The following is a 57,671-nucleotide window of genomic DNA, read 5'->3' as shown; positions in this document are numbered from 1 at the left end:
CTTGACCCCGGGCACCATGGTGGCGCGCATCCGGTCCACCGTACCCGTCAGCTCGAGCTTGGGGAAGCGACGCAGCAGCTCGTCGAACATCACGCATGCCTCCAGCCGCGCCAATTGTGCACCGACGCAGGAATGTTCACCGCAACCGAATGCGATGTGCGGGTTGGGGTGCCGGGTCACCTTGAACTCCTCGGAGTCGGCACCGAAGATCTCCTCGTCCCGGTTGGCCGATCCGTAGAGCATCACCACGACGTCGCCCTCGGCGATCCGCTGACCGCGGATCTCCACGTCGGTCGTCGCGGTGCGCGCCATGTGGACGACGGGGCTGGTCCACCGCAGCATTTCCTCGACGGCCCCCGGGATCAGCGCGGGGTCGTCGACCAGCAGGCGGCATTGGGCGGGATGCGCGATCAGCGCCAGCGTGCCCAGCGCGATCAGGTTGCGGGTGGTTTCGTTGCCGGCCACCAGCAGCAGATAGGCGAAATTGAGCAGGTCCTCGTCGGTCAGCCGGACACCGTCGATCTCCGCGCCCGCCAGTACCGACAACAAGTCGTCGCGCGGGTCCACGCGCCTGGCGGCGATCAACTTCTGGAAATACTCGTAGAGCTGCCCCATGGCGACCAACGGGTCGAGTTCGATTTCGGGATCGGCTGTTCCGGTGGCCGCGTCCGACCACGCGCGAAACTGCTCCCAGTCGTCCGGCGGGGCGCCGATGAGCTCGGCGATCATCCGGGTCGGCAGGGGAGCGGCGATCTCATCGGCGAACTCGTGCACGGAATCGGGTTGGACGCCGTCGAGGATGCCCCGCACGATCTCGCGGATCTTCGGCTCGAGGACCGCCACCCTCCGCCGGGTGAAGCCGGAGTTGATCAGCTTGCGCAGCTGCCGGTGTCGCGGCGGGTCGGTGAAGATGAGATTGCCCTCCTGCACCGCGTTCCCCATGTGCGGGTCGGGAATGGTGATGCCCCGGGTCGAGGTGAACGTGGCCGGGTTGGTCGAGACGAAACGGATGTCCTCGTACTTCAACAGCGCCCAAAAGTTGGTGACCTCGTTCCAGCACACCGGCGCCGTCGCGCGCAGCTCCCGGTACGCCGGGTACGGATCGCCCGCATAGAAGTCGGGGGAGTGCAACAGAGAAGCGGGCAAACTGGTCCGCACGGCGGCCTCCCGGAACTGGCGATCCGACACATCGACGCAATGTGTCTTGCGGCCTTGTGTCTACTCCGCGTCGCTATCTCTGTCAATACCGCTGGAAACGCGGCAACAGCGGGCAATTCGCCGGGCTGATGATTGACGCAACGGAAGCATGGGTGTACACCAAGTGGTTAGATGACCGACGTTCGGGTGAGGAAGCGCATGACCGAGCTGCAAAGTCCGCGATCTCTTGTCGACACCTATCAGCTCTACATCGATGGCAGATGGGTAGAGCCGGAGGACGGTCGCTACGACGACACCAACCCCGCCACCGAGCAATCCATCGGCACCGCGCCCGACGCGAGTGTCGCCCAGGTCGGCGCGGCGATCGACGCCGCGCGCCGGGCTTTCGACGCCGGGCCATGGGGCCGCATGGGTCCCGACGAGCGGGCCGGCTGCCTCAACCAGCTCGGTGAGGCCCTGCTCAAGCACGCCGACGAGATCTTCGCGCTGTCACAGGTCGAATGGGGTTGCGTCGCCAACGAGCGCATGATGCAGATCGACGGCGCCGGCTACATGTCGATGCATGCCGCCCAGCTCGCCACCAAGCTGATCGACGAGCCGGTCACCGGGATCGGTGCCGGAACGACGTTGCTGCGCCGCGAGCCGCTCGGTGTGGTATCGGTCCTGACGCCGTGGAACTTCCCGCACTGCCTCAACGTCATGAAGGTGAACAACGCGCTGGCCGCGGGCAACACCGTCGTGCTCAAGCCCTCACCGCTGACGCCGCTGGCCGGGCTCGCCCTCGCGCGCATCATCGACGAGGAGACCGACATCCCGCCGGGCGTGGTCAACGTCGTCACGCCTTCGGGCCTCGAGGCCGCCAAACTGCTCACGACGGATCCGCGCGTCGACATGATCAGCTTCACCGGCAGCTCCGCCGTCGGGTGTGAGGTCATGCGGGCCGCGGGCGACGCCATGACGCGGCTGTTGCTGGAGTGCGGCGGGAAGTCGGCAAGCATCATCCTCGACGACACGCAGGTGACCGACGAAATGCTGCAGCAGATGCTGTTCGATTGCTGCTCGTTGCACGCCGGGCAGGCCTGCATCCTGCACAGCCGGCTGCTGCTCCCCGATTCGTTGCACGACGACGTCGTCGACCGGCTCGTCGCGCTGGCCCGCGACGTCAAGGTCGGCGACCCCACGGACCCGACGGTGCACATGGGCCCGCTCATCAGCGCGGCGCAACGCGACCGCGTGCAGGCGCACGTCGACGGCGCGGTCCGCGACGGCGCGACGCTGGCAACCGGCGGCGGCCGCCCGGCCGGCTTGGACGTCGGCTACTACTTCGAGCCGACGATTCTTACCGGCGTGCAACCGGATTCGACGATCGCACAGGAGGAAGTGTTCGGGCCGGTGCTTTCGGTGCTGCGCTATCGCGACGACGAGGACGCCGTGACGATCGCGAACAACTCGTGCTACGGGCTCTCCGGCGCCGTGTGGGGCAATGACGTGGACCGGGCCGTGGCGATCGCCCGGCGGATGCGCACGGGTCAGGTCGCCGTCAACGGCGTCGGACCGGGCGACGCGCCGTTCGGCGGCTTCAAGCTGAGCGGCTTCGGCCGGGAGAGCGGCGGGATCAGTGGACTGCACCAGTACATGGAGGTGAAGGCCATCGGGATCCCGGCATGACGGGACCCCTCACCGGGCTCCACGTCGTCGAACTCGCCAAAGAGATCTCAGGTTCTTACGCGGCAAAGCTTTTCGTCGACCTCGGCGCCGAGGTCACCAAGATCGAGCCGCCCGCCGGAGATCCCCTGCGCCGGTGGGGCCCGTTTCCCGGCGGAGTTCCCGACCCCGAGCGCTCCGGCCTGTTCCACTACCTCAATGCCGGGAAGCGCGGCGCGGCACTCAACCTGGCGCAGTCGGACGACGTGGCGGCCGCCCACGAGCTCATCGCGGCGGCGCACGTGCTCATCGAGGACTTCGCGCCCGGAACGCTGGACCGCTGGACGCTGGGCCCGGGCGACTTGGGGCGGCTGAACCCAGACCTGGTGCTGCTGCGCATCTCTGCGTTCGGCCAGTCCGGGCCCTGGCGCCGGCGCCCCGCCACGCCCCTGACCGCGCAGGCGGCGTCGGGCTGGATCAGCGCTCGGGATCCGGACCGCCCGCCGGTACAGGTCGGCGCCCGCATCTCCGAATACGTCGCCGGTGCTTACGGCGCGCTTGGCGTGCTGACCGCGCTGCGGATGCCACCGGCCGACCGGGTCCGAGAGGTCGACGTCGCCCAGGTGGAGGCGCTGCTGTCGACGCTGCCGTATCCGATGCTGATGGCCCAGCGCATGCGAAGTCTTGGCCTGCCCGCGAACCTGCGCTCGGCCCCCATGCTCGGCGTCGTCCGGGCCGCCGACGGCTGGGTGGGCATCAACTGCCTGACCGGCCAGCACTGGCTCGACGTCTGCGCGATGCTGGGGCTCCCCGAGTACGGCGAGCATCAGATCGCGATCATGATGGGCGGCCCGGAGCGCGACGAGTTCTTCGGCAAGGCAGAGCCATTGCTTGCCCGGCAGACGGTCGCCGAGATCGTGGAACTGGCTCAGGCGCTGCGCATTCCGGCCGCCCCGGTCAACGACGGGGCCACCGTGCTCGGCTGCCCACAGTACGCCGAGCGCGGGTTCTTCGTACCATCCGGCGGGCCCGGTTGGTCGTTCCGGCGGCCCGGGCCGGCGTTCCGATTCTCGAAAACGCCTGTGGCACAACCAGGCCCGGCGCCCCACCATGGGGTCGGCACGCGCCCCGATCCGTGGAATACCGTGGCGCGCTCGCTTAACACGGCCGAGGGACCGCTGCCGTTCTCCGGCCTGAAGGTCCTCGACCTGACCACATTCTGGGCCGGCGCCTACCTGACCTGCTACCTCGGCGCGTTCGGCGCCGACATCGTGAAGATCGAATCGATCCAGCGGCCGGACGGGCATCGCTACTCGGGCGCCTTCGCCTACGAGGGCGACGACTGGTACGAACGCAGCCCGATCTGGCAGGGAACCAACCTCAACAAGCGCGACCTCACCCTCGATTTGACGTCGCCGCGGGGCCTCGACATCGCCCGGCGGCTGGCCGCCGACGCCGACGTGGTCGTGGAAAACTTCTCGCCCCGGGTGGTCGAGCAGTTCGGCCTGGACTACGACGCGTTGGCATCGCTCAACCCCGACGTGATCGCCGTGCGGATGCCCGGATACGGCCTGCAGGGGCCGTGGCGCGACTACGTCGGGTGGGCGCTGAATTTCGAGCAGACCTCGGGAATGTCGGCGGCAACCGGCTACCCCGACGGTCCGCCATGCAACCCGCAGGGCCCCGCCGATCCGATCGTCGGCGTGCACGCGGCGGTGGCGCTGCTGGCCGCCCTCGAGCACCGACACCGAACGGGGGAGGGCCAGCTGATCGAGATCGCGCAGATCGAGGTCGCCGCCTGCGTGGCCGCCGAGCCGGTGATCGAGTATTCGATGACCGGCGTCGTGCCCCCGCGCCGGGGCAACCGGCAGCGCGGCTACCTACAAGGTGTCTACCCGACCGCCGACGACGGATGGGTCGCGTTGTCGCTGCCCGACGACGGGCAGCTTGACCATGACGTGTTCGACGAGCTGGTCACCGCGTGGACCCGCACTCAGACCGCCGAGTCGGTCGTGAAAACCGTTCAGATACAGGGCATCCCGGCCGAGCGGGTGATTACCGGCGACCGGATGTACGATCACGACCTGATCGGGGGCCAGCTCGACGCGCGCGGTTACTACGAGGAGTTCGTGCACCCGATCACCGGCCCGTCCCGCTATCCCGGCTGGCCGTTTCGCATCACGCCCGGGCCGGCCCGCCATCACCGCGCCGCCCCGCCGACGCTGGGCCAGCACAACGACGAAGTCCTGGCCGGTCTGGGCTTCTCCGCCGGCGAGGTCGCAAGCCTGCGGGCCGAACGGATCATCGGGGAGCGCCCGCTCAACGCCTGAGCGGGACGGCCAGTCGTTCGTGGCGCATGCGAGGCGGCTGATGTGGTGCTCGAGATCGCCGGCTATGCCCTTGGGTACTTCATGAGGTCACGCACTGGGGTGCATGCCCCACAAGCTGCCTGGCGGCCACCGCCGGCACGTCTTCGCAATTGCTAGAATTGGGTCATGTTCCCCAGTGTGGGTGCAACGAGCCCAGGAGTCGAAATGACCGAGCATCGCCATGTCGAATGGGACCCCGATACGCGACGCATCATGACTGCCCGGCTCATATTGCGCCCGTGGCAGCTCGATGACGATATCGCCGCCTATGGGGTGTACGGCGCGCCGGAGGTTTCGCGTTGGCTGTGTCCGGCGCTGCCATTGGTCGCCGACGAAGCGCAGATGCGGCAGCTCTTGGGCTTATGGATCACCGAAAGCGACGCGGCGGGCCTGCCCCTGGGCCGGTGGGCGATTACCGACAGAGACTCTGGCGATCTGATCGGCGGAGCGGCCCTGCTTCCACTGCCACCCGGTCGCACCGATCTCGAAATCGGATGGCAGGTCACACCGATGCGGTGGGGTCACGGGTATGGCGCGGAAGCTGGTCATGCGGTGGCCCATCAGGCATTCACAAATGTTGGTGTCAGTGAGGTCTTCGCGGTGGTGCGGCCGGGCAATCATCGCGGGGTGGCTACTGCGCGGCGAGTGGGCATGGAATGGGTCGGTGAGACCGACAAGTACTACAACCTCACCCTCGAGGTCTACCGTCTGAGCAAAGGAGATTTGGATCTACCAGAGCCGGCCTGCGCACCGGCGCCGGGATCGGAGTAATCCCCAACACCACTACGGTGCGGCCTCTCACAGGCGGGGCGGACGTCTAGTGGGTTTCGCAGCCCACATCGGGAACGACCCGGTAGCCTGATCGCATGGCCCCCCGGGATGCCGACCAGCTGCCAGTGACCAGTCGCGGACGAGCAACGCGCGACCGCATCATCAGCTGTGCCGCGGAGTTGTTTGTCACTGAGGGGGTTCCCGCGGTAAGTCAAGAGCGGGTACGGCAAGCCGCCTCGGTCAGTGGCTCACAGCTGTCGCACTACTTCGCTGATAAGGACGCGTTGATACGAGCCGTGGTCGCTCGGCAAACCGAGGTACTCCTGGACTTTCATCGGCAAGAGGCGCTGAACAATCTGGATACCTTCGATGATTTCGAGAAGTGGGTCGAGCTCACGTTGGCGTTGAGCCCGCGGCGAATTCGACACCAGGCGTTGCCGACCTATGGCATGCTGGCCGGCCAACTAGGCAAGCACGACGAGCAGACGCGCGAACTGCTCGCAGATGGTTACCGGCAGTGGACGGCGCTGTTGCGCCGGGGCTTGTCACGAATGAAGAATCGCGGGTTGGTTATTGAGTCCGCTGATCCCGCGGTTCTGGCTAACGTACTGGTGACCGCACATGAAGGCGGAAGCCTGATGAGCGGCGCGTACGGCAAGGCCTGGCCGGATCGTGACGCCTTGACCTTCGCGTTAAGTTACCTGCGCCAGTTCGCCACCCGCCCGCGTGACCGACGGTCACCAATACCAGGGGAAGCGGCGCAGGGGGCTGCGGCCTCGGCTTATACCTAGCGGTCGTGGAGTCTCGGACGCCATGATTGGGCTGGCCAGCTACCTAGCTCGTCCCGATGCCTTCGTGTGGCGCCTCGAGGCGGTCACCGGCTGGGTCGCGAACGAATGAACGTAGTCGACGGCGGCACTGAGTGCGTCGCGCAGCGGGTTGATGGACCGAGTCGTCTGGGTGAGCAGCGATCCGCCTTGGTGGGCGGCGACCAGCACCCGCGCGAGGTGCAGAGGATCAGCGTCGGCGCGCAGGTCTCCTCGTTTGCGCATAGAGGTCAATCCGGTGCGAAACAGGGCGATCCACTCGTCGTAGACCGCGCTGACGTCGCTGCGGATTTCACCTCCGGGCGGGATCAACTCGCCCACCAACGAACCGAAGGTGCATCCGCCCAAGTTCATGTCGATTTGTTTTTGGACGTTGAGGTCGGCCCACTTTTGCAACGTCTCGAAACTGTCCAGCCCGGCCAGCTCTCCTGAAGTGTGGAATGCGATCACTTCATTACGGCGCCAGGCGATGACGCCGCGCACTATGGCACGTTTGTCCTTGAAGTAGTGGGTCATCTGCGACCCGCTGACGGAGGCAGCCTTGCGCACGTCGTTGGCTCCGGTGTTGTGCAGCCCCCGCTTGTACACCAGTTCAGCGGCCACTCCGACGATGCGCGCATAGGTCGCCCGACCTCGTGGGGTCAGGACGACCGCGGTGTCATCAATCATGTCCGGCTATCACCAAGAGGTCGAAGTGGTGGGTCAACTAGCTAGCTGATAATCGTACGGGTCACATCGCATTTCGCGAGGTACGTCCCCCAGCAGCGGCGGCTGTCGGGTTGTCTCGGAGATGAGGAGAACCTCCTGCCGGAGTTAGACGGGATTACCGACTCAGTACATGGTAGAAGGTCACCTGGGACTTGCCGCCCTCGGCGAACTGGGCCAAGGCTTCCACGCTGAGCGCGAAATGATTGGTTTGGACGTGAAGGTCTACAGCGTGCTGGTTGCGGAACAGCTGGTAAAGTGTGAAATGCCCTGGCCGATCGCGGTCTTCGTGCAGCCTGAAAGTGCTAACGCCTCCCTCGGCCAGCGACTGCGGGATCAACTCGGCAAACGCACGCCGCAACTCGTCTCCTCTGCCTGGCAAAGCCGTGGCCTCGGTGATCAGCACCACTTCATCTGAGCCGTGCATAGTTGACACTCCTTCAGCGTCGCCTCAAGTCTGCGTGCAATCACGACACTGAGTAATTGCGTTGCAGACACCGTGATTTCGTGTGAACAAATCGCATCACCGGTTGGCCTTAGCCAGCGGACGAGCGTCCTCGCTGAGCCGCAAGGGTACATCTGATGGCTCGGTCACCTGCATGACAACTCAATGGCTGACGGAGATGATGTGCGGCACCTGTTGCCCTACAGATGGCCGCCGGTCAGGTGAACGATAGTCGCGACCGCTATTTCTCTTCTTTTGCTCTGGGTATTATAACCCACTTTTAGCGAGGCGTGCACATTCGCTTAAGGCATTGGGTTTTAGCAGTCGGCCTCGGCGGCATGGCCAGAACTCACCCGGGTGAAACAACGCTGGGGTGATGACAGCTCACCCCGCCGGGCAGGAGATTGATACCAGTTCGAGGTTGATACGCATGGCACTGGATGTAATCGCCTGGGCTACAACTTTTCTTGCTGGGCAAAGGGTCGAGCAGGATTCGCCGAGAAATGAGTAGCAGAAAGGTCTCACCATGCACTTCGATTCCAAGAAGGTCATCGTCGTCGGAGGCAGCGCCGGTATGGGCCGGCAGGCGGCCATCGACATCGTGCGTCACGGCGGCAGCGCGGTGATCATCGGCCGGTCGAAGGGTCGTGTCGATCAGACCGTGACCGAACTGACCGGCGAAGGTGGCCAAGCCTGGGGGATCACTGCGGAGTTGACCGATCGTGCGGCGGTCGCCGATGTGCAGCGCGCGCTTTCCGAGGATCACGGCGACGCGACGTTGCTCGTCAACGCGGCCGGATTCTTCGTCCCCAAGCCATTTCTGGAATACGATGCGCTGACCTATGACTCGTACATGGAACTCAACTATGCGTTGTTCTTCCTGACGCAGACCGTGGTTGAGGGCATGATCGCCCGCGGAGAGGGCGGCTCCATCGTCAACATCGGCAGCATGTGGGCGCATCAGGCGATCGGTCTGACCCCATCGTCTGTGTATTCGATGCAAAAAGCCGGGCTGCATGCGATGACCCATAACCTGGCCATCGAGCTTGCCGGGCACAAGATCCGCGTCAACGCGGTGGCGCCTGCCGTCGTCAAGACGCCGCTGTACGAGGGCTTCATTCCGAAGGAGGAGATCGACGCCACGCTTGCCACGTTCGCGCCGCTTCATCCGTTGGGACGAGTCGGCACCCCGGCCGACGTGGCCAACGCCGTGACATATCTGCTGTCCGATGAGGCCAGCTGGGTCACCGGCGCAATCCTCAACGTTGACGGCGGCATCATGGCCGGCCGCAATTAGCCCAATAACGATGGGGCCCTGCCGAAATGCCGGGCCCGGCAAGATAAGCAAAGGAGACCAGGTGTCACACGAATACAGCAAGGACCCTGCCGCGGTCAACGCGCTGAGCCCCGAGCAATACCGCGTCACCCAGGAGAACGGCACGGAGGTTCCGTTCACCGGCGAGTACTGCAACAACCATGAACCCGGCATTTACGTTGATGTGGTCTCTGGCGAGCCGCTTTTCGCTTCCGCGAACAAATTCGATAGCGGAACTGGTTGGCCCAGCTTCACCCGACCCATCAATGCGGACAACGTCGTTGAGAGGCGCGACCGCAGCCACTACATGGAAAGGGTTGAGGTGCGGTCGGCCCACGCTGACAGCCATCTTGGCCACGTATTCACCGACGGTCCAGCAGAAGCGGGCGGTTTGCGCTACTGCATCAACTCGGCATCGCTGCGATTCGTCCACCGCGATGATTTGGAAGCGCAGGGCTACGGGCAATATCTGCACCTGTTCACGGAAGGTGTGTCGGAACAACACCAAAGCGTCGCGGGGGAGGAATCATGACCGGCCACAACAAGAAAGCCGTGCTCGCCGGTGGGTGCTTTTGGGGCATGGAGGACTTGTTCCGCACCCGGCCGGGTGTCGTTTCAACCCGGGTCGGTTACACCGGCGGCAGCAACACGCACCCGACCTACCGGAATCACCCCGGCCACGCCGAGGCGCTCGAGGTGACCTACGACCCGGACCAGACCGATTACCGGGCGCTGCTGGGATTCTTCTTCCAGATTCACGACCCGACCACCAAGAACCGTCAGGGCAACGATGTGGGAACCAGTTATCGGTCAGCAATCTTCTATCTGGACGACGAGCAAAAGCAGATCGCCTTGCACACCATCGCCGACATGGAGGCTTCAGGGAGATGGCCAGGCGCAATCGTCACCGAGGTCAACCCGGCTGGTGAGTTCTGGGAAGCCGAACCCGAGCACCAGGACTACCTGCAGCGCTACCCATCCGGATACACCTGCCACTACATCCGTCCCGAGTGGACGTTACCCAGCGGCGGTGACGGCGCCGGCGCGGAGGCGGCGACGGCAGAACATGCCGAGCCGGCTCAGTAACGGCATGGGCCCGGAAACGCCTGATTGGCAGGTGCCGTTGACCCCGTACGTGCCGTGGCGGCGCTACTGTGACGCGTGTGCCGCAGGGTGGGTTATGTCGCGGCCCGGCAATCGGCACGCGGTGGTGCCGGCATGACTCAGAACCCGAATCTGGCTGCACTGTCCGCGGCGGGGGTGTCGGTCTGGCTGGATGACTTGTCGCGCGACCTGCTGCACTCCGGCAAGCTGCAGCAGCTGATCGATACGAGAAGCGTTGTCGGCGTGACCACTAACCCATCCACCTTCGAGCGCGCACTTACAAACGGCCGCGCCTACGACGGCCAGATCGCCGAGCTGACGGGCCGTGGTACCGATATCGACACCGCAGTCCGCACCGCGATCACCGACGACGTCCGGGCCGCCTGCGATGTGCTGCTTCCGCAATGGGAGGCCTCCGACGGCGTCGACGGACGAGTGTCCATTGAAGTCGATCCGACGCTGGCGCACGACACGGATGCGACGGTCGCGCAGGCCGTCGAGTTGGCCAAGGTCGTCGACCGGCCCAACGTGTTCATCAAAATACCGGCGACGACCGCGGGGCTGCCCGCCATCACCGCGGTGCTAGCCAGAGGTGTCTCAGTCAACGTCACGCTGATCTTTTCCGTCCAACGGCACCGGGCGGTGATGGACGCCTATCTGGCCGGTATCGAGGCCGCCCAGCAGACGGGCGCCGACATATCCCAAATCCACTCGGTGGCATCACTATTCGTGTCGCGGGTGGACACCGATGTCGACAAGCAACTCGAGGCGATCGGCACCGATGAGGCGCTCAGACTACGTGGAAAGGCTGGCGTCGCCAACGCGCGATTGGCCTACGCGTACTACCAGCAGGTCTTCGAAGCCGGGGAACGCTACACCGCGCTGCGCGCCGCGGGTGCTCGCGCGCAACGCCCGCTATGGGCCTCCACCGGAGTTAAAACCACCGCGTATCCCGATACGATGTACATCACCGAACTGGTGGCACCGAACACGGTCAGCACCATTCCTCAGCCGACACTCGAGGCGGTGGCCGATCACGGCGTCGTCGCCGGTGACACCGTGACCGGTAAGGCGGAGCAGGCGCAGGAGGTGTTCGATCGGCTGACTGCCGTCGGTGTCGATCTGCCCGATGTCTTCGCTGTGCTCGAGCGCGAAGGGGTGTCCAAGTTCGCGGCGTCGTGGTCGCGCGCACTTCAACGCTGAACACTTCGTGACGCCGCAACTTCAACTCATCCAGGAGACCGAATTTTATGTCCACCTCGGCGCCTCCTCTGAGCGGCCCGGCTTCGCGGCTGCACTATCCGCACATGATTGAGCGGATGCGCGGTGAGGCCCAGACTCGATCCAACAAGGAGGAATGGTGAGCGGCTACGTCGCTGGCGCTATCGGTGGGATTGTCGGCGGACTTGCCATAGCCGCCCTGGGCATGGCCTACGGCGCGGTGAGTGGGCGGGGTGTGTGGACGCTTCCCAACAGGATCAGCGGAATCATTCTGGGCCCCAGAGGCGCAGCGGATAGGTTGTTTGGATTGGCCACCCTGGTTGGCGTAGCACTCCACATCTTGCTCTCTGCCGTATTTGGCGTCGTCATCGTCCTTATCGCGCAGGATTTCACGCACGCGTACCTCGCATCAGGTCTGGTGGTTGGCGTGGCGCTTTGGCTCATAAACTATGTTGGCATCGGCGCGATTCATCCGGGCGCCCGTGAGGTCGCGAAGCTGAACCCCGTCCCGATCGCGCTTGGGCTTCACCTATTATTCGGGTTGATTGCGGGCACGGTCGCCGTCTTAGTCATCCAGCGGCCGTGAGGATTTCGTCATGGCGACCGAGATGGCCGTGGTGCCGGACGGCGGCGGTGCTGGTCGAGTGCACGTGTGGGCGCGTTGCAGCCATACTGACTACTTCGGTTGCCGTCCATAGTTATCGGTGCGCCCGAGACTGAGCTGCGAAGTCGGCAGCGAGCGGAGGCCCATCACCGAACCGCCTCGTTCATATTGCAGCTAAGCCTCTTCCAATGCCTCGCCGAGTGATTGAAGAACCTTGTTGTGCTGCGAGTTGACGAGCGCGTGGCCGACAACCAACGCGGCAACGACTGGCCATTCCATCATCCCAAAAACGGCCAGTGCACCGACGCCGGCGTAGAAAGCAAGTTGTTCTCGTGACGGTACAGTCAGGGCGACCCTCTTGGGCGACGACGCGGACACCCCGCACGTGCGCTGAACTCTCGCTTCATTCATCACGCCTCCTGATCTCCCCACCGAGTCGCATGACCGCGATACCGGTGCCTGATCGGACGATGCGCGTCTGCGCGCACGGTTGTCAGTGACCATCGGTTGCCGGACGACCGCCACTGAGCTCGGCGCCGTCGACACTCGTGCGCCGCTGGATTGCTCCGCTCGCGGCTTTGCCGATCGTCCCGCCCGCCCCGCCAACCGGAGAGTCGAACAATAGATCCCGCAATTGTTTTCGTCCGCGGTTGAGCCTCGAACTTACGGTTCCTTGCCGGGTGTCGGTCATGGCGGCGATCTCCTTGTAGGAGTATCCGGCGATGTCGGCAAAATACACGGTGATGCGAAACTGCTCGGGCAAGATCATCATTGCCGCTTTGAGGTAGGGGTCTGGCAGCATTTCGAGTGCCTGGTCTTCCGCCGACCGCAGACCCCCGGGCGTGCGCGGGGCGCCGGCGACCAGCTGTCGATCGGTGATCTCACCAGTCGGATGTATTGCGGGACTGCGCTTTTTTGTCCTATAGCTGTTGATATAGGTGTTTGTCATGATTCGCCGCAGCCATGCTTTGAGGTTTGTTCCTGGCTCGAATGCCCGAAGACCGGCGTAAGCGTTGAGCATAGTTTCTTGCACCAGATCCTCGGCATCCGGTCGATTGGAGGTCATCCGAAGAGCCTGTCGGTAGAGAGGCTCAAGGAGCGGGATGACGGCGCTTTCAAATTGAGCGGCCAACGCGCTGTCCGGCGCTTTTGTACATTCCGCGCGTACCCGACCCACGTTATGCTCCTGCCATCGCGGAACGTCTCGGCGCGCGCAGTGCCCGGCTGCCGATTGCGGGAATCGGGCAGGGCTCGTGCGAGAGTGGAGTACAGCCCTGCCCGGCGCCCCAGCGTCTCGAGGAACCGGTGATGTAGCGCGTGGCACGGATTTCAGCGATCAACGTCGTCTTGGTTGGGCCCGCGCTCAAGCGCGTTCCTTCCAGGGCCGATCCCGCCCTGATGCATTCCTTACCGCGGGTACGGTATGTCTTTGCCTCCACAGCACCTCCGCATGCCAATCTGGTGCCAGCATCCACCGCCGCGGGGTGAGTGGTCATCACCCGCCGAGGCAATTCATCCGGATGAGTGGCCGCGCCGTCTACTACATCAAGTTGGCCGTCACTGCTCGGGCTGGGCGTTGTCGCGGTGCGTCGGCGGCTCGCCTCGCCCTCGATTCGCGTGATCGACCGCATCCACCTGTCCGACTATCACCCGGGTGAATAACGGAGATGGGCGACGACGGGTCACCCCCCTGGGCGCCATGCTCTCAACGTCGACACCCGCGCAGCCGTGTTTCTGTTGTGTAAGAAGCACAGCAGGAGACTCACGCACCCTAGCGGCACCATGCGCGGACAAGGTTAGTTCAGAAGAGACAAAGTCGCCCTGAGCAAGGAGGAAATGGTGAGCGCCGCCAGGAGAATGCTGGAGACCTACCCACGGGATCTGGGCCGGATCGATAGAGCCAAGCTGGTCGAATGTATCGACGCCTGTTTCGAATGCGACCAGGCCTGCACAGCGTGTGCAGACGCCTGCCTCAGTGAAGACGACGTCTATCACTTGACCAAATGTATCCGCACTTGCCTTGACTGCGCGGATGTCTGCGCGACAACCGGCCGCGTCTTGTCCCGGCACACGGACTACGACGCCAACTTGACCAGGACGGTGCTCCAAACGTGTGCCACCGCCTGTAAGACAAGCGCAGACGAGTGCGACAAGCACGCGCCGAAACACGAGCATTGCCGCGTGTGTGCCGAGGTTTGCCGTCGCTGTGAACGAGCCTGCCGCGACCTTGTTGAGGCTCTCGGTTGAGACAACCCAAGCTGCCGGGGTGGACTGCCCACGGCTGCATGAGGTCAATCGATTGGGACACTTGGCAATACAGAATGGAGACCGCGCTGATGGGAATTTCTGAATTCGATGACGTGCAGGCGCATCTGCTTGAACCAGAAGAAAGCCTGGACTCGGAACAGACCGGCATCGACCTCGACGAAGGCTACTCGCCGCCGGAAAGCCCGCGTGAACTGCGGGCGTGGGGTATCACCGCGAGGGAAGCGCGTACCCATGAAAGTCTGGCGCGCCGGCTGGCCCGTGAGGTGCCCGACGTGACCGATCTATGGGACGGCGACGGAATCGGTGACACCGCCGACAGCGACGGCGAGCCAATCGACGATCAAGTCGGCGACATGCGCGCGGGTCGGCTCGTCGCCTTCACCTTGGACGCGACGGACCCGAGTACGGATTACCGTGCCCACGACGTCGGTATCGACGGCGGCGCTGCCTCGGCTGAGGAAGCCGCCATGCATATCGTCGTCGACGAAGACACCGGCGATGGCGCCCTATGGCGTCTTTGATGACCTGCCGTCCGTCCACTTGGTGAATTGACCTGTGGTGACCCGCATTGTGATCCTCGGTGGTGGCCCGGCCGGGTACGAGGCGGCATTGGTCGCGGCTGCACGAGGTCCCGCCGTCGCCCGCGTGACCGTCGTCGATTCCGACGGGGTCGGCGGCGCCGCGGTGCTGTGCGACTGCGTGCCATCGAAGACCTTTATCGCCTCCACAGGGCTGCGCACTGAGCTGCGGCGGGCAACCCGCCTGGGTTTCGACATCCACATCGACGACGCCGAGATCTGTTTGGCAGAAATCCACCAGCGGATCAAGATGCTCGCTACCGAGCAATCGGTGGATATCACCGCCCAGCTGCTGAGCCTGGGTGTCGAGTTGATCGCGGGACGCGGCGAGCTGGTCGACGCGTCTCCCGGTCTGGCGCGTCACCGCGTCGAGGTGACCGCGCGCGATGGCAGCACCACGATGCGCGATGCCGATGTGGTGTTGATCGCCACCGGCGCCAGCCCCAGGATCCTGCCGTCGGCGCGCCCCGACGGCGAGCGCATCCTGACCTGGCGCCAGCTCTACGACCTGGACTCGCTGCCCGACCACCTCATCGTGGTGGGTTGCGGGGTGACCGGCACCGAATTCGCCAACGCCTACACCGAACTGGGTGTGGCCGTGACGCTGGTAGCCAGCCGCGACCGGTTGTTGCCGCACGAGGACGCCGACGCCGCGAGGGTGCTCGAGGAATCGTTCGCCCAACGCGGCGTCAAACTGATCAAACAGGCCCGGGCACAATCCGTCAGGCGCACCGACGACGGGGTGCTGGTGACAATGGCCGACGGCCGCACCGTCGAGGGCAGCCACGCATTGATGACGCTTGGGTCAGTGCCCAACACCGGCCGGCTAGGTCTACAGCGGGTGGCTATCGAACCCGGGCCGGGCGACTACGTTGTCGTCGACCGGGTGTCGCGGACATCGGTCGCGGGCATTTACGCTGCGGGGGACTGCACCGGTCTCCTGCCGTTAGCCTCGGTTGCCGCGATGCAGGGCCGGATCGCGATGTATCACGCGCTTGGTGAAGCCGTTAGTCCGCTCCGGTTGGGCACCGTTGCGGCGACGGTGTTCACCCACCCCGAGGTCGCGATGGTCGGCGTCTCGCAGACCGCGATCGACGACGGCTCGATTCAGGTCCGCAGCATCATGCTGCCGTTGAAAACCAATGCGCGGGCGAAAATGTCGGAGCTGCGTCAGGGCTTCGTCAAACTATTTTGCCGGCAGGACAGCGGCGTGGTAATCGGTGGCGTGGTGGTCGCGCCGATCGCTTCTGAATTGATATTGCCGATCGCGATGGCTGTTCAAAACCGGATCACGGTTGACGATTTGGCGCAGACGCTTGCGATCTATCCGTCGCTGTCCGGCTCGATCACCGAGGCGGCTCGCCGTCTCATAGCCCGCGACGATCTGAACTGATGCACGAACCTAACTGGGCCGACGACTGCTCTTGCGCCCGGGCAGCCCAACCGATGCAGCTGTCGCGGCGCGAGCGTTATCACCCGGGTGAATCGTGCTCACGGGTGGTGACAGATGGATCAGCGTCGGGCGATGCTCTTGCGGGAGATATCCACAGCCGTCGACAACGCCGTGTTCACGAAGGAACACCACGACGCCGTGCGATCGATTCCCGACCCCACGTGGATAGCCGAATACCAAACAGGAGAAGAGATATGAACGCGGTCCCACTTCACCGTCAGGCGGAGAAGGCGGAACCGGCCACCTCGGTTGTGATCGTCGGCAGCGGGTTTGCCGCTTTCGAATGCGCGCGCGGTCTGGCCCGACGGTTACACAGGGCACGCGCCTCGGATGTGAGGGTGACCATTGTTTCGCCGGTCGATTACCTGCAGTACTCGCCGTTGCTGGCCGATGTGGCCGGCGGGCTGGTCGACCCGCGGTTTGTCTGTATTCCGCTGGCCGGAACGCTCAAAGGCGTGCGGGCGGTGCGCGGCTGCGTCGACGGCGTTGACTTCGATCGGCATATGCTCTCGTTCACCGATCCGGAGGGTCGGGTACGGACACTGGCGTGGGATCGGCTGGTCTTGACACCAGGCTCGGTGACGCGGCTGTTCGATACGCCCGGTCTGGCCGCTCACGCACACGGGCTGAAGTCAACGGCCGAAGCGCTCTATCTGCGCGATCATGTCATCGAGCAGTTGGAACTGGCTCACGTCGACGAAGACGAGGCGCGCGCGGCCGCGCGGCGCACGATTGTCGTTGTCGGTGCGTCGTATTCGGGTTCCGAATTGACGGCGCAGCTGCGCGCGCTCGCCGACGCAGCTGCCAAGCAGATCGGCTTCGATCGGACCTCGGTGCGGTTTGTGCTGCTGGACTTGGCCGACCACGTCATGCCCGAGCTGGGGCAGAGGCTCGGTGACGCGGCCATGCGTGTGCTGCGCACCCGCGGAATCGACGTGCGGTTGGGCACGACCGTGAAGCATGTTCACGCTGATCATGTTGTGCTGACCGATGATTCGCGCGTCGACGCCTACACGGTGGCGTGGGTGGCTGGCGTGACCCCGTCACCACTGATCGCCACGCTGGGCTTGGAAACCGAGCGGGGCCGGCTGAAGGTGCAGGCCGATTTGCAGGTACCCGGTCACCCCGATGTCTTTGCCGCGGGCGACGCCGCCGCCGTTCCAGACCTAACCAAGCCAGGCAAGATCGCCCCGCCCACCGCCCAGCACGCGACCCGACAAGGTAAGGCGTTGGCCCGCAACGTCGCCGCAAGCCTCGGGTACGGTCAGCGGAAGGACTACCGGCACAACGACAAAGGTCTGGTCGTCGACTTGGGCCCGCGCTACGCCGTCGCCAACCCGCTAGGCGTGCAACTGTCGGGCTATCCGGCGAAGCTTGTCGCCCGCGCCTACCACATCTACGCGATCCCCCGGCTCGTCAACCGCTGGGCGATCGCACTCGCGTATCTCACCGACGTCTTCTTCGCCCGCACGGTGTTGTCGATGGGATTCGCTTGCGGTGCCGACGCCCAAACAGCGGCCGGCGAAGTCGTCCAGCTACCGAAGGCGGCAGGGGCGGGATGACATTCAACAACGCTGTTGCTGTTCGAGCGGTCCTATTCAGCCGCACACCCAACGCGGGGGTTTTGGGGATGATCACCACCACGGAACGGAGCACCGATGAGCATCGTCAACAAAGGCTTTCGCAGACGAAGCGGTGAGTCGGCCCGTGAGCTGCCGCCCGGGCAACATCTGACGGCGGACTTCCCGGTTCTGCAAGCAGGACCGACTCCGCGGATCGATCTTGATGACTGGCGATTCACCATTCGCGACGAGCTGGGCGCCGAACACTCCTGGAGCTGGGCGCAGTTCAAGCTCCTGCCCAGCGAACCGCTCACCGTGGACATCCACTGCGTCACGACGTGGTCCAAGCTGGATACCGAGTGGGAAGGTGTCTCTCTGGACACCCTGCTCGAATCGACGGAAACTGCCGCGGAATTCGCACTGATCGGTTCCTACGGCGGCTACACGACCAACCTCCCGTTGCGCGATCTTCGCGGCGGGAAGGCGTGGATCGTCCACGGCTACCAGGGCGCACCGCTTAGCGCGGTGCACGGCGGCCCGGCACGGCTGCTGGTACCGCATCTGTACTTCTGGAAGTCCGCGAAGTGGGTGAGGTCCATCGAGCTGCGGGATAGCGACTCAGCGGGGTTCTGGGAACGATTCGGCTACCACAACTACGGCGACCCGTGGCGAGAACAACGCTACGCCGGGGACTGACGACGGCCATGGAGTCCATGTGAAATCGATGTCGCGCTGGCTGGTCGCGCGTGTGGTGCGCTCGGAACCCGAGACCGAGACTGCGCAATCGATCGGGCTGACCGTGCCGGGCTGGGGCGGCCACAGGGCCGGCCAGCACATTGATCTCAAGCTGACCGCTGAGGACGGATACAGCGCACAACGGAGCTACTCACTGAGCAGACCAGCCGACGGTGAGCGCATCGAACTCACCGTGCAGGAAGTCCCCGACGGGGAAGTCTCGCCTTACCTCACGCGACTTGTTGCCGGAGAACAGATCGAGCTTCGCGGCCCGATCGGCGGCTGGTTCGTCTGGCGGCCAAACGAGGAGGCTCCCGTCCTGCTTGTCGGCGGCGGTTCCGGAATAGTGCCGTTGATGGCCATGCTGCGGCAGCGGCAGCGGCTCGCGGCGGGCAGCGCCGACTTTCGGCTGGTCTATTCGGTGCGCAGTCCCGCGGACGTGTACTACGCCCAAGAGCTCGGCCTGCTCGAGCGCGAATGTGACTGGCTGCAGGTCGCGCTGGTCTACACCCGCACGGCCGCACCGCAGACCGCCCGCCCGCCGGGCCGGATCCGCGCCGCTGACCTCGCGCCGACGGAGCGGGTGCCCGCCGACGGCACGCGCGTTTACGTTTGCGGGCCAACGGGGTTTGTGGAATCGGCGACCACCACTCTGATTGCGCAGGGCTACCAACCATCGGCTATCCGGACCGAACGGTTCGGACCGAGCGGATGATAGGAAAGCGAGAGACGATGACCGAACCAACGCACGTCGACGGCAACGCCGTCGGTGGCGCCTTTGCAGACGTGCTCGGATTCGATGTCACCACCACGATGGTGACCTGCGCCGGTTGTGGTCGTGTCGGGGCCTTCGCCGAGAGTCACGTCTATCACCGCGGGCCCGGCATCGTGGTGCGTTGTCCGAACTGCGGAGACATCCTCGTTCAGCTGGTGCAAACGCCCACCGACGTGTGGCTCGACTTCCGCGGCGCCCAGTCCTGGCGTGTCCCGATCCCGGTCCGGTGATGTCTTCGCCGCAGCCGCCGGCGGTTGCACAGGCTCGTTCTACGCCGCGCTGTTCGATCGAACCGCCGCCCAGAAAAGACATTTCGCTTTGAACGATGGCCAGCGCCATCGGATACGCCGACCATGAAGGACAGGCACGCATGGACCGAATATTTCATGTCCTGATTGGTTACCCACCCGGTGCCGTCGATGCTGCCATCAAGACCTCGGCGCTGTTCCTCACGGCTGCGATCCTGTTTCGTTTCATGGAGCGCCGCACACTCGCCGAATTCGCGCCGTTCGACTGGATCGCTGCGGTCGCCGCCGGAGCGGTCGTCGGTCGGGCTGCTACCGCCAGCGATACCTCGTGGCTCAGCGCGACCGTGGCGCTCATTTGCCTTTTGGCCACCCACGCGGTGCTTGCGCGATTGCGCTTCATCCCGGGGATTCGACGATTTATCGATCCGCCTCTGAAAGTGTTGATCCGCAACGGACACGTCGACCGACGCAACCTGCGTCGATGCGGACTTACCGCCGCCGATCTCGAGGCTGTGCTCCGACAGCACGGACACGGAAGCTCCGATCGTATTCACCTTGCGATCTTCGAAGCCAAAGGCGCGATCTCCATTCTGTTAAAGGATGGGAGGGTCACGGACCCTAACGCGGTCGCCCCGGATGCGCTGGTGGGAAGAGAGTGCGAATGACACACAGGGCCGGAGGTAAACCAATTACCGGTGCGCGCAAGCCGCCCCACGGCGGTGGCAGCGATCCCGGGCCGGCAACGAACTCGCTCGGTGAGCTCGCTCGTCGCGTCCGTACCGCCGACGTCGTGGACGCGATGGGGCGACTACATCAACATCGCAGCGATCTGCTCGATCTGGTGAGTCCCACGCCCGGCCGCGTGCTTTTTGGGCCGGCCGTGACAATCTCGTACTTCCCGACCTGTCGAACCGCGCTGCCCCCCGAACGCTACAACTTCAAGCGGCTCTTCTATGAGGCCATCGCCGATGGTGCTGAAGGGTGTGTCCTCGTCTTGGCCAGTAACGGATACACCGACACCTCACTTGGCGGCGGAACGAAGTTGTCGCGTGTCCAAAACCGTCGGCTTGCAGGCATCCTCACGGACGGCCGACTTCGCGACTTCGCTGAACTCCAGCGATCTGACCTAGCCATCTATTGCCGAGGCGAGGCAACACGCTGGGGTGGTGACGTTGTCACCCCCTTCGAGGCCAACCGCTCGGTAGTCCTGGCGGGGGTGGGGATCCATCCGGGCGACTACATCTTCGCCGACCCTTCGGGCGCTGTCGCCATACCCGCCAACGATGTGCGAACCGTTCTTCAAGGCGCCTGCCAGGTCTCCGTGGAGGACACGGAATCGATCGCGGCCATCCGGGACGAAACGCCATCCACGTCGTCCGCGAAAACTGAACGCTGAGCCCCGCGGGTGGGCGTTGCCGCCCGGCGCGAGTAGCAGACACGTCGAGCACCAGCTGGGTCCAGAGGTAGTCGCGAAGCTCGTGGAGCAGGTCCGACTTTGCTCGCGCTCCCACCAGGCGGATGGTTGATTTGCCATCCTTGTGACGATCATGGTCGGGGATCGACGCCACCTGAAACCGTTGGGCAGTTCGGGGATTCGCGTCCACGTCGAGCCTCGCCACGGTCAATTTGTCGCCCTGGTCAACGGCGATTCTACTCGAGGATCGGTGCGACACGGACCGCACCACGGGCCCATAAATCAACCAATACGGTGAACGAGGCATCGCCCACGGTGATGGGTCGCGACGGGGTCCTGAGGAATCTTTCCTTCCCTGGCAATGGAATCCAACAGGGGACTGTGCGGTCGGCTCAGCCAGCGCTCGGCATCGAGTGCCGCCGCGCAGCCGCTGGCTGCGGCGGTGACTGCTTGGCGGTAGCGGCGGTCGATGAGGTCGCCGGCGGCGAATACGCCCTCCGCGGAGGTACGGGTCGTACCGCCTTTGGTCAGGATGTGGCCACCGGCATCGAGGTCGACGTGTCCGATCAGGAGATCCGAGCGGGGTATCTGGCCGACAGCGACGAAGACGGCCGCGACGGCGATGGTGGAATCGCCGGCGTGGCGCCTGCTGCGTACGCGCACCCCGCTGACTCGTCGGTTACCGTGCAGGGCAAGCACTTCGGTGGAGGTCCGGATCGTGACGTTGGGATGATCCTGCAGACGCGCAACCGCGATGGCTGATGCCCGTAGTCGTGGGCGTTGGTGGATGAGGGTGACGTGGCGGGCCAGCGGAGCGAGGTAGAGCGCCTCTTCAACTGCACCGTCGCCCCCGCCGATGACGGCGACGTCACGTCCGGTGAACCGTGCGCCGTCGCGTTTCGCGCTTGTGCTCACGCCGTGAAGCCCGCGTTCGCCCGGCACGTTGAGGGACCGGGGGGCCGAGCCCATGGCAAGGATCAGGGCACGGCCGTGGTGCTGGTCATCGCTCGTCCCGACCGTCTTCGGCTTGTCGCGGACGTCGAATCTCTCGACGTGGCCTGAGCATAACTCTGCGCCGAAGCGCTGCGCTTGTCGCCGCATCGCCTCCGCCAGCGCGGGACCCGAGACGAATGGGCCGACACCGGGGTAGTTGTCTATCGGCCCGGCGGCGATGAGGGCACCGCCGGGCTCATGTCCTTCGATGACAAGGGTGTCCAGCCCGGCTCGAGCCGTGTAGATCGCCGCCGTGTACCCGGCTGGCCCCGACCCGACGATGATGACGTCACGAACCCGGCTCGCTGTCGGCGTCATAGGTTGATGGCATGGCCGGTCAGAGCGTGGAAGCATTCCTGTAGCCCCTCGCCGAGCGTGGGGTGGGTGTGCACGTTGCGGGCCAGCTCAGTGGCGGTCAGGTCCCAGAGTTGGGCGGCGGTCAATTCGGGGAGGAGCTCGCTGACTTCGGCCCCGACGAGGTGAGCTCCGAGCAACTCGCCGTGCGCAGCGTCGGCGATGATTTTGATGAAGCCGGCCCGTTCGCCCAGGCCGTGCGCTTTGGCACTGGCCTGCATGGGAAACGTCGCCACTCGGATATTGCGGCCGCTGGAGCGCGCCTGGTCTTCGGTGTAACCGAAGCTGGCGACCTGGGGTTGGCAGAAGGTCACGCGTGGCATCATGCGGTAGTCCAACGGCATGGTCGGGGAGCCGGCGATGGTTTCGGCGGCGATGACTCCCTGGGCCGAGGCGACGTGGGCGAGTTGCACTTTGGCGGTGACGTCGCCGACCGCGAAGACGTGAGGAGCCGAGGTGCGCATGTAGTCGTCGATGGCGACTGCCCCGCCTGTGGTGAGATCTACGTCCACCATGTCGAGGCCGAGGTTTTCCACGTTGGGGCAAAATCCGATGCAGATGAACGCGCGGGCGGCGTCGACTGAGGTGGTGTGGCCGTTGCGATCAGTGTGGGTGACGGTGATGCGGTCGCCGTGGTCGGTCACCGAGTCCACCCGGGTGTTGGTCTGGATGGGGATGCCGCGGCGTCGGTATTGGCGAGTCAATTCCTTGGAGACGTCGGCGTCTTCGTTGGGGAGTGCGCGGTCGGCGTATTCGAGAATTTGGACGTCGACGCCGTAGCTGTTGAGGATGTAGGCGAATTCCATGCCGATTCCGCCGGCGCCGATGATGACGATGGACTCCGGTATGGTTGCGTCGAGGATCTGCTGCTCATAGGTCACGATGTTTTCGCTGAGGCTGACGCCGGGCAGCATCCGCACCCGTGAGCCGGTGGCGATGATGGCGTGACTGAAGCGGAGGCTGGTGGTGCCGCCGTCACGTAGCTGTACGTCGAGTGTGTGCGAGCCGCTGAACCGGCCGCGACCGTCGATTTCGGTGATCTTGTTTTTGCGCATCAGGAAGTGCACGCCGCGCACCCGGGCGTCGGCGACTTCACGGCTGCGTGACACGGCACGGGCGTAGTCGAGCTTGATGTCACCGCAGATACCGAACTCGTCTGCCTGATGGGTCAGGATGGAGGCGATCTCGGCGTTGCGCAGCAAGGCTTTTGACGGAACGCACCCGGTGTTGAGGCAGACTCCGCCCCAGTAGCGTTCTTCGACGATCGCGACGGTCATGCCGAGCTGGGCCGCGCGGATGCCGGCGACGTATCCGCCCGAGCCGGCGCCCACGACCACCAGGTCATACTGGCGGGGGATTGGTGTGCTCATCGCCGGGTGCCTCCTCTTTGGTCTCGCCCATGGCCCTCATATCGCGCTCCGTTCATTCGTCACACTCAAGTGGCCAAGGCCGCCACGAAGTGCTCGATGACCACGACGTTGTGAGCGACTTCAGCGCCGACGTGGCCTGTGTGGCGGGGGACATAGATTGAACCGGGGACATCAGCCCCACCGACGACAACCACGTTTGATCCCGCCGCCAACAGATCGCCAGCCAGTGCGCGCAAAGCCGCGTGAGGGCCGCGGTGGGAACCAAAAAGGACAGCGGTCAGTTTTGCGTCTGCGCGCCGCACGAGGTCGCGTCGATGTTGTCCTACGATGTGGCCCTCGGCGACGCTCTCCGTCGCCTCGTTTGTGAGCAACGCCGCGTATAAAGCGGCGGCCGCGTGCTCGCCGCACCCGGCGTAAGCCAGGCGCGAGTCCTGCTGGGCCGCAACACGGGCCGCTATTTCGCGAAGTTTCGCCGGCAAGGTCGCGGTAGCGACAATCCGCGCGGTACCAGAGACATCGGCATTGTCTTCCTTGAGAATCATCGAGGCGACGTAGTCGTGGGCTATGAGAGCGTTCAGAAACCCTTTCGGGCTGCCCGATGTCCGGCTACGCAGCAGAACTTCACAGTCAGCAACCGCGGCGAGTGGACTGGCCGGGTCGTCGGTGATCGCCATCACCGCTGCCGGATTCATGGTCCGGCCGAGCCCGTCGGTCAATGCGCAAACGTGCCCGCCCGAGCCCGACCGCGACGTGACGACCAGGAGCGAGTCGCGGGTGACCAGTTGCGGATTCTCTAACAGATTTTCCGTATCGACCCACGACGCGGGCTTGCCGGCCGCAACGAGCCGCCGCCAGCTCGGCAGGGCTGCAAAATGCGATGTGCCCATACCGGTGAGGATGATGTGTCGCTGGTGATCGCGGACCAACGGGTACAAGCCCAGCGAGATCGGCGCCTGATCGAATTCGAGCAACGATCGAGCTTGAGCCCCGGCGTCGACGCGAACGGGAACTCGGCTCGAGAGATGCCGGCGCGGCAACTGTCTATCGCAAAGTGGCAGTGTCGTTCTCGGGTTCACCGGCTAGTGCCCCTTTGGTCGTTCGACATGATTGTGGTTTGGCCCCGGTGTCCGGCGACCCCATCGGCGCAAAACGGCGGCCTGGCTGGCGGGCGGGCACCCGCGCCGCAAGGGCCCGCACGTTGTGTCGGCTATCAGCGTGCCTCCGAGGCGGGTGAGATGTCATCACCCCCGACACCGATTCACCCGGGTGATGACGACCCACGGGTTCGGGTTCGCGCGGTGTACACGCATACTTTTCTATTCTGCGCCAACGTTTTCCAAAACCACTGCTACCGCCTGCCCCGAGCCGATGCAGACCCCGATCACGCCATACCGGGTGCCTCGTTCACGCAGTTCGGTCGCCAGTGTCAACAAATAGCGAGTTCCGGTAGCCCCGAAGGGATGTCCGATCGCAACCGCGCCACCGTTGGGCGTCAGCTTGTCATCGGGCACCACGAAACCGTCCAGCTGGTTTGGCAATTCCCGCAGCACGCCGAGCGCCTGGGCGCTGAACGCCTCGTGCACCTCCCACACGTCGATCTGCTCGGGAGCAAGTCCTGCCCGGCGGATCGCGGCCGGAATTGCCCATGCGGGGGCCACGCCCATGACGAGAGGGTCGATGCCGTAAACCGCGCTCGATACCACTCGGGCTAGCGGCTCGACGCCGAGTTCCCTGGCCCGCTCCCCGGAAGCGATGACTACGGCACTGGCGCCATCGCTTAAAGGCGAGGAGTTCGCCGCCGTCATTTGGGTCGTGCCGGGCTGGGCAGGTAAACCCGCCAGCACCTCGGCGGTGGTGTCATCGCGGATGAATTCGTCATGTTGTGCAACCCGGGCAGGGGTCTTCTTCGTCGCCGGGATCGTCACGGGCATAATCTCTTTGGCTAGCCGACCTCGATCACGGGCAGCCTTGGCATGTTGCTGGGATCGCAGCGCGAAGGCGTCGATCTCCTCGCGATTCAGCGAGTAGCGGTCGGCGACATTCTGCGCGGTCTCGATCATGCTGATGTAAGCGTTGCGGGCCAGTAACACCGGGTTGGGCGGACCGCCGGCGCCGCTCCACATGGTGTCGAGCATGATCACCGGACCTCGGGGACTGAAGGCGGCATCGCCTTTCATCAGCGCCCACCCCGATCGAGACATCGACTCGACTCCACAGGCGATACCCAGGCCGAGGTCGCCGGCCTTGATCGCGTGGCTGATGGTCACCGCCGCGCTCAGTGACGATCCGCAAAATCTGTTCACGGTGGATCCGGCCGCCGTGTCAGGAAATCCGGCAGCCAACGCTGCCCACCGGGCGACGTCGCCCATGCCCTCGTGCGCGGGGTTCACGCAACCCGCCACGATGTCTTCCACGGCATCGAGCGGTACGCCCAGCCGGTCGCAGGCGCCCTTCATCGTCATACCCAGCAAGTCATCGGCCCGGATACCCGACAGTGTGCCGCCATAACGGGTGAACGGGGTTCGCACACCACCCAAAACATAAGCCTCGATCATCACCACCCACCCGCCTCGGACTGCTGCAGGCGAATGACGTCAATCATCATGCGCAGTTGGGGCTGGTCTGGGTTGCCGGCGTAACCATTCAGCCAGCCAGTCAGCTTTGAGAGTAGCGTTGCCGGCAAAGCCATTCGGGTTGACAACAGGGCGGTGAGGATACGTTTGATCACGAGATAGCTCTCGCCGCAGCCCAACTCGACGAAAGCACTCGAGCGCTCATAGCCGGTCAAACACGACCCCACCGTGTCGACCAGTGTCCACGCCATGTCCTCGTCGGAAATCATCGACGTGTCAATCGTGCGGCACGATTGCGCCAGCAAACCACGACTCGCGAAGTTCAATGTCGTCGATGACGCCAATCGCGTGTTGGCGCGCTTCACGCCGGCCTCCTCGTCGTACGCAACATCATCAGCGGCGGGTTGTGTCAGTCCATTGCGGCGATCGTCCTCTGCCCCGGGTTGCGTCAATCGCGTCCGCCAGCAGCCACAGCGCCAAGCCGATGAGCGCAATGTCTTTCATCAAGAACTCTCCGTCGGCGGACAAAATTGGAAAGCCGCCGGCAGATGCCTCACCGACCCCGGGGGTCGTGATCATGAAGCTCAGCGTGGTCACGAAGAACAGTGAGGCTAATGCGCCGCCCACCACGGAAGCCTTCGGGAACCACGGCTTGACCGCGAGCAGTGCTGCGGTAATCAGTTCTACTGATCCGTTCAATCGACCAAAGGCGTCGATGGACATCATGTTGTAGACCCAACCCAAGAATGGGCTATTAGCCACCCAATGTGAAATGCCGTGGGATTCATAGGAAGTGAACTTCATGGCGCCGAACCAGGCCAGGACTACGACCAGACCATACCGTGCGACCAGGGGCGCAATGCCAGTCGTTCGAGACGTTCCTGAACCATGAGTAGGCATGGTGGTGGCCTCCTGCTGTGACATGCGGTCTCCGTTCTCTGTGTCGTTTCGCTGCATCGCTGCCGGCGAATCTCGCACTGCCTTCGGTGGCGGCGCAGTTCGTCGACACGGTGATCCAGGCGGTTCGCCCTCGTAGCTCAAATCAGTGATCACTATCTCTGCGCGAGGGGTGAGCTGTCATCATCCGCGGGTGCAGCTCACCCGGGTGAGACACTCGGTTGTGATCAGCGAGTGCGCGGAAGTGGCCGACCATCCGGGTGCGCGGCGTCCCACCGCGCATCGATGCGGGTCAAGCGGCGATTCTCCATGACGAGCCACAGTGCTCCGGCGACGGCGCCGAGAATGGCGATGAGCAATGTGGTGGAAAGCCATTCGTAATGCCGGTAGGCGGCCGTAGCCGCCGTGCTTATCAGCGCGACCGCCGCAACGACCAGCAGGATCAACCCCGGCCAGAAGAAGTTGTCCTTCATCGCGATACCCGCGTGCGGTTGCGTGGTCCGGGAGTGATCCGTCGGATCATCATGCGTGTCTCCCATCACCGCTCCTTTCGTCGTTGGACGATATGTCTCAAAATCCCTTGCTCAGTACGCGGACCCGCGCGACATGTGCAGAACACCGACGCGAACCACCGACGTACATCCGTCAGCACAGGCGTGTATGTGATCAGGTCGGGCCCGCCCCGTCGCGGATGAGTAGTTCGGGCAGCGTAATCGCCCCAATCGTTGTCACGAGCCACACCACAACCGTCGTGGCTAGCCAGGATGCCGTGCCGTGAATGGTCAGGCCGCCCGTCAATACCGACGCGAGGACCAACGCGACGATCGTCAATGCCAAGCCGGTACCCCCGAGGAGCAGGGACGCATACCCATGGGGCAACTTCAAGATCGACAAGGACAGGATCGCCTGCGTTACCGCGAAGATCGCTACGGCGACGATGAATCCCGCTACCGACAACGAAACTCTGGGAACGATCCAAGCCGCAACCATTAGTCCAATCGCCCATGATGCCAGAAGCACCAATGCGCGCAGCAGGATTGTTTGCCTGGTGACAATGAGCGGACCTCGCTGAGCTCTGGATGGGCGACGTCTGGTTCTCATGACCGTCTTTGTTTGGTTCGCAACAGGGTTCATAATCGTTGGCGCCCGCGGTGCCGACGTGAAGCGGCGGTGCTGCCTTCGCAGCGCGCCACGATTTCGGCGACCGCGCGGCGCCGAAGTCCTGCGATATCGCGGTAGTAAAAGGCTGGCCGGAACTGCTTTGGTGATGTCACCGACGCGCCGGGGAGTTGGATGTCGGGCAATACATTCAGTGCATCGAGTTCGGCCAATCCTTGCGAATAGCGTCGCTCCGGGCCGGCTAGCTGCCGGTGGGTGCGGCACTCGCTCGGGCGGTGTTGCGCGGGGTGCAGACCGTTGACGTAGATGTTGGTCATGATGCGAAACAGCGACGCCCGAAGCTTGGTTCGGTCGAAGAAGGTGTGAGGCCGGTGCAAGCCCTCAACATCGTTTCCTGCAGGAGGTCTACGGCATCGACGGCGTTGCGAGTCCTTCGGCGGGGGCGGTCGAGTGGGTTGTCTTCTGGGCGGTCAACTGCGGTTGCCATGGGGCAGATCCTGGCCGAGGCTGGGGTGAGTTGTCATCGTCCGGGTCGCCGATTCACCCGGGTGATTGTGCCGCAACGGCCTTCGCCTCCGACCCGACCGAATTACAGCTTCTGCGGCGCGACCACGGTGCTATCCATCAGACCCAGCCAGACACGGTCCAGAGTCGCGCAGGGCAGCATGCCGATTGTCCACGCGTATGCCTGGCCAAGGTGGCGGAGGCCAAATAGCCAAAGGGCGGCGAGCGGACACCGCGGTATTGATGCGCGGCGTCCTCAATCGGGATGCCGACAGGCAAGTTACAACAGGCCGAGTTCTCGCGCCCGGCTGACCGCCGCGCCGCGGTGCTCAACGCGGAGTTTGCGGTACACCGCGCGCTGGTGGGTCTTGACGGTATTGAGCGAGACGTATAGCCGCTCGGCGATCTCACGTCGCGATAACCGGGTGGCGAGCAAGCGAAGAACCTCGAGCTCCTTGGGGGTCAGCTCCTCACCCGCGATACACCCCCCGGTGCGGGCAGTGCCCGCACCGCGCCCGCTCGACCCGGCCGAAGCGAGCAGCCTCGAGGCGATGCCGGCGTCCGCGCAATCGTGCATCAGAGTGCCGACTTCGTCGAGGACGGCCTGCGCGGTCTGGTGGTCGCCGAGATGCTCGAGGACCTGTGCCCGGACCACCAGCGCTTTGGCCACCTCGAGGATTGCTCCACCCTGGCGGGCCGCCATGACGGCCATGTCCGCAGCGGCCGCCGCCGCCGCGTCGCCGCGCACACGCAGGACCTCGGCCGTGGCAAGCGACACCATCACGTCCACGAGGTGTTCAGCATTCGCCAGGTCCCGAGAACTGCCGGAAGCCCGGCGGATCTGGCGTTCGGCATCGGCGAGCCGGCCATCTTCGGCCGAAATCAGCGCCAGATGGCCCAAGGCGTAGGAGCGGGCTCGACGATCGCCCACCTTCTCGGCCAGCTCCAGGGCCCGCAGGAAGGCAGCTCGTGCCTCGTCGGTGCTGCCCGAAAAGTACAGCGCGGATCCATAGATGCAGTAGGCGCTTGCTCGGCCCAGCGGCGCGTCGCCGAGTTCGAGGGTGATCGCCCGGTGCGCCGTCTCAAGCGCCGCGGCGACTTCGGCTGTCTTGAACGAGTGGGCCGCACGCAACAAGACGACCTGAGCACTGATGGCGTCACCATCCGCGGTGCCGGCCCCGGATCGTGTCTCCACTGCCTCGATCCAGTCCGCCGCGTCATCGAGTTGACCAGTGCTCAGGGCAATCCACGCGCGGGCCACGCTCAGCCGCGGGTCCTGTTGAACGGTCTCTTCGGGAAGCAGGTCAAGCATGCCGGAGACCGTCGACACGCCGCCACCGTTGAATTCATCGGCCCAGTCCGCCGCGATCAGATCAGCGCTGCGCGCGATGTCGCCTCCATCGACCAGATGGCGGACCGCCTCATCGATGAGGCCCTCGGCCTCGAACCAGGTCGCGGCTCGTCGGTGTAGATCTTGGACAAGACCGGGCTCGGTGCGGCGCAGCTCGGTGCGCAGCAACTCTCCGAACAGCTGGTGGTAGCGATACCACTCACGCGACATGTCCAGTGGCACCACGAAAAGGTTTTCGCAATCGATCTGCTCCAATACCGACGCGGAACCAGACGTTTGCAGCACCGCGTCGCACAGCGGACCGCTGAGCCGTCCCAAGACCGACGTACGTAGCAAGAAGCTGCGCAGGTGCGGCGGCTGACCGTCAAGCACCTCGGCCATCAAGTAGTCGACGATATGACGGTTGTCCCCGGCGAACGTCTTGATGAACGTGGGGGTGTCAGCACGCCCGGCAAGCGACAGGGCTGCAAGGTAGAGGCCGGCAGCCCACCCCTCGGTGCGTCGGTGCAGCAGTCGAACGTCTGCGTGAGTCAAGTCCAACCCGAGGACATCGTTGAGCAGATGCTCGGCCTCAACGGCCCCGAAACGCAAATCGTCGGTTCGCATCTCGGCCAGGTCGCCGCGGGCCCTCAGCCGCGCTAACGGCAGCAAAGGATCCGATCGGGTGGCTAGTACCAGGTGCAGATTCGCCGGCAACCGGCTGACGAAGAACGCCAGCTGGTCATGGACCGCCCGTCTTACCACCATGTGGTAGTCGTCCAGGATCAGCACCATCGGGCTGTCGATTGTGTCGAGATCATTCAGCAGCGTCGGCAGCACGACCTGCACGGGGTCGGCGCCCATCGCGAGGAGTTCGACCGCGCGGATCCCCACCCCGGGACTCGTGTTCTGCAGGGCGGCGATCACGTACATCCAAAACCACACGGGATCGTTGTCGGAGGAATCAAGCGACAACCAGCCAAAGCGGTCGTCCTCGCCTGCGGCCAGGGCCCACTGCGCCAGTACGGTGGTCTTGCCCCAGCCCGCCGGCGCACTCAACAGGGTCAGCTTGCGGTGGCGCCCCGCCGACAGTACGTCCAGCAGGGTGGCCCGGTGAATGAGCTGGGCCCCCATAGCCGGGGCGTGAAGCTTGGTGGCGAGCAGAACCGCTCGCGCGCCGGCTTCGCCCGCGCGGTTGTCGCCGCGTCCAGCCGAGCCGGTCATGTCCGAACTTTGCGAATCCGTGGAACCCAGCGGCCGGGCGGGAAGCCTCGTCGACGGCGCTCGGGTGGGCGCTGGCTTCTCGGCATCCCAGTTATTCTCTGCAGGCTCGGGCGGGCTCGTTCGGCCCGGCAATCCCGGTAATCCTAGCGAATCGGATCGGTTCTCCCCGATTTCATCCGGCGAACGCCGGCGGTGCCCGTTTCGGCCGACGGATGCATCTGCCGCCAACGGCTCGAGGATTTTCTCGTGAATTGCGCTCGCGCTGTGCCCGCTCACCGTATTTCTCCCCTGTTCCCATCGATGGGATGACTCCTGCAACCCATGAGACCGCGGTGCGCGGATGGTGAGCGTCTCAACGTGAGGTGATTGAACGTCTCAAAGTGAGACACCGGCGGGACGGCCCGGCGTCGTCCTCGGTTCACCAACACGCACCTATCGACCCCGAGCGCCAACGGGATCACGATGAACGTTCCCGATGCCGTGCTCATCATCGACTTCTCAATTCCTCTGTGTCATTGCTGTCCTCGCCGATTCCTGACCGGCGGTCGTCGCGGCGATCCGGAGCTCAATGACTACGTTGGCAGCGGGGCACCGCCGTCACCATCGCCCAGCGGGTGATCTTTAGTGCCGGGCCGGTGTATACCTAGTGGACTTGATATTTGACGGGTTGGTCAATCCGAGCGGTGGATGAGTTGTGGCCATGCTGTTTCCCAGCGCCCGAACGTGGGCGAAGCAGACCTCATTCGGCCAGAGGATGCATTGACGCACCCGAATATTCTTCGGGGCAACAGGTTTGACCTGGATCGGTGGGCGGCACGGACCACGAACCATGGGCGTCGGTGAGACCGCTGCAAGGCCCGATCAGAGTCGTTGCCCACCAAAAATTCTCGCCTAAGACGAACATCACCGGCGAACGCACCGGCGCGAATCCAAGATCCCCGGAGCAGGCGAGTGCGGTGGTGCGCAGCCCGGCCCGCGGTGAGGCCGTTATGTTGGGTCCGCGCATGGGATTCGGCGGGTTGAGACGCGCTCACCGCAGCCCCAACCCGCCGACGGTCAACATCAGGATCACGTCATCGCCCGCGAGCGCTGCGGCTAAAGCGAAGGCTCTGCCCGGCCGGGTCATGACGCCCGCTCCTCGCCTTCGATGGGTGACACTTTAAGTAACGAAGCGCCGCAACGCTCGACACGGAAGTCGCCGCCTGGCGCCTCTTCCGGTGTCGCGCACGCGCCTGGGTCGTTAGCTCCGGAATGGCGGCAGTCGAGGACCCGGACGACGGTATCGGGCTGTGCCAACCGGCTGACCTGGCTTCCGGCAGCGAGAGCTGGTCCGCCGGTGGCGACGGTGGAGCTGATGGCTTCGGTGACGACCTGCGGGATTTCGTGCAACAGCGTGTGCCCTGCGGTAGGCCGGTGGATGAGCGTCGACCCGGGGATACCGTCGGCCAGCTCGCGGGCGTGCCGCACCGGCGTGAGCTTGTCGGCTCCTCCACTGATGATGGTCGTCTTGGCCGTGATAGAGCTCAGGGTCTGAGAGCAGTCGTACTCTTTAAGAGCACGCAGGAAGCCGACTTTGGTTGTCGACGGGGTAGCGCGCATGGCGGCCGCTGACGCAGCGACCGATGATTTCGCGGCGGCTTCACCGTATCCGCCATGCCTGGTCAGTGCCGCGCACACCGGCCGAGCCAGGAATTGAACTACATCATCGGTACTCCTGCGAGGCAGGCGGTGGACGAGGTGGTACAGCACGTTTGTCGCGGGGCTGTTCAGCAGCCGGCCGAGGCCGCGCGAGCCGAGATTTCCTGCGGCGGTGGCGATGAGGATAAGGCTCTGCGGCTCAACGGGACGTTTGCCGGCCGGCCGGTGAAGATATGCCAGGGCCGTCATGCCGCCCATCGAGTGCCCTGCGAGGGTGAGCGGGCCCGTGACGCCAAGCGCGACCAGCAACTCGGCGAGGTCGTCGGCGAGACGGTCGATCCGGTAGGTGTGCATGGACGCACTGCCGGAGTCGCCGTGACCACGGTGGTCGTAACTGATGATCCGGATGTTGTTGCCCCAGCGAAGAATCAGCTGCTTCATCTGGATGTTCCAAGAATCTTTATTCGAACAGAAGCCGTGGAGAAGTACGACGGTATGGCCAGCGGCGTGAGATCCGCAGTCCCGAACGGATAGTGAGATGCCATCGCTCATGGTGACCGTGCGGTTGCACGCCAGCGATCCGCCGATGGCGGGCGTTCGCCGACGGCTGCATAGCGGCGGTGGCGTCTGTGGCGTCATCGCTTTGTCACCAGACAGTATTTCGGGGGACGGGATTCCGGCCGGCGTGTCTTTGCGGAGTTGCGCTCGGTGTCGTCAGCCGCTTGCTGTCCTCGTGCTGCAATGTCACGCGTTTTGTCCGAGTCGTCTGCAGCCCTGTGTTTCTCCAGTCGGTTCTGCCACACCTTGGAGATGATGTGGAGAAGTAGCAGTAAACACAGTCCGAAAATCATCAGGTAGCCGAGCATTGTCGTTTCGCCGTCAGCTAGATCGACTTGTCTCTCGCATCGAGATGTACTGTCCTGCTTACTGGCCCGGCCAAAGGGCCGGCGTGACCGGCGGTCATCGTGACACCATCGCGTACCCGGCTACACCAAACACCACAGGCACCATCGCCAGAATTCCGTAGGCTGCGTTCAACATTGTTCGCTCATTCCCTTTGCGTGCTCACCGGCGCGGTGTGTGGTCCTCTGCCGGCGCTTTGGTGAGAATGTGATTCGTTGTCGACTACCACGGTCGTCCTGCGGGCAGCCCAAAACCATCGCCCGAGGAGTGATGTTTAGGGCCGGATGGGTTTAGTACTAGGCCGACGCGGGGGAACCGGAACAGCCGACGGTTCAGGGTCATCGTCGGAGACCGCAGGCCCGAGCACCGCGAGATATTCGACGGCCGAGCCGAACACAGCCATGACACCGGCGGCATCGGATGGTTCGCGCTCAGTGAGCAACAGCAGCGGTACCAGGATTGAATCGCGCGCAGGCCGGGGTTAGAACGTGATTGGTTGCGTGACTATTGCGTCTCGCCAGCCCAATTCGGGTATGACCGTATTTGACGTGCCGGTCAATCAGCGCCGCGCATCAGCTGCGCCAACTGGGTGCGGGAGGCGATGCCCAGTTTGGCAAATGCGTTGTGGACGTGCGTCTTCACCGTGTGGGGAGAGAGATGCAGCTCGGCGGCGACGTCGCGGTTGGTCGCGCCCGCAGCGATAAGATTGACGACCTTTAGCTCGGAATCGGTGAGGCTGTCCAAGCCCGTTTTTGCTCGCGGGTGGGTGACGATGCGGCGTTCCACGCCCAAGCGGCGCAGCGCGCGACCGACGCGGCGGGCATCGACGAGCGCTTCGCACTCAATGTAGGTGTCGAATGCCGCGTTCAGCTGGTCGAGCGCGCGGTCGGCGCGGTCGATGCGCGCGAGCTCAGCGCCGGCGTCCTCGGCAGCGCCCGCGTAGAGCAGCGGCCGCGAAGACGTACGAAGCACGTCCGCGGCAGCCACCAATGCCTCGGCGTCGCGCCCGAGTATCCCGCGCGCATATCCGGCCACTCCCGCCAGCAGCGGCACCACGGGCTGCTCACACTCGAGCACCTCGGCGGCCTGCAGGACCCGTGCACGCAAGCCGGCATCACCGGCGGCCGAGGCCACCCGCGCACCCAAGATCACCAGATCTAGAACCTCGGGCGTGATTGGTGTCCCGAGCAGGGTGATGTCACCTAGCCAGCGCATCGCGTCATGGACGTCGTCGCGCTGCCACGCCGCCAGCGCGAGCACCTGCGCCGCCGCCCGGCGTACCAACGATGCGCCGGTAGGGTAAGCGTCACGAGCATCATTGACCATCTGCTGCAACAGGTTTCGGTCATCGGTGTGCACCGCCACTTCGGCCAGAAGCGCCATGCGGATCATATCCAGGTCGGCCGCGCCTGTCCGCCGATGGCGCGGCAAGGATTCAGCCGCTGCGCGAGCCGCCGACAACCGGCCCGCGGCGAGATGGACCCACGAGTCGATATCAACCCAAATATCAAGGGCCATCGCGTTGCGTTCCCCGCGGGCTTTCTCTTTTCCGTTTGAGATCTGGGCCGCGGCGTCGTCCAACCGACCGACTATCGCCAGTAGATTCGCGTGGTGCGCCGCGACCAAGTCATGGGCTGCCGTCGGAACACTCGCGCGGGCGAGTGCGCAAGCCTTTTCGACGCGGAGTAGGGCGCGGCCCGCATACCCGTCCGCACAGTCGAGACAAGCGAGGGTGACATCGGCCACGATTTTCGCTTCTGGATCACCGGTCGATGCCGCGGCCGCGGCGGCCTCTTCGGCCGCGAGGCGGTGTTGATCCCGTTGGTCGAAGAGCAGGTTGTAAGCCAGCAAGGCCAGGTGCCGTGCCCGAGTGACCTCGCTGATGCCGCCCAACTGCAGCGCGCGGCGATTCTCCTCCACCCGCCGCTGGGCACTGTGTTTGGTGAGAGTTGGGAGCCGGAGGCGAATCTCAGCCTCTTCTTCGGGAGAGGCCGCCTCCGAGAGCGCCGCAACGGCCAATTTTTCGGCCTCGCCGTAGCGGCTGGCCCGGTTCAGTAGCTCTACCGCTTCAGCGACCAATGACCCGTGCTCAGCGTCACCGGCGGGCAACAGCTCCAGCGCGCGCTTGCACAAGTCCGCCGCCGCGCTCGCATCGCCCCGGCCCACCGACTGAGCGGCCTGCCGCAGCGCGCCGATCGCCTCGGTGTCGCCGGGCTCTGCGCTGCGCGCTAGCTGGGTGGCCACCTCGGCTGGAGCCGCGCCCATCCCCAGCATGACCGACGCCGATTGGCGCTCCATCGCCCGCCGCAGCGACTGCGGCAACGATTGCCGGGTGGCCTCACGCAGCAAGTCATGCCGAAACCTCAGCTGCTCACCATCTTCCACGAGCAGATCCGCGCGCACCGCCTCCTCGAGCGCCGACAGCAACGACGCGGGCGACCGTTCCAGCATCGCGGCCAACAAGCCAGCCGAAAACCGGTCGGGCAGCACCGCGGCCACCCGCACCATCTCTGACGCCTCGCCGGAAAGCAGGTCCAGCCGCTGGTGCATCGTCGCGCCCAGACGCCGCGGCAGCCCGTCTCCGGTGACCGTCGCACGGCCGCCGGAGAGATTGAGCCGGCCCTCCTCGCCCAACCCTCCGACAAGCTCGGTGACCAAAAACGGATTTCCGTGTGCCTTGGCTGCCAGATCCAAAAGCGGCCCGTCAGCCCTCGCCCGCACGGCGTCGCAGACCATGTCGGCGACGGCGTCCGGCGCCATGGCAGCCAATCGCACGAATGTGGCATCGGCGCGGTGCAGCACCGACAAGGTTTCCTGCACCGCAGGACCGCCCGCCCCGGTGCGGGCGGTCAATACCCATAACACCGGAACGTCTGCGCGCACTGTGGCGAGCGACCGCAGCGCCAGGGCCGTGCCGTTATCGGCCCAGTGGACGTCCTCCAACACAATCACCAGCGGGGTTTCCGCGGCCGCCGCATAGATCGCGTCGGCCAAATCGTGCACCACCCAGTAGCGCAGATCCGCCGAGCCGCCCAAGCGCCGCAACGCCTCCGCATCACCGACGGGGGGATCCGCGCGCAGTGTCGCCATGAAGAGCGAGAAAAACGGCACCGTCTGCTGGTACTCGAACGCCTCGCCGAACAGTGCCCGAACACCGGCCTTCTCGGCGATCGCCAAGACCTCGGTCAACAACCGGCTCTTGCCGATGCCCGGCGGCCCCTCGATGACCAGTACGCCCCCGCGCCCCTGAGCGACCGCCTCGATCAGCCCGCCGACCACCCTCAGCTCGTCTGCCCGCCCCCGAATCGGCGGAGTGACCAGCCGCTGACCGCCGACATCAAAAAGGCCGGTTCGAGGCCCCACCGCATGTCCTGTCTACCGTTTGCCGGACTGCCACCGCAGTGCATGTCATTGTAGGCCCCGCCCAGGTGCCGACCCGATTTGCTCTCGATCAATCAGCGCCGCGCATGAGCTGCGCCAATTGGCTGCGGGAAGTGATGCCCAGCTTGGCAAACGCGTTGTGGACGTGGGTCTTCACGGTGTGGGGGGAGAGGTGCAGTTGCTGCGCGACGTCGCGGTTGGTCGCGCCCTGTGCGATGAGATGGACGACCGTGAGTTCGGAGTCGGTGAGGCTGTCCCAGCCCGTCTTTGCCCGCGGGTGGGTGACGATGCGGCGTTCCACGCCTAATCGGCGCAGGACACGGCCGACGCGGCGGGCATCGGCAATCGCTTCGCATTCGATATAGGTGTCGAATGCCGCGTTCAGCTGGTCGAGCGCCTCGGCGTTGTGCTCTGTGCGACTCAGCTCGCCGCCGGCGTCTTCGGCAGCGCCTGCGTAAAGGAGCGGCCGCGACGTGGAGCGGAGTGACTCCGCGGCGGCGGCCAACGCATCGGCATCACGCGCGAGGATCCCGCGGGTGTGTTGGGCGACTGTGGCGAACAACCGAACCCCCGGCCGCTCGCGTTCGAGCACGTCAACGGCGTCCAAGAGACGTGCGCGCAGGCCGGCATCACCGGCGGCGGACGCCACCCGCGCGGTCAGGGTCAGCTGATCAAAGACGCTGGGCAGCATCGGTGTCACGAGCAGCGATATATCGCTCCCGAGCCACCGCACCGCTTCATGCACGTCGTCGCGCTGCCACGCCGCCAGCCCTAACACACCCGCCACCTCGCGACGTACGGCTGGTGAACCGTTGGAGTACGCGTCGCGCGCTTCGGCCACCGTCTCTACGAACAACGTTCGGTCGTCGGTGCGCGCCGCCACCTCCGCCAGGGTGCACATGCGCCTCGTGTCTACGTAGGTCGACCCCGTTCGATCCGGCGTTGGCAGCCGCTCGACGGCGGCGCGGACAGCCGACAACCGGCCGGCAGCCAAGTGCACCACCCCCGCCGTCAGGCCCCAGATGTGAAGCGCCATGCCGTCGCGTTCCTTCTGGGATTTTTCTGTGCGGTCCGCGACTAGCGTCGCCGCATCTTCCAACCGTCCGACCACGGCGAGCAGGTTTGTCAGGTGGATCGCAGCGAGGTGATGTGCGGTCATATCGTCCGCGGGGGTCAAAGCTTGGAGTTCCTCGACGCGGTGCAGGGCGCGGCCCGCGTAGCCATTCGCGCAGTCGAGGCAGGCGAGTGCTATTCCGGACAGAATGCGCGACTCCACATCGCCGGTGGAAGCGGCGGCGGCCGCGGCATCCTTGGCTGATGCGTTGTCTTGTCCGTGTTGGCCGTACATCGCCAGGTTGTACGCCAACCATGCCCGATGTCGTGCCTGGGTGACGTCGCTGAGGTGGGGCAACTGAAGTGCGCGGCGGTTCTCTTCGATGTGTCGCGTCGTCGTATCCGTGGTCACCGTCGGCATCCGGAGGCGGATCTCGGCCTCTTCTTCGGGTGCCAGCGCGCCAGACAGGGTGGCGCTCGCCAACCGTTGCGCCTCCTCGTAGCGTGTTGCCCGATTGAGCAGCACGATCGTTTCTGTCACCAGTGGCCCACGTCCTGGGTCTTGCGGCGGCAATAGTTCCAACGCGCGTTTGCTCAAGTCGGACGCAGCGCTGGGATCGCTATTCGCCACCGCCTGTGCCGCTTGGCGGAGGGCGGCGATCGCGGCCTGATCACCCACCTCAGCGCTGCGGGCGAGCTGGGTTGCGACCTCCTCGGGCGCCGCCCCCATGTCCAGCATGAGGGTTGCCGATTGCCGCTCCATCGCGCGGCGCAGCGACTGGGGCAAAGATTGCCGCGTCGCCTCGCGCAGCAGATCGTGACCGAACCTCATCTGGTCCCCGTCTTCGATCAACAAATCCGCGCGGACAGCCTCTTCTACCGCCGATACCAGGGCGGTCGGTCTGCGTTCCAGCATCGCGGCGAGCAACGGAACCGAGAATAGGTCAGGCAGCACGGCGGCTACCCGTACGACTTGGCTCGCAGTCTCGGAAAGCTGGTCGAGTCGTTGCTGCATGGTGTCGCTGAGCCGTCGCGGCAATGTGTCTCCAGTGGCGACCGCGCTGCCCCTACTGACATTGAGCCGGCCGTCCTCGTCCAGGCCTCGCAGCAACTCCGTTAGCAGGAACGGGTTGCCGTGCGATTTGCCGGCCAGACTTAGAAGGGAAGCATCCGCGTTGGCTCGCACGGCGTCCTGCACGATGTCGGCGACTGCGTTCGGTGTGATGGCCGTCAACCGCAGAAATTTGGCATCCTCGCGTTCCAGCGCCGTCAGCGTCTCGCGAACGGCCGGTCCGCCGGCGCCGGTTCGCGCGGTAAGCACCCACAACACGGGGACATCGGGCCGCGTCGCGGCCAGCGACCGCAGCGCCACCAGGGTCGCGTTATCGGCCCAGTGGATGTCCTCGAGGAGGATCGCCAAGGGTTTCCGTGACGCGGCCGCATGGATGGCGGCTTGCAGATCGCGCACCACCCAGAAGCGGAGATCGGCCGACGTGCCCAAGCGCCGCAACGCCTCCGCATCACCGACGGGGGGATCCGCGCGCAGTGTCGCCATGAAGAGCGAGAAAAACGGCACCGTCTGCTGGTACTCGAACGCCTCGCCGAACAGTGCCCGAACACCGGCCTTCTCGGCGATCGCCAAGACCTCGGTCAACAACCGGCTCTTGCCGATGCCCGGCGGCCCCTCGATGACCAGTACGCCCCCGCGCCCCTGAGCGACCGCCTCGATCAGCCCGCCGACCACCCTCAGCTCGTCTGCCCGCCCCCGAATCGGCGGTATGCGCACCTTCCCCGACGGCCTCGCGATGCTCACGCGAACCGCCGCCCCCGGGTCGGCGGTCTCCGAATCCCGGAAGCCGAACGGATCCTCGTGGATAGCGCGATTGGGCTTGTCGGGCCGGACGGCCGCTTCAGCACGCATCGCGCGTGCGACACCGTGTTGCGATGGACTAGGCACATTGGCGCGCCCGGGTGTGCGGGCATGATTCGAGGCATTATACGTGGCAGAAGCCGCCGGCTTGACGCTCATCGGCGCCTGCTCGCAGACGGCGCAGTGGCGCCGATGTCACGCCTGTTCGACCACCCCAGCGCAAAGTCGGCACCCCGGCGCCAGCGAGCATCGGTCGTGAGCGAATGGCCGGATGTCATGCTGCTACCTGGACTTCCACCGACAGATAGTCGGCTATGCCGTGTGTCGCAGGCCAGTCACCATCGCGCACCGCCTGGCCCAGCAACTCTACTAATGGACTGCAGGCGCCCAACTCGGCCAGCCACGAGGCCACCATCGGCGCGATATCGTTTGCCTGGACGCGTACGGTACGGCCGTCATGGAGACGATCGGTCAACTGATAGATAGTCATTTCTCCATGCCCTTCGCCGCATGATGTCGGGGTTGTCGGGTTGCCTTGGGCCTCGCACGGGGATGGCCGGCGTTGGATTGCCCGCCAGTCGTGTGCCGTTGCCTGTCTCGCCGTCACCCTTCCGATCCGGTGTATTAGCTGATGTGATCCATGACACCGCCCCGGGCGTATACTGAACGTCTCAATCTGCGCAGGTTGCTTGTCTCAATCTGAGACGCGGGTATTGTGGGGCGGCTGCACCGTACGGGCGGGAGCGAGGTACATGCGTCGATGAGCTCGCGGGCCGACGTCCAAACCGACATTCGCCGGGCTAGGGAGCGGTTCTTGGGCGAAGGGTCCTGGGACGCAGGGACCGCCAGAGAAAAGTTCCTGTCCGTCGTGTCCGTGGACGCGGTGGGCCCACTCGGTGATGACATTCTGCAGCCGAGTGTCCTGGACTCGTGGCGTCGGTCGCAGGCCCTGCGCGTACACCCCGACCGGGTCGAGCTTCCGTACGTGCGTGAACCCGATACGGGCTCGCGGTTGGCGCGTGCGGCCGCGCCGGTGCTGCAGCGCGTTGCCGACGACCTGGCTGCGCAGGCTGTGAGCGTTGTCCTGACATCAACCGACGGGGTGGTGGTTGAACGGACCGCCGCGGAAGGATCCATCCTCAACGCGTTGGACACGGTGAGCCTCGTACCGGGCTATAGTCTGGCCGAAGAAGTGGCGGGCACCAACGGGATTGGCACCGCGCTGGAGACCGGGCGGCCCGCGTTCATCCGTGGTGGCGAGCATTACGTCGCAATGTTCACCGGTTTCACCTGCGCGGGGACGCCGATCCGAGATCCTATAACGCGCAAGGTAATCGGCGCCGTTAACCTGAGTTGTCGGGCCGACGAATCCTATCCATTGTTGCTTGCGTTGGCTACCAGCGCCGGTCGCCAAATTGAGGATCGTATGCGCGTGGTGGCTCATGAGGGTGAGACCGCGCTGTTGGAGGCATATCTGCAGCAGGCACGGCGATGTTCCGGTGGGGTCCTTGCGATCGGCGGCGACGTGGTGTTGATGAACCCCTATCTGCGTCGGACGCTTCACGGTAACGATCAGACCGTGCTGCTCGAACACGCTTCGGACCTAGTCAGCTCCACGCTTTCGGGCACGGCGCTTGCTGTTCTGCCAAGCGGACAGATCGCCAAGATCACCGCCGTCGACCGCTCGATGATTCGCGGCGCCCGGGCCAATGTCGTTTTCCACGTTGATCTTTCGCCCCAAACGAGCTTGCGGCGTGCTCAAATGGCCCGTTCGTCGCGCGTTCAAATCCCCGGCCTGGCCGGTCGCGACGGCGCCTGGCTGCGCTGCTGTCAGCAGGTGCGGCAGTGCTGCAGCGACCGACACTGGGTGATGATCGAGGGGGAGAAAGGCTCCGGCCGGGCGCGCCTGGCCCAGGCGGTGGGGCAGTACGTGAAACCGGGCCGAACCGTTCGGGTGCTGCGCGCCGAGACGTTTCCCAGCGCGGCGCGTCTTGTCGCCGAGCTGGCGGCTGAGTCGGGCGACGAGGACTTCGCACTGGTGATCGCCGACGTGGACGACATCGATAACGACACACTCGAATCGATAACCTCGATGCTGGCCATGCGCGCAGGCCGGGGCTGGATCGCGGCGACGAAAAGTTCCGCGTCACCTACGGCGCCGGTCAAGGAGATGCTGCCGCTGTTCACCCATACCGTCACAGTGCCGGCGCTGCGACACAGGATTGACGACCTCAAGGAATTGGTGCCGGTGTTGCTGCGCGAGATCACCCGGGGTGCGGGTGTGGAGCTGGCACCCGACGCTATGCGCCAACTCAGCAGGCTGCCGTGGCCGGGCAACGTCGCGCAGCTACGGCGGGTTCTCACCGAAACCGTTGCCCGCCAACGATCGGGCATCATCAGCGCCGACAAGTTGCCACCGGAATGCCGGTCCATCACGCGGCGGAAGCTGACCCAAATGGAGGCCCTCGAACGTGACGCGATTGTCCGTAGCCTGCAAGACAACGGCGGCAACAAGCAAGAGGCGGCTCGGGCCCTGGGAATGTCGCGGGCGACGATCTACCGCAAGATAAACGACTACGGCATCGCGTAACGCCCCTACGCGTATCGGCCAAAAGCGTTGCCGCACAATCATTACCGCGAATCGCCGCGTCTATCGTCGTTCGCGCCCACCGGCTGTGGGTAGCCAAACCCGCGGGTGTGCTGCTGGAGCCAAAACCCTCTGCGGCAACCCGATAAGGGGCTGACCGCTTCCCGAGTCGCACCGCGTGGCCGCCCCGGCAAATTCGCTGTCAAATCTCGTTAATCACCCGGGTGAATCAGGTCGCCGGGTGATGACCACTAATCCCACGTCGATGAACGCTGGCTTAACGCATCGCGAGCGGACGGTACTTGGAAGCCGACAATGTACCGACTCTGCATTCGGGGCCGCATTTGTGAGCAACGGGCCGCGATGACGGTGGACGGGCTGGATGCGTTGATCGCCGAAGAACGCCATCGCCACGAATTGGAGACCAAATGAAGCCTCGCCAATTTCAACGATCACCTGGTGGACACGGATCAGCCGCCGCGCGAACACCATCGCTGCTGCATCGCATGCGGGACGCCGTCGTCTATGCCCGGCGTTGGGCGCATCGGAAGAGAGATGCCGCGATGGACCGCGTCCCAGCGATCGAGGACCAGCTTCACGCGCTGCAGCCGATCTGTAGTGCCCAGGGGGTGTCGGGCGGTATGGCATGCGGTGCGCCGGCGGTGGCAGTGGCCGAGATACACGCAGTCGACGGGTGCGATCAGATGGGGCTGAGCCCAGACGGTGACGTCGTCGAGACGCTCTGCGAAGCCTGCCTGGCCACCGTGCAGTGGGCGATGGCGACATACGTGGGCGACAAACGCGAGATGGCATCCCGATGCGGCACCCGCCCGCTGTGTACAACGTGCGGGCGTCCCACTGGGTACCTGCGCAGCGTCTTCGCGGTGCACGAGATCGGGTCCGGGGGGCTGAGATCGTGACCCGACTACGCATGGCCTCGCTGTTTTTGGCTGTCGTCGCCGGAGATTACGCAGCCCTCAGGTTGATCTATGGTCAGCTAACCGATTTCGGCGTCTCCGCCGCCGTTTGCGCGGGATCGTTGGTCGCAGCGGGGCTGATCGGGCATGCCGACAACCGGCGCCGCCAAGCGATGGTGCGGGCACGCGCGGCGGTCTGGCAGCGCCGTGATCAGCAGGCCACGACCCGCGGCTACCGGCAATGCCCGTCGTGCGGGGGTACGCGCCAACAGCCAAGCGAATCGCCCAGATTCGTTGACCGGCAACGCAGCCTCTTGTGCCAAGCCTGCGCGCCGGCCCTGAACCGGGGGCCGACACGATGAACGCCGCGCTGGTCTCAATGCCAATTCTGAGCGGTGGACAGCGGGAGCGCGAGCGCCACTGGGCCGCGAGCCCAACCTTCGGGTCACGTGAATCCGGTTGGGGTCGTGGGGCACCCGATGAGCCCGAAATGGAAGTGCTGACATGAGCGCACCCGCGACCGCGTCGGGCTCACCGCGCCCCGGTTTACCAGCGCCACGGGCACGAAGAGCTCGACGGTGTCCGCCCCGCCCGGACGCCGTCGTCAGAGTCATCCAAGACGGTCCGAGCATGGCCGCCCGTATCGCGTGGCTGAGCGCCCGGCTGATGATCCGGCCCGCGTTGAGCGTGGGCAGCTACCTGCCCTCGGCGCCATGGCCGTGGGGCGGCGTAGAGTTCGTCGCCCGCGCCCTCTCGCCGGCTCCAGGCACGGTGCGCGCCGACATACGGCTGGCGCATTGCACCGCACAGCTTGTCCGTGCTGCCGGAGTGCTGCCGGCCGACGGCACCCGCCGGGCCGTGCTCTACCTGCACGGCGGGGCGTTCCTCACCTGCGGCGCCTATTCGCACGGCCGACTGGTGACCATGCTGTCCCTTTTCGCCGACAGCCCCGTCCTGGTGCCCAACTACCGAAAGATTCCCAAACATTCGATCAGCGATGCGATCGACGACTGCCACGACGGCTACCGGTGGCTGCGCCGAAAAGGCTATCGGCCCGACCAAATAGTGCTGGCCGGCGATTCCGCCGGCGGATACCTGGCGCTAGCACTGGCCGAACGCCTGCTCGAGTACGGTGAGCAGCCCGCAGCGCTGGTGGCCATGTCACCGCTGCTGGAACTGGCCACACTACCCAAAACGACACACCCCAACATCTGCTCGGATGCGATGTTTCCGCCCAGAGCGTTCGACGCCTTTCACGGCTTGATCACCCGCGCCGCAGCACGCCCCGGCGCCAACGGGCATTCCGATGCGCTCTACGAGCCGCTCGATCACATCCAACCCGGCCTCCCACCCGTGTTGATCCATGTATCCGGTTGCGAGGTGCTGCTTCACGACGCGCAGCTCGCCGCCCAACGACTGGCCACCGCCGGTGTCCCGGTCGAAGTCCAGGTCTGGCCGGGCCAAATCCACGTGTTCCAACTAGCCGCGCCGATCATCCCCGAAGCCACCCGCTCACTGCGTCAGATCGGTCGCTACATCCGCGAAGCGACCGGATAACCCAGGGACCCTGAGCGTTCGAAGATGGATTTCGGGGCGTTGTCACCAGAATCAACGCCGCCCGCAGGTATTCCGGGCCGGCTCCGGGTCGATGTCGGCCGCCGCGGCAGCCTGGGGCCGGCCAGCCGCCGATGGCGGCCCACGGCTGATGCCTGTCCACTCACCCGGGTGAATTCGCTCGCCGGGTGATGACGGCTCACCCCGCGCCGGTGAATGCTGATCGGCAGCTGGCGAGCGGAGGGCAAATGCGGCCAACGATGTACCGGATCTGCATTCAAGGCCGCGTGACCGAGCGGCTCGGATCCGCATTGGAAGGAATGCGCTTCGAGGCCGGTGCGACCGAAACGGTGTTCACTGGTGAAATCCGCGACCAGTCACAGCTTTACGGACTCCTCGAACGGGTCCGTGATTTAGGCCTTGAGCTCGTCAGCGTACAACCAGAGCCCGCGGCCAACCCCACGACAACAACCCGCATCAGGAAGGACCTGTAATGCAAGCCATCACTGTTTCAGACCGCGACGCCGGCATCGCCGGCCTGTCGTTGACGGAGCTGCCCTACCCCCAGGCGGCCGACAACGACGTCGTCGTGCGGGTGCACGCCGCGGGCTTCACGCGCGGCGAGCTCGACTGGCCGCACACTTGGATCGACCGTTCGGGCCGCGACCGGACACCGAGTGTGCCCGGCCACGAGCTGTCGGGCGTCGTGGTTGAGTTGGGGTACGGCACCACACTTTTGAGTGTCGGTCAGCGGGTGTTCGGGCTCGCGGACTGGGCGCGCAACGGCTCGCTCGCGGAATACGTCGCCGTGGAGGCCCGCAATCTCGCACCGCTGCCGGCGGACATCGACCATACTGTGGCCGCGGCGCTGCCGATCTCTGGATTAGCCGCCTGGCAGGGCCTATTCGACCACGGCCGCCTCGCCGCCGGACAAACGATTCTGATCCACGGTGCTGCGGGTGGGGTTGGGTCGATCGCGGTGCAACTCGCCCGCGAGGTCGGTGCGCGCGTCATCGGTACCGGCCGGACTGCCGACCGAGACCGGGCCGGGGAGCTCGGCGTCCACACCTTCCTCGATCTGGAGACCGAAAAGCTGGAGGACGCAGGCGAAGTCGACGTGGTGTTCGACGTGATCGGCGGAGACATCCTGGCCCGCTCGGCGGCTCTGGTGCGGGCCGGCGGAACGCTCGTCACGATCGCCGAGCCGCCGAAGACCTTGCCACCTGATGGGCGGGCAGTCTTCTTCCTGGTCGAAGCCGATCGCGCCCAGCTCGCCGACCTCGCCGCACGAGTACGGGATGGACGTATCAAACCGGTCGTGGGTAACGTGCTGCCACTCGCCGAAGCTGCCGCCGCATTCGCTCCGGGCAGGCGCATTCCCGGCAAGACGATTCTGCGTGTAGCCGAAGACTGAAACGGAAGGCTGGAAGGAAACCCTCCGTGATCGTGATGCGTCTGCCCGGAATCCATGACCGTTCGCCGAACGTGTTGGCGCACATCAGGACTCGGTGGGCATGCGATGTCTTTGTCGCCGCCGGGTCGAACCGCTCGACCACGTCGGCTCGTCGTCGAGTCTCCCAAGGGAAAGGCGGGCGAAATGGCCCTTAAAATACCACTTGCAACACTGACCGTTGCGGTGCTGCTCGCGCCTGCGGCGTACGCCGAGCCGGCGCCAGGGAATTCTGATCAAAGCCCGAATGTCCGAACAGTTTTCAATCAACCCACCAATGTTCCGGGAAAATCACTTGAAGCAGTGACCGTCAGCTATCCGCCCGGAGCTAGAAGCGGTGCTCACCATCATGCCAAATCGGCGTTCATCATGGCGTACGTGATCTCCGGAGAGATCCGCAGCCAAGTCGAGGGCGAGCCTGCACGCGTCTATGACGCCGGCGAGACGTGGAGTGAAGTACCCGGCGCGCACCACACGATCAGCGAAAATGCCAGCGGCACCGAACCCGCTGAATTACTCGCCGTCTTCCTGATCGATACCGGGGACGGTCCGCTCACCACCTACGACAACGGGACAAAATGAGCGGCCGTCACCGAAGCAAGATTTTCGGCATCGGCAAGTTGGCCGCATCAACCACTTCGGGAAAAGTCCATGCGAACCCCTGATCCGATCCCCATTGTGCGGCTGGCACTGCGATTGTCGCTTGCGGCCGCCTTTCTGTCCGCTATTGCAGACCGATTCGGTTGGTGGGAACCGCTCGGGCAGGGTAGCTGGGGGAGCATGAATCGGTTCGCCGAGTATGCCCACCAGCTCGTTCCGTTTGCTTGTGGGTGGTTCCTGACCGCCATCGTGTGGGGAGCCACCGCCACCGAAGCGACACTAGGGGTCTTGCTCCTGACCGGCTGGCGGCCAAAACTCGTCGGCGCTGCGACGTGCGCGGTGCTCATTGTTTTCGGAACGGCGATGGCTCTATCGCTCGGTGTGGAATCACCCCTGAGCTACAGTGTCTTCTCCGCGGCGAGCGCAGCCGCGGCCTACGCGGTACTCGGCACAACCTCGCCGCCACCTACCGCTGGCGGCGTATCGAGACCGGACAATCGAAACCGTCGCAAACCGACTCCGGACGCTTCAGCCGGCCAACGTTGTCAATCGCTGAGCGGCCGTCACAGCGCTGCGCCGACCCAGTGAATCGGTTCAGGCACGGCTGCGCGTACCGATCATCGGAAGCGAGGGTTAATGAAAGTCGGTAAAGACTTCGACGTGGTCGTCCTAGGCGGCGGGGTGGGCGGTGTGGCGGCCGTGCGAAAGCTTGCGTCCGTGGGCCTTTCGGTCGCGCTCGTTGAGAATCGTCTGGTCGGTGGGGAGTGTCACTACTGGGGCTGCAACCCGAGCAAAACACTGCTTCGCCCGATCGAGGTGTTCAACCTCGCGAAGTCAGTTCCTGGTGTGCGAGAAGCGATGACGGGTAGCGAGCTGGACGTTGCGGCCGTCTTCGCTAAACGCGACGCGATTATCGAGCACCTCACGGATCAAGACCGGATAGCATCATTGCGGCAAGCCGGTGTGGCAGTGTTTCATGGGTTCGGTCGGTTGAGCGGCGAACGAACAGTGCGCGTGGCGCTTGCCGATGACACCGACGCCGTGTTGGAGGCGCGCCACGCGGTCGTCTTGGCCACCGGCACTCGTCCTCACGTGCCGGAGATACCCGGATTGGCACAAGCACGCCCGTGGACCAATCGGGAATTGACGACCATGACACGAGTGCCACCTCGCGCCCTGGTGGTGGGCGGCGGTCCGGTCAGCGTGGAGTTCGCGACCATCCTGAGCGGTTTGGGCTCCGCGGTAACACTTTTGGTCCGTGGGAAATGCCTGCTTCGCGACTGGGAACCCGAAGCCCGTGAGCTCGTGGCGCAATCACTGCGAAGCAAAGGCGTCACGATTCACTTTCAGACAGAGTTGTCGGCGGTCGCCCGCCCGGAGCTGGGCGGTCCCGTCACGGCAACTTTTCATCGCCAGGCCATCGAGGTCGACGAGATCGTCATAGCCGCAGGACGCCGCACCAATACCGAGAACATCGGGCTGGAGAATGTTGGCCTGCCGGGCGGCGAGCCCGTTTCAGTGAATGACCATCTCCAAGCGGCCGGGGTCACCGGCGACTGGCTATACGCCTTGGGAGATACCACCGGACGCGCCCGCCTTTCGCACATCTCCACCTATCACGGCCACGTCGTCGCCGACATCATCGCCGCCCGCGCCGCGGGGCGAGAACTGTCCGAGAACGAGTTGACGGCCCGCGACGCCGGCAGTCTTGCGCAGGTCATCTTCACCGAGCCTCAGGTAGCCACTGCGGGGCGAACCGAAAGGCAGGCGCGAGCAGAAGGGTTTGCGGTAAGAACGCGAACTGCCTGTTACCCCGGCACCCTGTCTTTCCTGGCTCTTTTCAGGGATGGCTTCCGGGCCTGGGCGAAATTGGTCATCGACGTCGAGACCAACACTGTTCTCGGCGCGACATTTGTCGGCCCGGAGTTCTCGGAACTGGTTCAAGCAGCCACCCTGGCCATCGTCGCGAAGGTCCCAGTCAGTCTGCTACGCCATGCCGTCGCGCCACATCCGACTGTCAATCAGGTCTGGGATCTGTTGGTCGCCCACGACCTTGAAGACGACGGGCCGAAAACACCTACGAGCACTCAAGCGAATCGGCTTATTTATCAAGCTCGTTAGACGTCGATCCGTGAGAGGAACCACAATGAACTACGACTTGCCGGTCGTCGCGCTGTGACCATGCGTATAGCGGGGGTCCGCACGCTCGGTGGCAAAGTGGAGTTGCTCGATGTGGACGAGCCGCGACGTTTGGCGGCCGACGAGGTCCTCATCGACGTTCGTGCCGCCGGGGTTGGCAACTGGGACGACATCATTCGCACCGGCGGTTGGGGCATTGGCGCGGGGCCGCCGATGGCGCTCGGCGTCGAGGCTGCCGGGGTCATCAACGCCGTTGGAGCCGAGCCGAGCGGTTTCACTGTGGGCGATGCCGTGCTGTGCCACCCCGTGCCGCTGCGCGACCAAGGCACGTGGGCGCCGTTTGTGATCGCACCCGTCGGATCGCTCGCCCACAAACCACCCGAGGTTTCGTGGGAGACCGCGGCGATCTTTCCGGTGCCGGCGTTGACTGCCGAGCAGGTGGTGGACGAGGCGTTGGCCCTCCGGGATGGAGAAACGTTGCTCGTCAATGGCGCGGGTGGAATCACCGGCGGGCTCATTGTCCAGCTGGCCACCCTGCGCGGGGTCGATGTGCTCGCCACCGCCAGTCCTCACAGCGCCGACCGCGTTCGTGGGTATGGCGCCCGGGAGGTAATCGACTACCGCGATCCGATGTGGCCGCAACGCGCAAAGGCGCTGGCGAGTGGTTCGATCGATGCCGTCGCAAACGCCGCGCCCGGGGGCGCTGCTGCGGCGATGACCGCGCTCGCCGGCGGCGGCCGGCTGGCCACCATCACGCCCGACCCACCCGCGCCCACCCGCGGCATCAGCGTGACCGCGGTTTACGTGCGTTCCGACGGCACCCAACTCGAGCGGCTGAGCGCCCTGCTCGCCTCCCGTCGCTTGAGCACGCCAACCCCGCGTAGCTGCGGCCTCGATCAGGCCGCCGACGCCCTCGCCCACGTCGTCGCGGGCCGCGAGCCCAACGGGGTGGTCATCACAAGAGGCATCTCGCGAAGTTAGCCGAAAACGCCCTCACACCACCGTGGAGTATCGAGATGACCACCATCACCCGGATCCGCACCGGAGTGGCCGATCACGTCGGCGAATACGCAGATGCTGTCGTCGTATCTGCCGCCGGTACACAGATTTTCGTCTCCGGAACCCCGGAAGTGCGCGAAGGCGGCACCCTCCCCGAGGGCTTCACCGACGAAGCCCGGCAGTGCTGGGCCAGTTCGCCTGAAGCTTTGACCGAGACGCTCTGATCTGCCAATGACCAGCGTACGCAACTTGTCTGGCGCGCAGTCATCGTCCCGCGCCCAGCGGCGCCGGCAGTGACGTTGCGCGACGCGGCACCGACCAGCCGCGCGATGGTGGTGGCGGTGATGGTGTCAATGGTCGCGTTCCTCGACTCCACCGTGATCAACCTGGCCTTGCCGGCCACCGAGCAGGACCTCGGCGGCGGCCTGGCGCTGCAGCAATGGATCGTCGATGGCTACCTGCTGGCGATGGCGGCCACGATTCTGCCCGGGGGCTCCATCTCGGATCTGTTCGGACGCGTCCCGGTGATGCGGTTCGGGCTGTTGGCTTTTGGGGCGGGCTCGGTTCTGGCGGCGGCTGCCGCCTCACCGGCGATGCTGATCACCGCGCGCCTCATCCAGGGTTTGGGGGCGGCGTTCCTCGTCCCGGGCTCGCTTGCGTTGATCAACACGGTCTTCGACAAAGCGCACCGGTCCGCGGCGATCGGCGTCTGGACCGGGTGGACGGGAACAGCCTTCGCCTTGGGCCCCCTGCTGGGCGGAATATGCGTCGATTATCTGGGCTGGCGTTGGATTTTCGTGTTGTCAGCGGTCCCCATGGTGGTCGGGCTTGCGCTGACGTTCTGGCTGTGCCCGATGTCGGGACGGGTAGTAGGAGCCCGTGTCGATACCGCCGGGATTGGTCTATCGGCGGTAGGACTGGCCGCGACCGTGTATGCGTTGATCGAATCGCAACGTTACGGCTGGACCAATCCGATGGTCATCACACCCTCATTGATCGGAGTCGCCGCACTTGTCGGATTCGTGAGCTGGCAGCACCGCAGCAGTCACCCGCTGCTTCCGTTGCCGCTGTTCGCCTTTCGCAACTTCGCTGCCGCCAACCTGGTCACCGCATTCGTCTACGGCGCGTTGACGCTGGGATCGCTGGCCATCGCCCTCTACACCCAGGAAATCGGTGGCTACTCTGCCACCGCGGCCGGACTGGCCACCCTGCCCATCCCGGCGCTGTCGTTCGTGTTCGCCCCGTATGTCGGCCGCATCGCCGCGCGGGTGGGACCACGCGCATTCCTGATCGCCGGCCCCGCCTTGGCGGGGATCGGACTGCTGCTGATCCGCCCGAAGCCCGAGGGATTCCACGCGATCACCGACCTGGTCCCCGGGATGACCGTCCTGGCGATCGGGCTGGTCGCGACGATCACACCGCTTGTGTCGGTGACGCTGGCCTCGGTGCCGACCGAACACAGCGGCCTGGCGTCGGCGATCAACAACGCCGTCTCGCGGTTGGCCGCGCTGATATCGATCGGGTCCATCGGCCTGATCAGCTTCGGCACGGCGAGCGCTACCGGGTTCGCCCACGTATTAGAGTTCAGCGCAACACTATTCGTCTTGGGCGCGATGTGCGCCGCACTGTTGATAACCAATCCGACCCATGGATGCCAACCTGTGCCCCGCGACATCGCAGCGTTGTGCCGCGACCGGCCGGGTGTGCAACCAGCCCTGGCCGGTAGCCCCTTGACCGCGAGCGACGCATCACCTTCGCTGTAATCATTCGTGCGATCGATGCGACCGCAAACGGTCGCCGGCAGGACCATCCAGCCACGCGCGGGTTCAGCGCGGCGCATCACCCGGGTGAATCATTAATCGGGGTGATGACAGCTCACCCCGCCCGGCCGCATTCTCAGTACGAGCAGAAGCGGTTGGGATTGTCACCCCCTTTGGGGGAGGCCCCAGCTGGGGCCTTGCGCGTCGTAACGACGAACAACGGCGGTTCCCCGTGGAGCCGTCAGAAGAACCAGGAAGGGACGCCGAGTATGCGTTTTGGGGACAAGAAGGTTCATTGTCGTCGGTGGCAGTGCCGGCAGGTCGCCGGCGATGTCCTCGATCACCGCGGCAACAGAGACCCTGGACGAACTCTGTGCGCGGTACGAACTGGAGATGGATGTCGACAGCGTCCCCGGACTATGCCAACACTTCGACTTGAAAATTCCCCGGTGAACCCATTTGACATTGCAACTGTCGGTTGCGAAATCCCGCTAGGCCCAGGCAATGTCGGCGGGAAACAAGCTGACCACCGTGGATCCGGATCCGGTTGGATGGCGCTTCGCCCGGCAGCGCAGCTGCCATAACTGCGACAAAACAACGACGAGAGGAAACCCCCGCGTGTCCAAAGCCGAATTTTTCGATACCCCCGGATACGGAGAGATCGCCCGTACCCGCAACCACTACCGCCAAGCTCTACGCATCGGCGATCGCATCGAGATCTCCGGCCAAGGCGGCTGGGACGCAAACTTCACCTTATCGACCGCATCCCTAGAGGACGAAATCGCCAAGGCGTGCGACAACGTCGAAAAGACCCTCGCTGAGGCAGGCGCCAGCTGGGGTGACGTCGTGAACGTCCACTCCTATCACGTCCCCACCGCCGACGATTCCATTGGTGGTCAACACATGTCGGTGATGGTGGACCAGTTCCGCAAGCGCTTCGGTGAAAGTCTGCCGCTGTGGACCGCGGTGGGTGTCGAGGCGCTCGCGCTGCCTGGCCAGCACGTCGAGATCGAGGTCGTAGCCATCGTCGAATCCGGTAGCAAGTAGACCTCGCTGCCAGTCGGCGAGCATCGCCCGAGGCGCCGGTGCGTACGGCCCCGAGCAACCAGAAGCAGCCAACCGAACTTAGAAAGGTCCATCATGAAGATCGCAGTCATTGGCGGCCGTGGGCTTATCGGCGCGAAAGTAGTGTCCAAGCTCAGCGCCCAGGGACACGACGTGATCCCCGCCTCACGTCGATCAGGTGTCGATTCGCTCACCGGTGAAGGCCTCGCCGACGCCGTCACCGGCGTGGATGTCCTGGTCGACGTCGCCGATTCGCCGTTGTTCGACGACGAACCCGTGATGCACTTCTTCACAACCGCCACCGCGAATCTCCTTTCTGCTGAACAGGAAGCAGGAGTCAAACACCACGTCGCGTTGTCGGTCGTGGGCGCGCAGGTCATGCCGGATAGCGGCTACAACACCGCGAAAGCAGCGCAGGAAAACTTGATCAAGGATTCGGGCCGGCCCTATTCGATCGTGCGAGCAACTCCGTTCTACGAATTCGCGGTTGGCTTGGCCGATTCGGCGACAGACGGAGACGTGGTCAGGTTGCCACCCGCGTTGTTTCGTCCTATCGCCGCCGACGACGTCGCCACCGCCGTAGCCCGCGCGGCCGTCGGACGCCCGATCAACGGAGTAACGGAGATCGCTGGGCCTGAAGCAATGGGGATGGACGCCTTTGTCCGCACGCGCCTCGCCGCCATTGGTGATCAGCGTCGGGTCGTGACCGATCCCCAGGCGCCATACTTCGGTGCGGTGATCGACGATCACACCCTTGCACCCGACGAGAACGCCACCATCTTCACCACTCGATACTCCGACTGGATCGAGGCGCACTCCAGCGGCCGCAATTAGGCGAATCGGAGGGAGTCGAGGGACCCCAGTCGCCACCAGGCCTACGCCTGCTTACCGACTTGCAGCTCCAGGCCCTGCCGGGCGCCCTTGGTCACCCGCCACACCGCCTGACGGGCCGCCCGGCATTCGGTTACTTGATCGACGGTGAGATGTTGTTCGAGCCCGGGCGACCGATGCGCGAATGGTTCACCGAGCTCGAGCAGCAAATGCGGCTTCGCGTCACCAGCTGACTGCCCCGCCCGCTCAACGCCTGATCCGTGAGCCTTTGGTAAACGGCCCGTCACATGCGAGGCTGCTGACATGGTCATCGAGATCGCCCGCCCCAAGCTCGAAGGAAACATCGCCGTCGGCGAGGACCGCCAGATCGGCTTCGCCGAATTCGGCGACCCGCAGGGGCGGGCGATGTTCTGGTTCCACGGAACGCCCGGCGCCCGCCGGCAGATCCCGGTCGAGGCGCGCGTCTACGCCGAGAACCATCACATCCGCCTGATCGGCTTGGACCGCCCCGGAACCGGCTCCTCGACGCCCCACCGCTATCCGAACATTCGGGCCTTCGCCGACGACCTGGGCACCATCGCCGACACGCTGGGCATCGACAAGATGGCCGTCATCGGCCTGTCCGGCGGCGGCCCCTATGCGCTGGCGGCCGCCGCCGTGCTCTCCGATCGCGTCGTGGCGGCTGGCATCCTCGGCGGCGTCGCGCCCTTCCTCGGCGACGAGGGCATCACCAGCGGGCTGATGAACCTGGGCAAGCGGATGGCGCCCCTGCTGAAGCTGGGCGGCGATCCCCTGCGGATCGGCGCCAGTCTGGTCATCCGGATGATTCGACCGGTCGCGAACCCCGGGCTGCTGCTCTACGCCGCGATATCGCCCGAGGGCGACCGGCGCCTGCTGACCCGGCCGGAGTTCGGCGCCATGTTCCTCGACGACCTGCTCAACGGCAGCCGCAAGCAACTGGCGGCCCCGTTCAACGACATCATCCTGTTCACCCAGGACTGGGGATTCCGGCTCGACGAGGTCAAGGTCCCGGTCCGCTGGTGGCACGGCGACAGCGACCACATCGTGCCGTTCGCGCACGGCGAGCACGTCGTGTCCCTGCTGCCCGACTGCGAGCTGATCGTGCTGCCGGGCGAGAGCCACCTCGGCGGCCTGGGCCGCGGCGAGGAGATCCTGTCCACCCTGACGAAGATCTGGGACGAGCAAGGCTGACCGCGCGCCCGCCGGGTAGCCTGCTCAGGTGCTGCTGGAGTCCCTGAATCCCGCGGCGGTCACCGCCACCGACATCGCCGATGCGGTGCGCATCGACGGCGCCGTGCTCAGTCGCAGCGACCTGGTCGGCGCCGCCACGTCGGTGGCCGAGCGGGTTGCCGGCGCGGAGCGGGTGGCGATCCTGGCCACGCCGACCGCGGCGACCGTCCTCGCGGTGACCGGGTGCCTGATCGCCGGCGTCCCGTTCGTGCCGGTGCCCGCGGACGTCGGTGCGGCCGAACGCCGACACATGCTCACCGACTCGGGGGTGCGGGCCTGGCTCGGTCCGACACCCGACGAGTCGGAGGGGCTGCCGCACATCCCGGTGCGGTTGCACGCCCGGTCCTGGCACCGCTACCCCGAGCCGTCACCGGACGCCACCGCGATGATCATCTACACCTCGGGCACCACCGGCCTGCCCAAGGGTGTGGTGCTGAGCCGCCGAGCTATCGCGGCCGACCTCGACGCCCTGGCGCAGGCCTGGCAGTGGACGGCCGACGACGTGCTGGTGCACGGGCTGCCGCTGTTTCACGTGCACGGGCTGGTGCTGGGATTGCTCGGGTCGCTGCGGGTGGGAAATCGCTTCGTGCACACCGGAAGACCGACGCCGGCCGGGTACGCGCAAGCGTGCGCCGAATGGGGCGGATCGCTGTTTTTCGGGGTGCCCACCGTGTGGTCACGGGTGGTGGCCGACGAGGCGGCGGCCCGGGCGCTGCGCCCGGCGCGGCTGCTGGTTTCGGGCAGCGCGCCGCTGCCGGTGCCCGTATTCGAGCGGCTGGCCCACCTGACCGGGCACGAGCCGGTCGAACGGTACGGCGCCTCCGAATCGCTGATCACCCTGTCGACCCGCGCCGACGGCGAGCGACGCGCCGGATGGGTGGGCCTGCCGCTCACCGGCGTGCAGACCCGGCTGATCGACGACACCGGCGCCGAGGTGCCGCACGACGGGGAAACCGTTGGGAAGCTTGAGGTTCGGGGCCCGATGATGTTCGACGGCTACCTCAACCGTCCCGAGGCCACCGCCGAGGCGTTCGATACGGACGGCTGGTACCGCACCGGCGACGTCGCGGTCATCGACGGCGGGGGCATGCACCGCATCGTGGGCCGCGAGTCGGTCGACCTGATCAAGTCCGGCGGCTACCGGATCGGCGCCGGCGAAATCGAGACGGCGTTACTCGGTCATCCCGGGGTGCGCGAGGCGGCGGTCGTCGGGATGCCGGACCCCGACCTGGGCCAGCGCATCGTCGCGTTCATCGTCGGGGCGGCCGACCTGAAAGCCGACGACCTGATCGACCACGTCGCCCAGGAGCTTTCGGTGCACAAACGGCCACGCGAGGTGCGCCTCGTCGACGCGCTGCCCCGCAACGCCATGGGCAAGGTCCTCAAGAAGCAGCTGCTGACCGACGGCTGAGGCGGCCGGCCGGGCGCCCACGACACGCAGCAAGTTGCCAGCTTCACGGCCGAGCGGGACCGCGGAGGTTCACCTACCGTCGTAACCGTGTATCGACCCGACGGCCACGATGAGTGAGACGACCCCGTCCGTGGGCGCCGCTGCCACCACCCCCATGCGGCGTATCGCCGCCGCCTGCCTCGTCGGCTCGGCCATCGAGTTCTACGACTTCCTGATCTACGGGACCGCGGCCGCCCTGGTGTTTCCCACGGTGTTCTTCCCGGGCCTGGGCTCGACGCTGGCCACCATCGCCTCGATGGCGACCTTCGCGACGGCGTTCCTGTCCCGCCCCTTGGGCGCGGCCGTCTTCGGCTACTTCGGGGACCGGCTGGGCCGCAAGAAGACCCTGGTCGCAACGCTGATGATCATGGGCGTGTCGACCGTGAGCGTGGGCATGGTCCCCAGCACGGCCTCGATCGGCGCCGCGGCGCCGTTGATCCTCATCGTCCTGCGACTGTTTCAGGGGTTCGCGGTCGGCGGCGAATGGGCGGGCTCGGTGTTGCTGAGCGCCGAGTACGCCCCCGCCGGCAAACGCGGGTGGTACGGCATGTTCACCCTGCTCGGCGGCGGCACCGCCGGCATCCTCGCCAGCCTGACCTTCCTGACCGTGAACCTCACCATGGGCGAGAACAGCCCCGCGTTCATGGAATGGGGGTGGCGGGT

Annotated in this window: 53 protein-coding genes and 1 pseudogene (2 of these 54 only partly in view); 34 read left to right on the top strand and 20 right to left on the bottom strand. The window is 65.2% G+C overall.

Going from position 1 to position 57,671, the window contains the following annotated elements:
* Positions 1 to 1,131, bottom strand: partial view of a cytochrome P450 gene (locus G6N51_RS12575; protein WP_174814383.1) — the 5' portion only. 27 nt of this gene lie to the left of the window's left edge; the window shows 1,131 of its 1,158 coding nt (coding positions 1-1,131); the start codon lies at positions 1,129 to 1,131; its stop codon lies beyond the left edge, outside the window.
* Between the two features lie 225 nt (positions 1,132 to 1,356).
* Here G6N51_RS12575 and G6N51_RS12570 point away from each other — a divergent pair, with 225 nt between their 5' ends.
* From G6N51_RS12570 to G6N51_RS12555, 4 genes are all read left to right on the top strand, one after another.
* Positions 1,357 to 2,826 carry an aldehyde dehydrogenase family protein gene (locus G6N51_RS12570; RefSeq protein ID WP_083173017.1) on the top strand — a complete coding sequence of 490 codons (1,470 nt, stop codon included), beginning with the start codon at positions 1,357 to 1,359 and terminating at the stop codon, positions 2,824 to 2,826.
* Positions 2,823 to 5,132 (top strand): CaiB/BaiF CoA transferase family protein, encoded by a 2,310-nt coding sequence (locus G6N51_RS12565; RefSeq protein WP_083172974.1) that lies wholly within the window; start codon positions 2,823 to 2,825, stop codon positions 5,130 to 5,132. The genes G6N51_RS12570 and G6N51_RS12565 overlap by 4 nt, the downstream gene beginning before the upstream one ends.
* A 204-nt stretch (positions 5,133 to 5,336) precedes the next feature.
* A complete protein-coding gene (locus G6N51_RS12560; protein WP_083172975.1) occupies positions 5,337 to 5,942 on the top strand; it encodes a GNAT family N-acetyltransferase in 606 nt (201 codons plus the stop codon).
* 95 nt (positions 5,943 to 6,037) lie between these two features.
* Entirely contained in the window at positions 6,038 to 6,733 is a 696-nt protein-coding gene (locus G6N51_RS12555; protein ID WP_083172976.1) for a TetR/AcrR family transcriptional regulator, read from the top strand.
* 39 nt (positions 6,734 to 6,772) lie between these two features.
* On the opposite strand, the gene G6N51_RS12550 is transcribed toward G6N51_RS12555, so the two are convergent.
* Positions 6,773 to 7,438 carry a TetR/AcrR family transcriptional regulator gene (locus G6N51_RS12550; protein ID WP_083172977.1) on the bottom strand — a complete coding sequence of 222 codons (666 nt, stop codon included), beginning with the start codon at positions 7,436 to 7,438 and terminating at the stop codon, positions 6,773 to 6,775.
* Positions 7,439 to 7,592: 154 nt separating this feature from the next.
* Positions 7,593 to 7,901 (bottom strand): putative quinol monooxygenase, encoded by a 309-nt coding sequence (locus G6N51_RS29675; RefSeq protein ID WP_083172978.1) that lies wholly within the window; start codon positions 7,899 to 7,901, stop codon positions 7,593 to 7,595.
* A 544-nt stretch (positions 7,902 to 8,445) separates the two neighbouring features.
* Here G6N51_RS29675 and G6N51_RS12540 point away from each other — a divergent pair.
* The 5 genes from G6N51_RS12540 to G6N51_RS12520 all read left to right on the top strand — a co-directional run bounded on the left by G6N51_RS12540 (position 8,446) and on the right by G6N51_RS12520 (position 12,145).
* A complete protein-coding gene (locus G6N51_RS12540) occupies positions 8,446 to 9,216 on the top strand; it encodes an SDR family NAD(P)-dependent oxidoreductase (protein WP_083172979.1) in 771 nt (256 codons plus the stop codon).
* Positions 9,217 to 9,277: 61 nt separating this feature from the next.
* Positions 9,278 to 9,766: a peptide-methionine (R)-S-oxide reductase MsrB gene (gene msrB, locus G6N51_RS12535; protein WP_083172980.1), complete on the top strand. Its 489-nt coding sequence runs from the start codon at positions 9,278 to 9,280 to the stop codon at positions 9,764 to 9,766.
* Positions 9,763 to 10,320 carry a peptide-methionine (S)-S-oxide reductase MsrA gene (gene msrA, locus G6N51_RS12530; RefSeq protein ID WP_083172981.1) on the top strand — a complete coding sequence of 186 codons (558 nt, stop codon included), beginning with the start codon at positions 9,763 to 9,765 and terminating at the stop codon, positions 10,318 to 10,320. Before msrB ends, msrA begins: the two co-directional genes overlap by 4 nt.
* A 132-nt stretch (positions 10,321 to 10,452) precedes the next feature.
* Positions 10,453 to 11,541, top strand: a complete 1,089-nt coding sequence (gene tal, locus G6N51_RS12525) for a transaldolase (RefSeq protein WP_083172982.1) — start codon at positions 10,453 to 10,455, stop codon at positions 11,539 to 11,541.
* Positions 11,542 to 11,698: 157 nt separating this feature from the next.
* Complete coding sequence (locus G6N51_RS12520; RefSeq protein WP_142275041.1) at positions 11,699 to 12,145, top strand: hypothetical protein; 447 nt, start codon at positions 11,699 to 11,701, stop codon at positions 12,143 to 12,145.
* A gap of 192 nt (positions 12,146 to 12,337) precedes the next feature.
* On the opposite strand, the gene G6N51_RS12515 is transcribed toward G6N51_RS12520, so the two are convergent.
* Together G6N51_RS12515 and G6N51_RS12510 are read right to left on the bottom strand one after the other, a co-directional pair.
* Positions 12,338 to 12,574 carry a hypothetical protein gene (locus tag G6N51_RS12515; RefSeq protein ID WP_142275042.1) on the bottom strand — a complete coding sequence of 79 codons (237 nt, stop codon included), beginning with the start codon at positions 12,572 to 12,574 and terminating at the stop codon, positions 12,338 to 12,340.
* An 82-nt stretch (positions 12,575 to 12,656) separates the two neighbouring features.
* The gene (locus G6N51_RS12510) at positions 12,657 to 13,340 is read right to left on the bottom strand and encodes a sigma-70 family RNA polymerase sigma factor (RefSeq protein ID WP_083172984.1); all 684 of its coding nucleotides are present in this window, start codon (positions 13,338 to 13,340) and stop codon (positions 12,657 to 12,659) included.
* Positions 13,341 to 14,020: 680 nt separating this feature from the next.
* On the opposite strand from G6N51_RS12510, the gene G6N51_RS12505 reads away from it, so the two are divergent.
* From G6N51_RS12505 to G6N51_RS12465, 9 genes are all read left to right on the top strand, one after another.
* The gene (locus G6N51_RS12505) at positions 14,021 to 14,410 is read left to right on the top strand and encodes a four-helix bundle copper-binding protein (protein ID WP_197747133.1); all 390 of its coding nucleotides are present in this window, start codon (positions 14,021 to 14,023) and stop codon (positions 14,408 to 14,410) included.
* Positions 14,411 to 14,484: 74 nt separating this feature from the next.
* On the top strand, positions 14,485 to 14,952 hold the full coding sequence (locus G6N51_RS12500) for a DUF5709 domain-containing protein (RefSeq protein WP_083172985.1): 468 nt from the start codon (positions 14,485 to 14,487) through the stop codon (positions 14,950 to 14,952).
* A 34-nt stretch (positions 14,953 to 14,986) separates the two neighbouring features.
* Positions 14,987 to 16,402, top strand: a complete 1,416-nt coding sequence (locus tag G6N51_RS12495) for an NAD(P)H-quinone dehydrogenase (protein ID WP_083172986.1) — start codon at positions 14,987 to 14,989, stop codon at positions 16,400 to 16,402.
* A gap of 254 nt (positions 16,403 to 16,656) precedes the next feature.
* Positions 16,657 to 18,024 carry an NAD(P)/FAD-dependent oxidoreductase gene (locus G6N51_RS12490; RefSeq protein ID WP_083172987.1) on the top strand — a complete coding sequence of 456 codons (1,368 nt, stop codon included), beginning with the start codon at positions 16,657 to 16,659 and terminating at the stop codon, positions 18,022 to 18,024.
* Between the two features lie 96 nt (positions 18,025 to 18,120).
* Positions 18,121 to 18,720, top strand: a complete 600-nt coding sequence (locus tag G6N51_RS12485; RefSeq protein WP_083172988.1) for a sulfite oxidase-like oxidoreductase — start codon at positions 18,121 to 18,123, stop codon at positions 18,718 to 18,720.
* Positions 18,721 to 18,748: 28 nt separating this feature from the next.
* Positions 18,749 to 19,474, top strand: a complete 726-nt coding sequence (locus G6N51_RS12480) for a ferredoxin reductase (protein WP_083173019.1) — start codon at positions 18,749 to 18,751, stop codon at positions 19,472 to 19,474.
* Positions 19,475 to 19,491: 17 nt separating this feature from the next.
* Complete coding sequence (locus tag G6N51_RS12475; protein ID WP_083172989.1) at positions 19,492 to 19,764, top strand: DUF6510 family protein; 273 nt, start codon at positions 19,492 to 19,494, stop codon at positions 19,762 to 19,764.
* 140 nt (positions 19,765 to 19,904) lie between these two features.
* A complete protein-coding gene (locus G6N51_RS12470) occupies positions 19,905 to 20,447 on the top strand; it encodes a DUF421 domain-containing protein (RefSeq protein WP_083173020.1) in 543 nt (180 codons plus the stop codon).
* Complete coding sequence (locus tag G6N51_RS12465; RefSeq protein ID WP_083172990.1) at positions 20,444 to 21,178, top strand: RraA family protein; 735 nt, start codon at positions 20,444 to 20,446, stop codon at positions 21,176 to 21,178. The genes G6N51_RS12470 and G6N51_RS12465 overlap by 4 nt, the downstream gene beginning before the upstream one ends.
* Positions 21,179 to 21,254: 76 nt before the next feature.
* Here G6N51_RS12465 and G6N51_RS29560 read toward each other — a convergent pair.
* The 15 genes and pseudogenes from G6N51_RS29560 to G6N51_RS12390 form a co-directional block, all read right to left on the bottom strand.
* Positions 21,255 to 21,516, bottom strand: a pseudogene (locus tag G6N51_RS29560) (thioredoxin family protein); the annotation flags it as partial.
* Positions 21,479 to 22,507: an NAD(P)/FAD-dependent oxidoreductase gene (locus tag G6N51_RS12455; protein WP_083172991.1), complete on the bottom strand. Its 1,029-nt coding sequence runs from the start codon at positions 22,505 to 22,507 to the stop codon at positions 21,479 to 21,481. The gene G6N51_RS12455 and the pseudogene G6N51_RS29560, both read right to left, overlap by 38 nt.
* Positions 22,504 to 23,901, bottom strand: a complete 1,398-nt coding sequence (lpdA, locus tag G6N51_RS12450) for a dihydrolipoyl dehydrogenase (RefSeq protein WP_167528610.1) — start codon at positions 23,899 to 23,901, stop codon at positions 22,504 to 22,506. Before lpdA ends, G6N51_RS12455 begins: the two co-directional genes overlap by 4 nt.
* A gap of 77 nt (positions 23,902 to 23,978) precedes the next feature.
* Positions 23,979 to 24,884, bottom strand: a complete 906-nt coding sequence (locus G6N51_RS12445; protein WP_083172993.1) for an SIS domain-containing protein — start codon at positions 24,882 to 24,884, stop codon at positions 23,979 to 23,981.
* 345 nt (positions 24,885 to 25,229) lie between these two features.
* Positions 25,230 to 26,468: a thiolase family protein gene (locus tag G6N51_RS12440; protein ID WP_083173021.1), complete on the bottom strand. Its 1,239-nt coding sequence runs from the start codon at positions 26,466 to 26,468 to the stop codon at positions 25,230 to 25,232.
* Positions 26,468 to 26,851: a tryptophanase gene (locus G6N51_RS12435; RefSeq protein WP_232078361.1), complete on the bottom strand. Its 384-nt coding sequence runs from the start codon at positions 26,849 to 26,851 to the stop codon at positions 26,468 to 26,470. Before G6N51_RS12435 ends, G6N51_RS12440 begins: the two co-directional genes overlap by 1 nt.
* A gap of 28 nt (positions 26,852 to 26,879) precedes the next feature.
* A complete protein-coding gene (locus G6N51_RS12430) occupies positions 26,880 to 27,410 on the bottom strand; it encodes a YkgB family protein (RefSeq protein ID WP_083173023.1) in 531 nt (176 codons plus the stop codon).
* Between the two features lie 200 nt (positions 27,411 to 27,610).
* Positions 27,611 to 27,922, bottom strand: coding sequence for a protein UsfY (usfY, locus tag G6N51_RS12425; RefSeq protein ID WP_142275045.1), 312 nt, complete (start codon positions 27,920 to 27,922; stop codon positions 27,611 to 27,613).
* Positions 27,923 to 28,049: 127 nt separating this feature from the next.
* A complete protein-coding gene (locus G6N51_RS12420; protein ID WP_083172994.1) occupies positions 28,050 to 28,373 on the bottom strand; it encodes a hypothetical protein in 324 nt (107 codons plus the stop codon).
* A 140-nt stretch (positions 28,374 to 28,513) separates the two neighbouring features.
* Positions 28,514 to 28,819 carry a hypothetical protein gene (locus tag G6N51_RS12415; protein ID WP_142275046.1) on the bottom strand — a complete coding sequence of 102 codons (306 nt, stop codon included), beginning with the start codon at positions 28,817 to 28,819 and terminating at the stop codon, positions 28,514 to 28,516.
* A gap of 467 nt (positions 28,820 to 29,286) precedes the next feature.
* Positions 29,287 to 31,560: a LuxR C-terminal-related transcriptional regulator gene (locus G6N51_RS12410; protein WP_083172996.1), complete on the bottom strand. Its 2,274-nt coding sequence runs from the start codon at positions 31,558 to 31,560 to the stop codon at positions 29,287 to 29,289.
* A gap of 1,122 nt (positions 31,561 to 32,682) precedes the next feature.
* Positions 32,683 to 33,750, bottom strand: a complete 1,068-nt coding sequence (locus tag G6N51_RS12405; RefSeq protein WP_158086233.1) for an alpha/beta fold hydrolase — start codon at positions 33,748 to 33,750, stop codon at positions 32,683 to 32,685.
* A 906-nt stretch (positions 33,751 to 34,656) separates the two neighbouring features.
* Positions 34,657 to 37,464 carry a helix-turn-helix transcriptional regulator gene (locus G6N51_RS12400; RefSeq protein WP_083172998.1) on the bottom strand — a complete coding sequence of 936 codons (2,808 nt, stop codon included), beginning with the start codon at positions 37,462 to 37,464 and terminating at the stop codon, positions 34,657 to 34,659.
* Between the two features lie 88 nt (positions 37,465 to 37,552).
* Positions 37,553 to 40,348 carry a helix-turn-helix transcriptional regulator gene (locus tag G6N51_RS12395; RefSeq protein WP_083173025.1) on the bottom strand — a complete coding sequence of 932 codons (2,796 nt, stop codon included), beginning with the start codon at positions 40,346 to 40,348 and terminating at the stop codon, positions 37,553 to 37,555.
* 331 nt (positions 40,349 to 40,679) lie between these two features.
* Positions 40,680 to 40,895: a hypothetical protein gene (locus G6N51_RS12390; protein WP_083172999.1), complete on the bottom strand. Its 216-nt coding sequence runs from the start codon at positions 40,893 to 40,895 to the stop codon at positions 40,680 to 40,682.
* A gap of 324 nt (positions 40,896 to 41,219) precedes the next feature.
* Here G6N51_RS12390 and G6N51_RS12385 point away from each other — a divergent pair, with 324 nt between their 5' ends.
* The 16 genes from G6N51_RS12385 to G6N51_RS12310 all read left to right on the top strand — a co-directional run.
* Complete coding sequence (locus G6N51_RS12385; protein ID WP_269475041.1) at positions 41,220 to 42,995, top strand: sigma-54-dependent Fis family transcriptional regulator; 1,776 nt, start codon at positions 41,220 to 41,222, stop codon at positions 42,993 to 42,995.
* A gap of 560 nt (positions 42,996 to 43,555) precedes the next feature.
* On the top strand, positions 43,556 to 43,912 hold the full coding sequence (locus G6N51_RS12380) for a phosphoenolpyruvate carboxylase (protein WP_232078357.1): 357 nt from the start codon (positions 43,556 to 43,558) through the stop codon (positions 43,910 to 43,912).
* 501 nt (positions 43,913 to 44,413) lie between these two features.
* Positions 44,414 to 45,466: an alpha/beta hydrolase gene (locus G6N51_RS12375; protein ID WP_083173002.1), complete on the top strand. Its 1,053-nt coding sequence runs from the start codon at positions 44,414 to 44,416 to the stop codon at positions 45,464 to 45,466.
* A 188-nt stretch (positions 45,467 to 45,654) separates the two neighbouring features.
* On the top strand, positions 45,655 to 45,957 hold the full coding sequence (locus G6N51_RS12370) for a hypothetical protein (RefSeq protein ID WP_083173026.1): 303 nt from the start codon (positions 45,655 to 45,657) through the stop codon (positions 45,955 to 45,957).
* Positions 45,957 to 46,877: an NADP-dependent oxidoreductase gene (locus G6N51_RS12365; protein ID WP_083173003.1), complete on the top strand. Its 921-nt coding sequence runs from the start codon at positions 45,957 to 45,959 to the stop codon at positions 46,875 to 46,877. The genes G6N51_RS12370 and G6N51_RS12365 overlap by 1 nt, the downstream gene beginning before the upstream one ends.
* Before the next feature lie 183 nt (positions 46,878 to 47,060).
* Complete coding sequence (locus G6N51_RS12360) at positions 47,061 to 47,495, top strand: cupin domain-containing protein (protein ID WP_083173004.1); 435 nt, start codon at positions 47,061 to 47,063, stop codon at positions 47,493 to 47,495.
* Positions 47,496 to 47,564: 69 nt separating this feature from the next.
* Positions 47,565 to 48,101 (top strand): hypothetical protein, encoded by a 537-nt coding sequence (locus G6N51_RS29205; RefSeq protein ID WP_232078355.1) that lies wholly within the window; start codon positions 47,565 to 47,567, stop codon positions 48,099 to 48,101.
* 48 nt (positions 48,102 to 48,149) lie between these two features.
* Positions 48,150 to 49,634, top strand: a complete 1,485-nt coding sequence (locus tag G6N51_RS12350; RefSeq protein ID WP_083173005.1) for a dihydrolipoyl dehydrogenase family protein — start codon at positions 48,150 to 48,152, stop codon at positions 49,632 to 49,634.
* A gap of 96 nt (positions 49,635 to 49,730) precedes the next feature.
* Positions 49,731 to 50,633: an NADP-dependent oxidoreductase gene (locus tag G6N51_RS12345; protein WP_232078353.1), complete on the top strand. Its 903-nt coding sequence runs from the start codon at positions 49,731 to 49,733 to the stop codon at positions 50,631 to 50,633.
* Between the two features lie 35 nt (positions 50,634 to 50,668).
* On the top strand, positions 50,669 to 50,875 hold the full coding sequence (locus G6N51_RS12340; protein WP_232078351.1) for a RidA family protein: 207 nt from the start codon (positions 50,669 to 50,671) through the stop codon (positions 50,873 to 50,875).
* A gap of 69 nt (positions 50,876 to 50,944) precedes the next feature.
* Positions 50,945 to 52,414, top strand: a complete 1,470-nt coding sequence (locus G6N51_RS12335) for an MFS transporter (RefSeq protein ID WP_232078349.1) — start codon at positions 50,945 to 50,947, stop codon at positions 52,412 to 52,414.
* 615 nt (positions 52,415 to 53,029) lie between these two features.
* Positions 53,030 to 53,458 carry a Rid family hydrolase gene (locus tag G6N51_RS12330; RefSeq protein ID WP_083173028.1) on the top strand — a complete coding sequence of 143 codons (429 nt, stop codon included), beginning with the start codon at positions 53,030 to 53,032 and terminating at the stop codon, positions 53,456 to 53,458.
* Between the two features lie 93 nt (positions 53,459 to 53,551).
* The gene (locus G6N51_RS12325) at positions 53,552 to 54,310 is read left to right on the top strand and encodes an SDR family oxidoreductase (protein ID WP_083173007.1); all 759 of its coding nucleotides are present in this window, start codon (positions 53,552 to 53,554) and stop codon (positions 54,308 to 54,310) included.
* A 300-nt stretch (positions 54,311 to 54,610) separates the two neighbouring features.
* On the top strand, positions 54,611 to 55,519 hold the full coding sequence (locus G6N51_RS12320) for an alpha/beta fold hydrolase (RefSeq protein ID WP_067760957.1): 909 nt from the start codon (positions 54,611 to 54,613) through the stop codon (positions 55,517 to 55,519).
* A 28-nt stretch (positions 55,520 to 55,547) separates the two neighbouring features.
* Positions 55,548 to 56,969: an acyl-CoA synthetase gene (locus G6N51_RS12315; RefSeq protein WP_083173008.1), complete on the top strand. Its 1,422-nt coding sequence runs from the start codon at positions 55,548 to 55,550 to the stop codon at positions 56,967 to 56,969.
* Between the two features lie 154 nt (positions 56,970 to 57,123).
* Positions 57,124 to 57,671, top strand: the 5' portion of a protein-coding gene (locus G6N51_RS12310) for an MFS transporter (RefSeq protein WP_167528609.1). It continues 748 nt past the right edge of the window; 548 of the gene's 1,296 nt are visible here — the first part of the coding sequence; it begins with the start codon at positions 57,124 to 57,126; its stop codon lies beyond the right edge, outside the window.

It is taken from the genome of Mycobacterium paraseoulense, from assembly GCF_010731655.1.
Taxonomy (GTDB): Bacteria; Actinomycetota; Actinomycetes; order Mycobacteriales; family Mycobacteriaceae; genus Mycobacterium; species Mycobacterium paraseoulense.
This window is presented reverse-complemented; position numbering and strand designations above follow the sequence as displayed.

Excerpts from the sequence above, each read along its gene's own strand:
- usfY (WP_142275045.1), bottom strand. The coding sequence starts at position 27,922 with ATGGGAGACACGCATGATGATCCGACGGATCACTCCCGGACCACGCAA.
- G6N51_RS12515 (WP_142275042.1), bottom strand. The coding sequence starts at position 12,574 with ATGAATGAAGCGAGAGTTCAGCGCACGTGCGGGGTGTCCGCGTCGTCG.
- G6N51_RS12410 (WP_083172996.1), bottom strand. The coding sequence starts at position 31,560 with ATGACCGGCTCGGCTGGACGCGGCGACAACCGCGCGGGCGAAGCCGGC.
- G6N51_RS12405 (WP_158086233.1), bottom strand. The coding sequence starts at position 33,750 with ATGAGCGATGGCATCTCACTATCCGTTCGGGACTGCGGATCTCACGCC.
- G6N51_RS12465 (WP_083172990.1), top strand. The coding sequence starts at position 20,444 with ATGACACACAGGGCCGGAGGTAAACCAATTACCGGTGCGCGCAAGCCG.
- G6N51_RS12555 (WP_083172976.1), top strand. The coding sequence starts at position 6,038 with ATGGCCCCCCGGGATGCCGACCAGCTGCCAGTGACCAGTCGCGGACGA.
- G6N51_RS12365 (WP_083173003.1), top strand. The coding sequence starts at position 45,957 with ATGCAAGCCATCACTGTTTCAGACCGCGACGCCGGCATCGCCGGCCTG.
- G6N51_RS12415 (WP_142275046.1), bottom strand. The coding sequence starts at position 28,819 with ATGACCAACATCTACGTCAACGGTCTGCACCCCGCGCAACACCGCCCG.
- G6N51_RS12390 (WP_083172999.1), bottom strand. The coding sequence starts at position 40,895 with ATGACTATCTATCAGTTGACCGATCGTCTCCATGACGGCCGTACCGTA.
- G6N51_RS12360 (WP_083173004.1), top strand. The coding sequence starts at position 47,061 with ATGGCCCTTAAAATACCACTTGCAACACTGACCGTTGCGGTGCTGCTC.
- G6N51_RS12475 (WP_083172989.1), top strand. The coding sequence starts at position 19,492 with ATGACCGAACCAACGCACGTCGACGGCAACGCCGTCGGTGGCGCCTTT.
- G6N51_RS12325 (WP_083173007.1), top strand. The coding sequence starts at position 53,552 with ATGAAGATCGCAGTCATTGGCGGCCGTGGGCTTATCGGCGCGAAAGTA.
- G6N51_RS12500 (WP_083172985.1), top strand. The coding sequence starts at position 14,485 with ATGGAGACCGCGCTGATGGGAATTTCTGAATTCGATGACGTGCAGGCG.
- G6N51_RS12455 (WP_083172991.1), bottom strand. The coding sequence starts at position 22,507 with ATGACGCCGACAGCGAGCCGGGTTCGTGACGTCATCATCGTCGGGTCG.
- G6N51_RS12505 (WP_197747133.1), top strand. The coding sequence starts at position 14,021 with ATGCTGGAGACCTACCCACGGGATCTGGGCCGGATCGATAGAGCCAAG.
- G6N51_RS12560 (WP_083172975.1), top strand. The coding sequence starts at position 5,337 with ATGACCGAGCATCGCCATGTCGAATGGGACCCCGATACGCGACGCATC.
- G6N51_RS12550 (WP_083172977.1), bottom strand. The coding sequence starts at position 7,438 with ATGATTGATGACACCGCGGTCGTCCTGACCCCACGAGGTCGGGCGACC.
- G6N51_RS12570 (WP_083173017.1), top strand. The coding sequence starts at position 1,357 with ATGACCGAGCTGCAAAGTCCGCGATCTCTTGTCGACACCTATCAGCTC.
- G6N51_RS12370 (WP_083173026.1), top strand. The coding sequence starts at position 45,655 with ATGACGGCTCACCCCGCGCCGGTGAATGCTGATCGGCAGCTGGCGAGC.
- G6N51_RS12350 (WP_083173005.1), top strand. The coding sequence starts at position 48,150 with ATGAAAGTCGGTAAAGACTTCGACGTGGTCGTCCTAGGCGGCGGGGTG.
- G6N51_RS12565 (WP_083172974.1), top strand. The coding sequence starts at position 2,823 with ATGACGGGACCCCTCACCGGGCTCCACGTCGTCGAACTCGCCAAAGAG.
- G6N51_RS12320 (WP_067760957.1), top strand. The coding sequence starts at position 54,611 with ATGGTCATCGAGATCGCCCGCCCCAAGCTCGAAGGAAACATCGCCGTC.
- G6N51_RS12485 (WP_083172988.1), top strand. The coding sequence starts at position 18,121 with ATGAGCATCGTCAACAAAGGCTTTCGCAGACGAAGCGGTGAGTCGGCC.
- G6N51_RS29675 (WP_083172978.1), bottom strand. The coding sequence starts at position 7,901 with ATGCACGGCTCAGATGAAGTGGTGCTGATCACCGAGGCCACGGCTTTG.
- G6N51_RS12340 (WP_232078351.1), top strand. The coding sequence starts at position 50,669 with ATGACCACCATCACCCGGATCCGCACCGGAGTGGCCGATCACGTCGGC.
- G6N51_RS12480 (WP_083173019.1), top strand. The coding sequence starts at position 18,749 with ATGTCGCGCTGGCTGGTCGCGCGTGTGGTGCGCTCGGAACCCGAGACC.
- msrA (WP_083172981.1), top strand. The coding sequence starts at position 9,763 with ATGACCGGCCACAACAAGAAAGCCGTGCTCGCCGGTGGGTGCTTTTGG.
- G6N51_RS12375 (WP_083173002.1), top strand. The coding sequence starts at position 44,414 with ATGAGCGCACCCGCGACCGCGTCGGGCTCACCGCGCCCCGGTTTACCA.
- tal (WP_083172982.1), top strand. The coding sequence starts at position 10,453 with ATGACTCAGAACCCGAATCTGGCTGCACTGTCCGCGGCGGGGGTGTCG.
- G6N51_RS12470 (WP_083173020.1), top strand. The coding sequence starts at position 19,905 with ATGGACCGAATATTTCATGTCCTGATTGGTTACCCACCCGGTGCCGTC.
- G6N51_RS12540 (WP_083172979.1), top strand. The coding sequence starts at position 8,446 with ATGCACTTCGATTCCAAGAAGGTCATCGTCGTCGGAGGCAGCGCCGGT.
- G6N51_RS12430 (WP_083173023.1), bottom strand. The coding sequence starts at position 27,410 with ATGTCACAGCAGGAGGCCACCACCATGCCTACTCATGGTTCAGGAACG.
- G6N51_RS12420 (WP_083172994.1), bottom strand. The coding sequence starts at position 28,373 with ATGGTTGCGGCTTGGATCGTTCCCAGAGTTTCGTTGTCGGTAGCGGGA.
- G6N51_RS12440 (WP_083173021.1), bottom strand. The coding sequence starts at position 26,468 with ATGATCGAGGCTTATGTTTTGGGTGGTGTGCGAACCCCGTTCACCCGT.
- G6N51_RS29205 (WP_232078355.1), top strand. The coding sequence starts at position 47,565 with ATGCGAACCCCTGATCCGATCCCCATTGTGCGGCTGGCACTGCGATTG.
- G6N51_RS12380 (WP_232078357.1), top strand. The coding sequence starts at position 43,556 with ATGGACCGCGTCCCAGCGATCGAGGACCAGCTTCACGCGCTGCAGCCG.
- G6N51_RS12490 (WP_083172987.1), top strand. The coding sequence starts at position 16,657 with ATGAACGCGGTCCCACTTCACCGTCAGGCGGAGAAGGCGGAACCGGCC.